The 55280-nt window shown below is 44.0% G+C and carries 63 protein-coding genes, 1 rRNA gene and 1 pseudogene (2 of these 65 running past the window's edge); 49 read left to right on the forward strand and 16 right to left on the reverse strand.

The features are described 5' to 3' along the window. From LEP1GSC052_RS17330 to fumC, 12 genes are all read left to right on the forward strand, one after another. Positions 1-577, forward strand: partial view of a hypothetical protein gene (locus LEP1GSC052_RS17330; protein ID WP_010572998.1) — the 3' end only. 1763 nt of this gene lie to the left of the window's left edge; the window shows 577 of its 2340 coding nt (coding positions 1764-2340); its start codon lies off the left edge, out of view; it ends in the stop codon at positions 575-577. Positions 578-728: 151 nt separating this feature from the next. Further along, entirely contained in the window at positions 729-2426 is a 1698-nt protein-coding gene (locus LEP1GSC052_RS17335) for an FG-GAP repeat domain-containing protein (protein WP_167593883.1), read from the forward strand. A gap of 47 nt (positions 2427-2473) precedes the next feature. Next, positions 2474-2590, forward strand: a 5S ribosomal RNA gene (rrf, locus tag LEP1GSC052_RS17340). A 245-nt stretch (positions 2591-2835) separates the two neighbouring features. Beyond that, complete coding sequence (gene rpmH, locus LEP1GSC052_RS17345; protein ID WP_000828326.1) at positions 2836-2997, forward strand: 50S ribosomal protein L34; 162 nt, start codon at positions 2836-2838, stop codon at positions 2995-2997. A gap of 40 nt (positions 2998-3037) precedes the next feature. Further along, positions 3038-3328: a ribonuclease P protein component gene (rnpA, locus tag LEP1GSC052_RS21075; RefSeq protein WP_240631106.1), complete on the forward strand. Its 291-nt coding sequence runs from the start codon at positions 3038-3040 to the stop codon at positions 3326-3328. Next, positions 3325-3570, forward strand: a complete 246-nt coding sequence (gene yidD / locus LEP1GSC052_RS21080; RefSeq protein ID WP_010572996.1) for a membrane protein insertion efficiency factor YidD — start codon at positions 3325-3327, stop codon at positions 3568-3570. The genes rnpA and yidD overlap by 4 nt, the downstream gene beginning before the upstream one ends. Further along, positions 3560-5440 carry a membrane protein insertase YidC gene (yidC, locus tag LEP1GSC052_RS17350; RefSeq protein ID WP_020986659.1) on the forward strand — a complete coding sequence of 627 codons (1881 nt, stop codon included), beginning with the start codon at positions 3560-3562 and terminating at the stop codon, positions 5438-5440. The genes yidD and yidC overlap by 11 nt, the downstream gene beginning before the upstream one ends. A gap of 43 nt (positions 5441-5483) precedes the next feature. After that, positions 5484-6194, forward strand: coding sequence for an RNA-binding cell elongation regulator Jag/EloR (jag, locus tag LEP1GSC052_RS17355; protein ID WP_010572995.1), 711 nt, complete (start codon positions 5484-5486; stop codon positions 6192-6194). Then, a complete protein-coding gene (mnmE, locus tag LEP1GSC052_RS17360; RefSeq protein WP_010572994.1) occupies positions 6187-7557 on the forward strand; it encodes a tRNA uridine-5-carboxymethylaminomethyl(34) synthesis GTPase MnmE in 1371 nt (456 codons plus the stop codon). The genes jag and mnmE overlap by 8 nt, the downstream gene beginning before the upstream one ends. Before the next feature lie 47 nt (positions 7558-7604). Beyond that, positions 7605-8828, forward strand: coding sequence for a malic enzyme-like NAD(P)-binding protein (locus LEP1GSC052_RS17365; protein WP_010572993.1), 1224 nt, complete (start codon positions 7605-7607; stop codon positions 8826-8828). A gap of 281 nt (positions 8829-9109) precedes the next feature. After that, entirely contained in the window at positions 9110-11188 is a 2079-nt protein-coding gene (locus tag LEP1GSC052_RS17370) for a hypothetical protein (RefSeq protein ID WP_010572992.1), read from the forward strand. Positions 11189-11289: 101 nt separating this feature from the next. Further along, positions 11290-12684, forward strand: coding sequence for a class II fumarate hydratase (fumC, locus tag LEP1GSC052_RS17375; RefSeq protein ID WP_010572991.1), 1395 nt, complete (start codon positions 11290-11292; stop codon positions 12682-12684). A gap of 156 nt (positions 12685-12840) precedes the next feature. On the opposite strand, the gene LEP1GSC052_RS21340 is transcribed toward fumC, so the two are convergent. From LEP1GSC052_RS21340 to LEP1GSC052_RS17400, 6 genes are all read right to left on the reverse strand, one after another. Further along, positions 12841-13008 carry a hypothetical protein gene (locus tag LEP1GSC052_RS21340; RefSeq protein ID WP_156892131.1) on the reverse strand — a complete coding sequence of 56 codons (168 nt, stop codon included), beginning with the start codon at positions 13006-13008 and terminating at the stop codon, positions 12841-12843. Next, entirely contained in the window at positions 12990-13430 is a 441-nt protein-coding gene (locus LEP1GSC052_RS17380; RefSeq protein WP_010572989.1) for a hypothetical protein, read from the reverse strand. The genes LEP1GSC052_RS21340 and LEP1GSC052_RS17380 overlap by 19 nt, the downstream gene beginning before the upstream one ends. Before the next feature lie 99 nt (positions 13431-13529). Continuing rightward, on the reverse strand, positions 13530-13994 hold the full coding sequence (locus tag LEP1GSC052_RS17385; RefSeq protein WP_010572988.1) for a hypothetical protein: 465 nt from the start codon (positions 13992-13994) through the stop codon (positions 13530-13532). A 4-nt stretch (positions 13995-13998) separates the two neighbouring features. Continuing rightward, positions 13999-14178, reverse strand: a complete 180-nt coding sequence (locus LEP1GSC052_RS17390) for a hypothetical protein (RefSeq protein WP_010572987.1) — start codon at positions 14176-14178, stop codon at positions 13999-14001. 34 nt (positions 14179-14212) lie between these two features. Beyond that, a complete protein-coding gene (locus LEP1GSC052_RS17395; RefSeq protein ID WP_010572986.1) occupies positions 14213-14518 on the reverse strand; it encodes an LIC13344 family protein in 306 nt (101 codons plus the stop codon). Further along, complete coding sequence (locus LEP1GSC052_RS17400) at positions 14518-14754, reverse strand: hypothetical protein (protein WP_010572985.1); 237 nt, start codon at positions 14752-14754, stop codon at positions 14518-14520. The genes LEP1GSC052_RS17395 and LEP1GSC052_RS17400 overlap by 1 nt, the downstream gene beginning before the upstream one ends. 166 nt (positions 14755-14920) lie before the next feature. On the opposite strand from LEP1GSC052_RS17400, the gene LEP1GSC052_RS17405 reads away from it, so the two are divergent. From LEP1GSC052_RS17405 to LEP1GSC052_RS21830, 25 genes and pseudogenes are all read left to right on the forward strand, one after another. Further along, positions 14921-15319 (forward strand): helix-turn-helix domain-containing protein, encoded by a 399-nt coding sequence (locus LEP1GSC052_RS17405; RefSeq protein ID WP_020985702.1) that lies wholly within the window; start codon positions 14921-14923, stop codon positions 15317-15319. Between the two features lie 616 nt (positions 15320-15935). Continuing rightward, a complete protein-coding gene (locus tag LEP1GSC052_RS17415; protein WP_010572983.1) occupies positions 15936-16238 on the forward strand; it encodes a helix-turn-helix domain-containing protein in 303 nt (100 codons plus the stop codon). A 193-nt stretch (positions 16239-16431) separates the two neighbouring features. Continuing rightward, positions 16432-16665, forward strand: a complete 234-nt coding sequence (locus LEP1GSC052_RS17420; RefSeq protein ID WP_040913673.1) for a hypothetical protein — start codon at positions 16432-16434, stop codon at positions 16663-16665. After that, entirely contained in the window at positions 16662-16991 is a 330-nt protein-coding gene (locus LEP1GSC052_RS17425; RefSeq protein ID WP_010572981.1) for a hypothetical protein, read from the forward strand. Before LEP1GSC052_RS17420 ends, LEP1GSC052_RS17425 begins: the two co-directional genes overlap by 4 nt. Continuing rightward, entirely contained in the window at positions 16988-17212 is a 225-nt protein-coding gene (locus LEP1GSC052_RS17430; protein ID WP_010572980.1) for a hypothetical protein, read from the forward strand. The genes LEP1GSC052_RS17425 and LEP1GSC052_RS17430 overlap by 4 nt, the downstream gene beginning before the upstream one ends. A gap of 49 nt (positions 17213-17261) precedes the next feature. Continuing rightward, positions 17262-17522, forward strand: coding sequence for a hypothetical protein (locus tag LEP1GSC052_RS17435; protein WP_010572979.1), 261 nt, complete (start codon positions 17262-17264; stop codon positions 17520-17522). Positions 17523-17538: 16 nt separating this feature from the next. Then, positions 17539-18105 (forward strand): hypothetical protein, encoded by a 567-nt coding sequence (locus tag LEP1GSC052_RS17440; RefSeq protein ID WP_010572978.1) that lies wholly within the window; start codon positions 17539-17541, stop codon positions 18103-18105. A gap of 77 nt (positions 18106-18182) precedes the next feature. Further along, entirely contained in the window at positions 18183-18803 is a 621-nt protein-coding gene (locus LEP1GSC052_RS17445; protein ID WP_010572977.1) for an LIC10173 family protein, read from the forward strand. Beyond that, positions 18800-19057, forward strand: a complete 258-nt coding sequence (locus LEP1GSC052_RS17450) for a hypothetical protein (protein WP_010572976.1) — start codon at positions 18800-18802, stop codon at positions 19055-19057. The genes LEP1GSC052_RS17445 and LEP1GSC052_RS17450 overlap by 4 nt, the downstream gene beginning before the upstream one ends. Before the next feature lie 62 nt (positions 19058-19119). After that, on the forward strand, positions 19120-20607 hold the full coding sequence (locus LEP1GSC052_RS17455) for a DUF2586 family protein (RefSeq protein WP_010572975.1): 1488 nt from the start codon (positions 19120-19122) through the stop codon (positions 20605-20607). A gap of 9 nt (positions 20608-20616) precedes the next feature. Next, positions 20617-21051, forward strand: coding sequence for a hypothetical protein (locus LEP1GSC052_RS17460; protein ID WP_010572974.1), 435 nt, complete (start codon positions 20617-20619; stop codon positions 21049-21051). A gap of 40 nt (positions 21052-21091) precedes the next feature. Then, the gene (locus LEP1GSC052_RS17465) at positions 21092-21502 is read left to right on the forward strand and encodes an LIC_10177 family protein (RefSeq protein WP_010572973.1); all 411 of its coding nucleotides are present in this window, start codon (positions 21092-21094) and stop codon (positions 21500-21502) included. 77 nt (positions 21503-21579) lie between these two features. After that, a complete protein-coding gene (locus tag LEP1GSC052_RS21735; RefSeq protein ID WP_279306139.1) occupies positions 21580-21711 on the forward strand; it encodes a hypothetical protein in 132 nt (43 codons plus the stop codon). Positions 21712-21730: 19 nt separating this feature from the next. Next, on the forward strand, positions 21731-23854 hold the full coding sequence (locus LEP1GSC052_RS17470; RefSeq protein ID WP_010572972.1) for a phage tail tape measure protein: 2124 nt from the start codon (positions 21731-21733) through the stop codon (positions 23852-23854). Then, positions 23851-24396: a DUF6046 domain-containing protein gene (locus LEP1GSC052_RS17475; RefSeq protein WP_010572971.1), complete on the forward strand. Its 546-nt coding sequence runs from the start codon at positions 23851-23853 to the stop codon at positions 24394-24396. Before LEP1GSC052_RS17470 ends, LEP1GSC052_RS17475 begins: the two co-directional genes overlap by 4 nt. Further along, a complete protein-coding gene (locus LEP1GSC052_RS17480) occupies positions 24393-24764 on the forward strand; it encodes a LysM peptidoglycan-binding domain-containing protein (protein WP_010572970.1) in 372 nt (123 codons plus the stop codon). Before LEP1GSC052_RS17475 ends, LEP1GSC052_RS17480 begins: the two co-directional genes overlap by 4 nt. Then, positions 24764-25807, forward strand: a complete 1044-nt coding sequence (locus LEP1GSC052_RS17485; protein ID WP_010572969.1) for a hypothetical protein — start codon at positions 24764-24766, stop codon at positions 25805-25807. The genes LEP1GSC052_RS17480 and LEP1GSC052_RS17485 overlap by 1 nt, the downstream gene beginning before the upstream one ends. A gap of 9 nt (positions 25808-25816) precedes the next feature. Next, on the forward strand, positions 25817-26389 hold the full coding sequence (locus LEP1GSC052_RS17490) for a hypothetical protein (RefSeq protein ID WP_010572968.1): 573 nt from the start codon (positions 25817-25819) through the stop codon (positions 26387-26389). Next, complete coding sequence (locus LEP1GSC052_RS17495; protein WP_010572967.1) at positions 26389-26751, forward strand: LIC10183 family protein; 363 nt, start codon at positions 26389-26391, stop codon at positions 26749-26751. The genes LEP1GSC052_RS17490 and LEP1GSC052_RS17495 overlap by 1 nt, the downstream gene beginning before the upstream one ends. A 14-nt stretch (positions 26752-26765) precedes the next feature. Further along, on the forward strand, positions 26766-27896 hold the full coding sequence (locus tag LEP1GSC052_RS17500; protein ID WP_010572966.1) for a baseplate J/gp47 family protein: 1131 nt from the start codon (positions 26766-26768) through the stop codon (positions 27894-27896). Next, positions 27889-28554 (forward strand): hypothetical protein, encoded by a 666-nt coding sequence (locus LEP1GSC052_RS17505; protein WP_010572965.1) that lies wholly within the window; start codon positions 27889-27891, stop codon positions 28552-28554. The genes LEP1GSC052_RS17500 and LEP1GSC052_RS17505 overlap by 8 nt, the downstream gene beginning before the upstream one ends. Before the next feature lie 61 nt (positions 28555-28615). Then, a complete protein-coding gene (locus LEP1GSC052_RS17510; protein ID WP_010572964.1) occupies positions 28616-29338 on the forward strand; it encodes a hypothetical protein in 723 nt (240 codons plus the stop codon). Further along, positions 29331-30648: pseudogene (locus LEP1GSC052_RS17515) on the forward strand (hypothetical protein); the annotation flags it as partial. The gene LEP1GSC052_RS17510 and the pseudogene LEP1GSC052_RS17515, both read left to right, overlap by 8 nt. 199 nt (positions 30649-30847) lie before the next feature. Beyond that, positions 30848-32407, forward strand: coding sequence for a hypothetical protein (locus LEP1GSC052_RS17520; RefSeq protein ID WP_010572962.1), 1560 nt, complete (start codon positions 30848-30850; stop codon positions 32405-32407). Between the two features lie 229 nt (positions 32408-32636). Next, on the forward strand, positions 32637-33671 hold the full coding sequence (locus LEP1GSC052_RS21830) for an acyltransferase family protein (RefSeq protein WP_010572961.1): 1035 nt from the start codon (positions 32637-32639) through the stop codon (positions 33669-33671). Between the two features lie 81 nt (positions 33672-33752). Here the strand turns inward: LEP1GSC052_RS21830 and loa22 are convergent, their stop codons facing one another. Next, positions 33753-34337: an OmpA family outer membrane lipoprotein Loa22 gene (loa22, locus tag LEP1GSC052_RS17530; protein ID WP_010572960.1), complete on the reverse strand. Its 585-nt coding sequence runs from the start codon at positions 34335-34337 to the stop codon at positions 33753-33755. A gap of 137 nt (positions 34338-34474) precedes the next feature. Between loa22 and LEP1GSC052_RS17535 the strand changes: the two genes are divergently transcribed. Beyond that, a complete protein-coding gene (locus LEP1GSC052_RS17535) occupies positions 34475-35413 on the forward strand; it encodes an RluA family pseudouridine synthase (protein WP_010572959.1) in 939 nt (312 codons plus the stop codon). Here LEP1GSC052_RS17535 and LEP1GSC052_RS17540 read toward each other — a convergent pair. The 4 genes from LEP1GSC052_RS17540 to LEP1GSC052_RS17555 all read right to left on the reverse strand — a co-directional run bounded on the left by LEP1GSC052_RS17540 (position 35382) and on the right by LEP1GSC052_RS17555 (position 38941). Continuing rightward, complete coding sequence (locus LEP1GSC052_RS17540) at positions 35382-36224, reverse strand: carbon-nitrogen family hydrolase (RefSeq protein ID WP_010572958.1); 843 nt, start codon at positions 36222-36224, stop codon at positions 35382-35384. The two genes, LEP1GSC052_RS17535 and LEP1GSC052_RS17540, sit on opposite strands and share 32 nt — an antisense overlap. A 68-nt stretch (positions 36225-36292) precedes the next feature. Then, on the reverse strand, positions 36293-37051 hold the full coding sequence (locus tag LEP1GSC052_RS17545) for an SDR family oxidoreductase (RefSeq protein WP_010572957.1): 759 nt from the start codon (positions 37049-37051) through the stop codon (positions 36293-36295). Then, the gene (locus LEP1GSC052_RS17550; RefSeq protein WP_020986096.1) at positions 37048-38085 is read right to left on the reverse strand and encodes an SPL family radical SAM protein; all 1038 of its coding nucleotides are present in this window, start codon (positions 38083-38085) and stop codon (positions 37048-37050) included. The genes LEP1GSC052_RS17545 and LEP1GSC052_RS17550 overlap by 4 nt, the downstream gene beginning before the upstream one ends. Further along, the gene (locus LEP1GSC052_RS17555) at positions 38057-38941 is read right to left on the reverse strand and encodes a 5'-methylthioadenosine/S-adenosylhomocysteine nucleosidase family protein (RefSeq protein ID WP_020985955.1); all 885 of its coding nucleotides are present in this window, start codon (positions 38939-38941) and stop codon (positions 38057-38059) included. The genes LEP1GSC052_RS17550 and LEP1GSC052_RS17555 overlap by 29 nt, the downstream gene beginning before the upstream one ends. Before the next feature lie 76 nt (positions 38942-39017). On the opposite strand from LEP1GSC052_RS17555, the gene LEP1GSC052_RS17560 reads away from it, so the two are divergent. Both LEP1GSC052_RS17560 and LEP1GSC052_RS17565 read left to right on the forward strand, forming a co-directional pair. Next, entirely contained in the window at positions 39018-39332 is a 315-nt protein-coding gene (locus LEP1GSC052_RS17560; protein ID WP_020986786.1) for a YkvA family protein, read from the forward strand. Continuing rightward, positions 39329-40144, forward strand: coding sequence for an inositol monophosphatase family protein (locus LEP1GSC052_RS17565; RefSeq protein ID WP_010572953.1), 816 nt, complete (start codon positions 39329-39331; stop codon positions 40142-40144). Before LEP1GSC052_RS17560 ends, LEP1GSC052_RS17565 begins: the two co-directional genes overlap by 4 nt. 100 nt (positions 40145-40244) lie before the next feature. Here LEP1GSC052_RS17565 and LEP1GSC052_RS17570 read toward each other — a convergent pair whose 3' ends face one another. Genes LEP1GSC052_RS17570 through LEP1GSC052_RS17585 form a run of 4 tightly spaced genes read right to left on the reverse strand, consistent with a single transcriptional unit; the run spans position 40245 to position 44641 of the window. Continuing rightward, positions 40245-41552 (reverse strand): glycosyltransferase family 4 protein, encoded by a 1308-nt coding sequence (locus LEP1GSC052_RS17570; protein WP_020986241.1) that lies wholly within the window; start codon positions 41550-41552, stop codon positions 40245-40247. Further along, positions 41536-42585, reverse strand: a complete 1050-nt coding sequence (locus LEP1GSC052_RS17575) for a glycosyltransferase family 4 protein (RefSeq protein ID WP_010572952.1) — start codon at positions 42583-42585, stop codon at positions 41536-41538. Before LEP1GSC052_RS17575 ends, LEP1GSC052_RS17570 begins: the two co-directional genes overlap by 17 nt. Then, positions 42582-43640, reverse strand: coding sequence for a glycosyltransferase family 4 protein (locus tag LEP1GSC052_RS17580; protein WP_020985849.1), 1059 nt, complete (start codon positions 43638-43640; stop codon positions 42582-42584). Before LEP1GSC052_RS17580 ends, LEP1GSC052_RS17575 begins: the two co-directional genes overlap by 4 nt. Then, the gene (locus LEP1GSC052_RS17585) at positions 43637-44641 is read right to left on the reverse strand and encodes an LIC_10202 family protein (RefSeq protein WP_020986149.1); all 1005 of its coding nucleotides are present in this window, start codon (positions 44639-44641) and stop codon (positions 43637-43639) included. The genes LEP1GSC052_RS17580 and LEP1GSC052_RS17585 overlap by 4 nt, the downstream gene beginning before the upstream one ends. A gap of 84 nt (positions 44642-44725) precedes the next feature. Between LEP1GSC052_RS17585 and LEP1GSC052_RS17590 the strand changes: the two genes are divergently transcribed. Next, positions 44726-45682 (forward strand): GDP-mannose 4,6-dehydratase, encoded by a 957-nt coding sequence (locus tag LEP1GSC052_RS17590; protein WP_010572949.1) that lies wholly within the window; start codon positions 44726-44728, stop codon positions 45680-45682. A 172-nt stretch (positions 45683-45854) separates the two neighbouring features. Here the strand turns inward: LEP1GSC052_RS17590 and LEP1GSC052_RS17595 are convergent, their stop codons facing one another. Continuing rightward, a complete protein-coding gene (locus LEP1GSC052_RS17595) occupies positions 45855-46547 on the reverse strand; it encodes a SanA/YdcF family protein (RefSeq protein WP_040913171.1) in 693 nt (230 codons plus the stop codon). Between the two features lie 166 nt (positions 46548-46713). Between LEP1GSC052_RS17595 and LEP1GSC052_RS17600 the strand changes: the two genes are divergently transcribed. The 8 genes from LEP1GSC052_RS17600 to LEP1GSC052_RS17640 all read left to right on the forward strand — a co-directional run. Continuing rightward, a complete protein-coding gene (locus tag LEP1GSC052_RS17600) occupies positions 46714-47268 on the forward strand; it encodes a Spy/CpxP family protein refolding chaperone (RefSeq protein WP_040913674.1) in 555 nt (184 codons plus the stop codon). 7 nt (positions 47269-47275) lie between these two features. Beyond that, positions 47276-47785 (forward strand): RNA polymerase sigma factor, encoded by a 510-nt coding sequence (locus LEP1GSC052_RS17605; RefSeq protein ID WP_010572945.1) that lies wholly within the window; start codon positions 47276-47278, stop codon positions 47783-47785. Between the two features lie 29 nt (positions 47786-47814). Then, positions 47815-48177 (forward strand): hypothetical protein, encoded by a 363-nt coding sequence (locus LEP1GSC052_RS17610; protein WP_010572944.1) that lies wholly within the window; start codon positions 47815-47817, stop codon positions 48175-48177. A 137-nt stretch (positions 48178-48314) separates the two neighbouring features. Then, the gene (locus tag LEP1GSC052_RS17615; protein WP_020986111.1) at positions 48315-49700 is read left to right on the forward strand and encodes a cytochrome P450; all 1386 of its coding nucleotides are present in this window, start codon (positions 48315-48317) and stop codon (positions 49698-49700) included. A 44-nt stretch (positions 49701-49744) separates the two neighbouring features. Continuing rightward, on the forward strand, positions 49745-50716 hold the full coding sequence (locus LEP1GSC052_RS17620; protein ID WP_020986445.1) for a peptidoglycan DD-metalloendopeptidase family protein: 972 nt from the start codon (positions 49745-49747) through the stop codon (positions 50714-50716). A gap of 18 nt (positions 50717-50734) precedes the next feature. Continuing rightward, complete coding sequence (gene ligA, locus LEP1GSC052_RS17625; RefSeq protein ID WP_010572941.1) at positions 50735-52780, forward strand: NAD-dependent DNA ligase LigA; 2046 nt, start codon at positions 50735-50737, stop codon at positions 52778-52780. A gap of 262 nt (positions 52781-53042) precedes the next feature. Continuing rightward, positions 53043-54938 (forward strand): AMP-dependent synthetase/ligase, encoded by a 1896-nt coding sequence (locus LEP1GSC052_RS17635; protein ID WP_010572939.1) that lies wholly within the window; start codon positions 53043-53045, stop codon positions 54936-54938. A gap of 1 nt (position 54939) precedes the next feature. Beyond that, positions 54940-55280, forward strand: partial view of an acyl-CoA dehydrogenase family protein gene (locus tag LEP1GSC052_RS17640; protein ID WP_010572938.1) — the beginning only. The gene runs 1282 nt beyond the window's last position; the window shows 341 of its 1623 coding nt (coding positions 1-341); its start codon is at positions 54940-54942; its stop codon lies off the right edge, out of view.

Genomic DNA, 55280 nt, shown 5'->3' on the forward strand with positions numbered 1-55280 from the left:
AAGTTCGTCCGCTTCTCTCGGTTCCGGGTTTAAGGGAGAATACGGTGCGATGTCTTCTTCATCGGAAAGTTATTATTCCGGCGACGATTCCGAAGACGAACACTTTCAATCCAAGGGTGAAACGCCTAAGGAGAAGAAGGTGAGTTTGATCGCGAAAGGCGCGGAACGTTTCGTGTTCCCGAATCGTTTTACGAAGATCACCGATAAAATTCACGATTCCCGTTCTTTGCGTAAGAAGATTTTCGAGAACCTGGACAATATCCGAAACAGCGTCGCACATCTCAAAGGCGAAAAGGACGACGATAAGGTGGCTTCTACGATCGAATACGCTCTTTTACAAAACTCGGCTTCGATCCTGATTCCGGACGATTTAGTTCCACAAGGAATGCCCGGTTCCATCATTCTCAGTCATAACGATTTAAAAGCGCCTTTGATCCGCGATCAGATTTCCGAGTTTTTAAGAAACGAAGCGCAGAAGAAAAAATACGACAAGAAACTGGTTAAATATTATACGTTCCTAATCAATACAATCGAAGTGGAATATTACAAATATCTACCGAGCAGAAAGAAGAAATAAATTCTTCTTTCGAACGGGAGAATCATTTTTTCCGTTACATTTTGGATGCGAATTTAACATGAAGCAAAAACGTCCTTTCCTATTTGGAATCGTCTTTTTTATATCATTCTCCCTTTGCTGTGATCGAATCCGCAGTTTCAATCCGGGAGATATGAGTTCCTCACCGTATTACGAAAGTGTAATACTTCAGTGTATGATCGGCCAGACTTCCGGTTGTATTCCTCCTTCGATACGAAACGTCCTTAATTCGGGAGTTCTTCACTCCGGATTTTTAACGGGCGATCTCGCGCCCTTCGCTTCCGGCGCAGAAGTTTCGTTAGACGGAGCGCCCTTTCAACCCGCGATCGTTACCGGAACGACTTGGAAGTTCGCACTTCCGACCGGATCTCAGATCTGGAAACAGAATTCAAAACACTCGGTCGTCGTACGATCTTCTCTTTTCGGAGCGTGTTACGGAATCTATGTTCGAAAAGGGAATAACCAAGACGTAAACGGGGACGGGTTTCCCGATCTCATCGTAGGCGCGAATCAATACGCGGGCGGTGACGGTAAGGTTTATATCTTTCACGGAGGAAGTCAGGGGATTTCTTCACAATCCGCTCTATCGGCTAACACGAGTTTGGCGTCTTTATCGCCCGGAAGTCAATTCGGTTGGTTTTCGACTTTGGGCGATATCAACGGAGACGGTTATGCGGACGCGATCGTAAGCGCACCGAATACTGGGACCGATGCGGTTTATATCTTTCATTCTTCCGGAAGTTCGGGGATTCTAAACGGAGCCTCGCCGACTTCTACGTTAACCGCAGGTTCGACGGTTTTTTTCGGAGGTTCCATCGCCACGGGCGACGTCAACGGAGACGGGTTCGAAGATTTAGTGATCGGTTCTTACGGTTACAGCACTTCGCAAGGACGCGTTGATATTTTTCATTCTTCCGGACCGAACGGAATTTCCACCGCGAGTATCGCTTCGGCGCAAACCGCTTTGCTCGGGGCCGCGATCAACAATCGCTTTGGTATTTCCGTCGCGGCGGGCGACGTCAACGGGGACGGTTATTCGGACGTTTTGGTCGGGGCCGACGGAGCTTCGAGGTCTTATGTTTTTCATTCTTCCGGAAGTTCCGGGATTACGAGTCAAAACCTCGGAGTATCAGGAATTTCGAATACACTTTTGATCGGAGAATCCGCGAGTTTATTCGGAATTTCGGTTGCGTTAGGCGACATCAACGGAGACGGTTTGGAAGACGCTTTGATCGGCGGGAGATCCTATTCCGCAAACCAAGGGCGTGCGTATGCGTTTCATTCTTCCGGGAATTCAGGAATCGCAAATCAAGATCTATCTACTTCAGGAATTGCTAATACGTATTTGACCGGTCAAGCCGGGACCGGTTTTTTCGGAATCTCGGTCGCGTTGGGCGACGTAAACGGAGACGGTTTTCACGATGCACTTGTCGGGGCTTATGGACTGGCCCAAGGAAACGGATTCGTTTTTCTTTCTTCGGGAAATTCCGGAATTGTCGGTCAAAATCTATCGGCCGGTGGAACGGCACATGCGGTTTTTAGCGGGGAGAATTCGGGCGATCAATTCGGAATTTTTGTCGCTTTCGGCGATGGCAACGGGGACGGACTTTCCGACGCTTGCATTGGCGCTTACGGTTATTCTACCAATCAAGGACGTGCGTATCTCTTTGCGGGAACACACGCCGGAGTTCCGACCACTTCCGCGGTTTCTGCGACGACCATTCTTACCGGAGAAGTCAACAGCCAGTTTGCGTATTCGATCGCTTCTTACGTTGAAACGACTTACTTCTTAAAAAGATTCTCCGGAAAAGAATTCGAACTTTTTTATTAATTTTAGATTGACGGGAGAATTCGGTACGCGAACCTGACCTCAAGATTCCCGGTGACTATAGAGAGAGGGCCACACCCGTTCCCATCCCGAACACGGAAGTTAAGCCTCTCATCGCTGATGGTACTGTGTGGTTCGCTGCATGGGAGAGTAGGACGTTGCCGGGTTTTCTTATTTTAGGACAGAGGGTTGATTCTGACAATTCTCCTCCCGTCGTTCGGGCCTTCCATCAGGGCATTTTCTTTTTCCCTGAATCACAAAGAATAGAACTCCCGACAAAGACGAATTCACTCCAAATCCGGATGTGAAATAGGTTGACTCAGACCTTTTTCAGAAAGCTTCTGTATGGAAGAGTATTGGATTCTTTCTGAAAGAAGAAAAACGCAATCATTAACGCCAATCAGGGATAATTATGAAAAGAAATTACCAGCCCAGCCGAGTTAAAAGAGCGAGAACACACGGATTTCGCGCAAGAATGGCTACTGCCGGTGGAAGAAAAGTTCTTTCACGCAGAAGAAAAAAGGGCAGATACAAACTTACTGTTTCTGACGAAAAACTCGGTAAAAAATACTAAGAATTAAGTCATCGAAGAGACATTAAAATCCAGGAAGGAGATCCAATCTCTTTTTAAGGCTGGAAAAAGAGTCTCCCGCTTCCCGATCGTTCTAGTATTCCTTCCCAATTCTTTATCAAAGAATCGTTATCTTTACTGTCCCGAGCGTACGGTAAAGACCGCGGTTCAAAGAAATCGGATCAAAAGGAGACTTAGGTCGGTCATACACGAGGAAGAGAAGAACTTTCTGCAAGGCTTTGATATCGCGATATTAGCCAAAAAAGAAATTTTGGATCTGAACCACGGGGAGCTGGTTAAGATTCTGGTCTCTCTGATCAACCGAATCCGATGAACCAACTTGCAATCAAACTGATTCAGCTCTATAAAAAGCTAATCTCTCCTTTATTGCCGCCCGCCTGTCGTTTTACACCCTCTTGTTCCGAATATGCCGCTCAAGCGTTTCAAGAATACGGATTCTTCCGTGCGCTTCAGTTGAGCACTTGGAGAATTTTGAGATGCAACCCCCTTTCTCGAGGGTTTGAAGATCCCTTACCACCTAACATTAAAAGGACGAACTGTGCACATGGAAGATAGACAAAGCAGATTATTTTTAGCTTTAATTCTCAGTATGGGAATTTGGATGGGAGTGAATTATTTTTTCTTCCCTTCCGCCCCTCCTAAAAAACCTTCCGAAACCAAGGAAGCGAATTCCGATAAACCTTCGGAGAAAAAACAGGACCAAGTTCAGACAGAAAAGAAGAAAGAATCTCTTACCGCCGCTCCGGTTCAGGAAACGAAAGTAATTCCTACCGAATCAAAAAAGACGTTAGTCGTCACCGATTCTTACATCGTAGAGTTCAGTTCCTTAGGCGGAAGAATCTCCAAGTTTTACATGAAGGATCACAACGGCGCCGACGGGCAACCGATCCAAGTCGCTCGTAAAAATCCGGAAACTCTCACCGTGGACGGCAAAACGTATCAAGGTGTCGAGTTGTCCAGAGAGAAAGGTTTCGATTTTAACTTTACCGATTCTTTAAACGCGCTTCCGAATTCGGATTGGAACCAGGTTTCATTTACGATGGAAGAGAACAAAGCCGATCGAACCGTAGTATTCTCCGCTTTATCTTCCGATAAAACGTATCAGCTGAAAAAAACGTTTCGTTTCTTTCCGGGTGAGAATTATTTCAAAGTTACAGTTTCCATCGTTAACTTAACCAAAGACAAACTTTCTTTCGCTTCTCAAAAAAACACCCAGTATCTCAGGACCTTCGGAAGTCTCGGACCTTATCCGAAAGACAGAGCCTTGAACGACAGAGATACCGCGAACTTTTTCAGATTCTATCATTTGGGCGGTTCGTTTAACGATACTTTGGACGGAAGTTCTTCGGTGGGATTTTGGTCTTCGGTGGGTAACTTCTTTACCGGAAGTTCCGGTGCGGACGAATCCTTCAGCATAAAAACGAACGCCGAATCCGGAGTTGATTTTGCGGGAACCGGTTCCCGTTATTTTATCGCGGTCGCAGATCCGCTCGATCATAAACCGCAAGGCGTCGTTTTGGATAACAGACCCAAAAACGAAAGCGGTGCAGTATTATTATATGATAATATAGTGTTGAGCGCGGGCGAAACTTATAATCTCGATTTCGCCTCCTACGTCGGTATTCGTGAAAGTGTGGGAATGATTTTCCGCAATCCCGAACTCGATCCGAACCAAGCGAAGAACAGTCCGTTCGCGGGTTTGAGTTCCGACCTCAATAAATCCTTCAACCAAGGGATGACCACTCCATTTAGAAACGGAATCATCTGGGTTCTGAAACAAATCTACAGGTTTACGGTTCCGAACTACGGCTGGAGCATCATCATCTTTGCGATTCTTTTCAAACTCGTTTTCTATCCGCTCAACCAAAAACAAGCGGACAGCATGAAGAAGATGCAGGAACTCAGCCCGCAACTGAAAACCATCAACGAAAAGTTCGCGAACGATCCTAAGATGCGTCAGCAAAAAACGATGGAACTCTATAAGAAGAATAACGTAAACCCGGTCGGCGGTTGTCTTCCTATGGTGATTCAAATTCCGATTTTTATCGCTCTTTATACCGCGTTTTCTGATACAATAGATCTTTGGAATTCTCCATTCTTATGGGTCAAAGATCTCAGCGAACCGGACGTAATCTGGACTTCTCCTGCGATTCCTTATTTTACTCAAACGGGAATCGGTTTAAACCTTCTCGCTCTTCTGATGGTCGGAACTCAGATCTTTCAAACGAGAATGACTTCCGTATCCATGGATCCGAATCAGAAAGTTCTTCTTTACGTGATGCCGGTTATGATGCTCTACATTTTTTGGAACATGCCTTCCGGAGTTACTCTTTACTGGACTTTCCAAAACGTACTTTCCATCGGTCAACAGTGGATCACCAATCACATGAAAAAGACCGAAGAGAAGAAAAAGGCGAAGGCCTGATCGCGAATCGCGACACAACGAACTCATTATCGAGGATAAACACATGGAAAATTACATCTTTGAAGCAGAGGCTAAATCGAAGTCCGAAGCCGAAGAGTACACTCTCAAAACTCTCCGATTGAATTCGGACGAGGTTCGTTTTGAAACCGTTGATTCCGGAAAAGGCGGCTTTTTCGGAATCTCTCAAAAGAAGCCGGCCGTAGTCCGCGCTTACGTAACTTCTCGGGATCTTCCCGCGGAGAAAATCATTCACGGGGTCGTACTCACCGTTCTTAAGAAGATGGGAATCGAAGCCGAAGTGGTCGGAATGGGCGACGTCGACGGAAAAATTTACGTCGAAATCGCAAGCAAGGAATCCGGACTCGTGATCGGAAAAAGAGGAGCCACGTTAGACGCTCTTCAGTTCATCTTCAACTTGATGGTCGATTCCAAGATCAGACACGGAAGAAAAATCGTACTGGATATAGAATCCTATAGAGACAAAAGAGAACTTTCTCTTGTTCGTCTCGGTAAATCCGTTGCGGCGACCGTTGCGAAAACCGGAAAATCGAAACTTCTCGAACCGATGAATCCTTTCGAAAGAAGAATCATCCACATGGCTCTTCAGGAAAACGAAAAAGTTTTTACGAGATCCGAAGGAAACGGCACTTACAAAAAAGTAAGAATCATTCCTATGAAAGACAAACACAAATACAAAGACGTTGCAGAAAAAGGTCCTAACAACGACCTTCTTGAAGAAGCAAACTTTGAATGATACGATAGCAGCCGTATCAACAGCTTCCGGGTCCGGGGCGATCGGAATTATCCGAATGTCCGGGCCGGAGGCGCTCACGATTTCCTCCTCCTTTCTTTATTCGAAAAATAAACAAATCTCTCCTTCCGACGTTCAACCGAGAACGGCGATCCAATGCGTCTTTCAAATCGGCGATCGACAAGTGGATCAAATTCTATTCTTTTATTTCAAGGCTCCTCATTCTTTTACGGGGGAGAATCTTTGTGAATTTCATTTTCACGGGAATCCGATTTTGTTAAGAGAAGCGTTAGACGCCATCTTCAGAGCCGGAGCTCGTCCCGCGAAACAGGGAGAATTTTCACGTCGCGCATTCTTAAATGAAAAATTGGATCTTACCGAAGCGGAAGCGATCGGCCGTTTGATCTCGGCGCGTTCCCGTTTCGAATTGGAGCTCGCGCAAAAAAACGTATTCGGAGAAGTTTCCCGTTTCACTTCCAATTTGAGAAGTCAGTTGATTTCTCTCAAAGCCGAATGCGAAGCCGAAATCGATTTTTCGACTGAAGATCTTACATACGAATCTTTGGAAGAAAGAAAAGCTCGCATCGAAAAAGTAAAAACGCTCTGTCAAACCGTGATCACAAAATCGGACTCGGCGGAAAAATTAATCCAACAACTTAGAATCGTTCTCTACGGCGAACCGAACACTGGTAAGTCCAGTTTGATGAACGTTCTTCTCGGAAAGGATCGTTCGATCATCTCCGAAATTCCCGGCACGACTCGCGATTATATCAGCGAAGAAATTCTTCTCGAAGGAATTCCGGTTCGACTTGTGGATACGGCCGGAGTTCGAGAAACGGAAGACCGCATCGAAAAACTCGGAATCGAAAGAAGCGAAAAAGAATTTCAATCCGCGGACATCCGTCTTTTTCTCGTGGACGTTTCCAAAAAAGAAAATTGGAAAGAATTTATATCTAAAACCCGTGACCGACTCGAAGGCGCCATTCTCGTCGCGAACAAGATCGACATTCGGGATTCTTCCTGGGATCCGAATTTATTTTCCGAAGTAAAGGATCTAACCGTCTGCGAAATTTCCTGTAAAACCAAGGAAGGAATTTCGATTCTTCTAGGTGCGATCAAAGAAAGGGCCGGAACAATGGGGCATTCCGAAGATTATGTCCTCTTGGAAGAACGGCAAAGATATCATTTTGAAACCATCGTTCGTTGTCTCAACAACACGCTTCGATTGATCGAAGAAGGCGCTCCTGCGGAAATCTATATCAAAGAAATAGACTATGCTCTTTCCGAAATCGGGGAGGTGAACGGCAGAGTGGACACGGAAGAAATTTTGGGGAGAATCTTCAGCAAGTTCTGCGTAGGCAAATGAAATGTTATGGTCGCACGGCCTGATTTCAAAAATATGGGAAATATCGTATGAGGGAAAAATCGTTACAATACCACGCGCTTCATCCTAAGGGAAAAATTGAAGTAGTTCCAACCAAACCGACTCAGGATTCTTACGATCTTTCCCTCGCTTATTCTCCCGAACTCGTTTACGAATATACGAACAAAGGAAATCTTGTAGGCATCATCACCAACGGAACCGCGATTCTCGGTCTCGGCGACATCGGCGCTCTTGCCGGTAAACCCGTGATGGAAGGTAAGGCGGTTCTTTTTAAGAAGTTCGCGGGCATCGACGTTTTCGACATCGAAGTCAATACGAAGGACCCGGATGAATTTATCAACGCGGTTAAACTTCTCGAACCTACCTTCGGTGGAATCAATCTCGAAGACATCAAAGCTCCCGAAAGTTTTTATATAGAAGAACAACTCATCGAAAAGATGAATATTCCCGTGTTCCACGACGATCAACACGGAACCGCGATCATCACCGCTGCGGGATTGTTGAATTCTTTCGAACTCACCGGTAAAAAACCGGGGAACGTAAAAGTGGTTATCTGCGGCGCGGGAGCCGCAGGAATCGCGATCGCGGAACTCATTCAACATATCGGAATCAAAAAAGAACAGATCTTTCTCGTAGATACGAAAGGTGTGATCCATCATAAACGAACCGATCTCAACGAATCCAAAAAGAAATACGTTCAAACGACCGAAGATACGACTCTCAGAGACGTGATGAAAGGCTCCGATATTTTTGTAGGAGTTTCGGTGGAGAATATGGTCGATGAAGACATGGTTCGTTCCATGGCAAAAGATCCGGTCATCTTCGCATTAGCAAATCCGGATCCTGAAATCCCGTATCAAGTCGCAAAGGCAGTTCGTTCGGATCTCATTATGGGAACGGGAAGAAGCGACAATCCGAATCAGGTGAACAACGTATTAGGATTTCCTTTTATATTCAGAGGCGCTCTCGACGTAAGAGCCCGTCATATCACTCTTGAAATGAAACTCGCCGCGGCTCGCGCGCTCGCGGAACTTGCTCGCCTGGAAGTTCCCGATGCGGTCAGCAAGGCTTACGGCGGAGCAAAGTTTACGTTCGGTCCAGAATATCTGATTCCGAAACCGTTCGACAAACGAGTTCTCTTTCACGTCGCACCTGCGGTTGCGGAAGCGGCTGTAGCGAGCGGTACTTCTAGAATTCCTTATCTCGGAAGAGAAAAATATCTCGGTTTCCTCGAAGGGATTATTCGATCTTAAAAACGTCTCCGTACGAGACGTTTTTGCCGAGTTTCGCTTCGTTGACTCAGGTCTTTCGAGATTAACGAATTCAACTCAGTCCGCTTAGAATACTTTCACAAACGACAGATCGAAAATTCTCCCCCGAGAAAAAGAACTGAGTTATTTCGGAAAACTCCCGATATTCAAAGAGATAATTTCTTTTTCAAGAATGGAAAATCTTGATTTGATACAAATAGGCTTCGACTTTTCTAATTTTCTGAAGTCTCTTAGCTATATACCCTCTTGGGGCGCGGTAGATTATGTCCAAATCTGAAAATCAAGTTCCGACTCCCGAAGCCTTCGTATTGAGTTCGGAGGAAACGCAGGATATGATCGGAGATCAGGAACTCAAAGTTCTGATGCTTCAATTCAATCCGGGCGCGTTCAAGGACATAGACTTGGTCGAGAAGGGAGTGGAGAATTACTTTCTATTCAGTCAATCTCCGTTCGCTCTCACAAAAATCGAACAACTCCAACATCTCAAACTTCACGATATAAAATTTTTGGAAGAAAGAAGAGGGATCCAATCCTATCAATATCTTCAGTTTCAAAAAGAAGTAAGAGAACTTCAAATCGCGAACGTAATCATTCGTCCCGCATCCTTAAAAGCGGATCAGATCGTAAAAGTAAAACGAGGTTGTCTTCTTCAGAGCGTCGCCGCCGTTCTTGAGATGCTTCACGCAAGAGATCAGTTTATTCTCAACGTTTCCAAAAATTCGGAAATAGAGGATTGGGTTCATCAGAATTATCTGAACGTGGACGAGAAGGGAATGCCGATCAATATTTCGGATTCCAAGTTTCTGGAGAAGTCCATGCAAAATTTGGAATCTCTTTCTTTGGAAGCGCTTCTAAGTCGTTTGCAGGTCCGCGGCGACTTGTTCAGCAATATATTCCAAATGTTGAATCAAAAGCCCGGGGAAATTTTAAATCAACTTTCTCTGATCAAAGTGGAAGCGGAAGTTCTACCGGTTCTCGAAAAAAGAGGTTCCCGATCTCCGCTTTTGCAATTACATCCGCGCTTTCATTTGTTTCAACCTTCGTTGGACGAACTTCTGAGTTTTAGACACGCGTCCAAGGATAAGGACGAACCTCCTAAACTTACAGAACTCGAAATCATATTCGATTTATTTACCGTGATCGCGCGCAAAATTCTTCTGCAGATTCTTCCCGGCGAGGATTCTTCCTGGATCGAACTTACCGGCAATTCTCAAGCGGAAAGATACGTGCAGGAGTTGAAAAAACATCCCGCGTTTACTTCGGGTAAAAGTTGGTCCGGCGGCGGCGATTTTATCAAAGCGTACGAAGTTCTTTTGCAAACCGTAAGAACATTAGAAAATCTTAAAAAAGAATCCTTAATCAACCTAATCACCGGCGAGAATCTATTTCGTTTTAAAGAATCTAAAGAACCGGTCAATTTCGATCTTTCGAATTTCGAAGCAGACGACGCGGCGATCAAAAGCGTAGGAATGAGCAGAAGCGAATTGTTCCGCCAAGTTTTGGATCGGATTCGCGCAAGAGAAGACTTCCTCAAAAAGGAAAGAAAAGGCGCTGGCGGCGAAACGATCGGTCTTTTGATTCTTGCGAAGAGTATGATTCTTCGTTCCTTTGTCGAGGTTCGTCCTCGAAGAACTTCGATTCATAATCTCGTTCGACAAAACGGTTATCCCAGAGGAATTTACGAATTTTTAAAAGAAGTTTCCGACGTGAAGGACGGACAAGCCGCGGTTGACGAACAGATTCGTTTGAGCAAAGCGATCGCGGAATGGGAAGAAGACACGGAGAAGGAAAGAATCCGATCCGAAAGGGCTTCGAAGTCGATCATCGAAAGAATCATAGAATTTATTCTCAGCTTATTCGGAATCAAACTTGCTCCGAAAGAAAAAGAAATCCCGAGCAGGGGCCAAGTCAGAAAAGAAACTAAAAATTCGGAGCCGGATAATTCTCCCCAAGAATCCGTTAAACCGAAAAAGAAAATGTCGCTCGGAGTGATCGTCGGACCGAAGGAAAAGGAAATGATCATTCCGGCCCGCGTTCAAAAGGCGATCGACTACGTGGACCGAAAAAACAACGGACTGATCTGGCTCGACGAAGTCGTGATCGCCGTTTCTTCCCCAGAATTCGGAAAAGACAAAGTGGCCGACCTCATATACTATGACCAGAAGCGGAGATATCTGGAAATCAGAGCGATGAACCAGGTCAGACACGTTTTTATTCGAAGAGAATTGGAATCCGATCCGACTTGGATTCAAACCACTCTGGATTATCTCGACAATGTTTCCGCCAAAAAACCGGAGTTTTCCGCGCTCGCGGACACTCTGAGACGATTTCAAAACGAATAACGATCCGATTTAATTCTAATCATATTAGAATTTTATTAAATATCAATATTCGATTTGGAGAATTTTATATTTCAATCAACTTGTAACCTTTCGGAGGATTCATGAAAACCAGAATCGAAACGGATTCAATGGGCGAAATCGCTGTAGACGATTCAAAATATTGGGGCGCGCAAACGGAGCGTTCTCTACATCACTTTCATATCGGAAACGATCGTTTCCCAAGAGAAATGATCCGCGCTTTGGGAATTCTTAAAAAATCGGCCGCGATCGTAAACGCCGAACTCGGTCTTTTAACCGAGGACAAAAAGAAATTGATCGTCCAAGCGGCTGACGAAGTGATTTCCGGAAAGTTGGACGAACATTTTCCTCTTTCGGTTTGGCAAACTGGTTCGGGAACTCAGACCAACATGAATTCCAACGAAGTGATTTCGAATCGCGCGATCGAAATCGCCGGCGGAGTTATGGGTTCTAAAAAACCGATTCACCCGAACGACGACGTGAACAAGGCTCAGTCTTCGAACGACACGTTTCCTACCGCGATGCATATCGCCGCCGCGGAACAATTCAACCAAAAATTGATTCCGGCGCTGACCCAACTCAGAGACACTCTGAAAAAGAAAACGGATGAATTTCAGAATATTATAAAAATCGGAAGAACCCATCTTCAAGACGCGACTCCGTTGACTTTAGGTCAGGAATTTTCCGGTTACGTTCAACAATTGGATTACAACATCGCAAGAGTAAAGGCGGTTCTTCCCGCCGTTTACAGACTTGCGTTAGGCGGAACAGCGGTCGGAACCGGACTCAATACGCATCCGCAGTTTGCGGTAAAGGCCGCAGCTCAGATTTCCAAGGAAACCGGACTTCCCTTCGTAAGCGCGGAAAATAAATTCGAAGCTCTTGCGGCTCACGATTCTCTCGTGGAAGCGAGCGGTGTTTTAAAAACCATCGCCGCGTCCTTGATGAAGATCGCCAACGACGTACGTTGGCTTTCTTCCGGTCCTCGTTGCGGGATCGGTGAGATCAGCATTCCCGAAAACGAACCCGGTTCTTCCATTATGCCCGGAAAAGTCAACCCGACTCAATCCGAACAGATGACCATGGTTGCGGCACAAGTAATCGCAAACGACGTCGCGGTGAATATCGGAGGTGCTTCGGGAAATTTCGAATTGAACGTTTTTAAACCGTTGATCATTCACAACGTGTTGAATTCGATTCGTTTACTTTCCGATTCTTGCGTATCTTTCGAAGAACACTGCGCGCGCGGAATTACTCCGAATAAGGAAAAACTCAACGAACATTTGAACAATTCTTTGATGCTCGTTACAGCGTTGAATCCTCATATCGGATACGACAACGCGGCAAAGATCGCAAAGAACGCGCACAAAAAAGGAACGACCTTGAAGGAATCCGGAATCGAACTGGGACTTTTAACAAGCGAACAATTCGATCAGTGGGTTCTTCCGGAAAAGATGATCCATCCTTCCGTGGACTAAAAAAACGAAAGAAGGGCCGAGCGTGTTTGCCCGGCCCTTTGTTTGCAAGCGCCTTGGATCTTTTGATCAAAGGCGCTTTTTATTTGCGCGTAAGAAAAATTAAAAAATCCGAATATTCTGATTTCTTAAAATTTTACTTTCTATTCTGAGAAAAAATTAAGACCTTCGATCCTCGTCCTTTTCAAAGTTCCAGTAACCTTTGAGACAGTACCAAAGACAAGCCGCTCCGATTCCCATCAAAAACCAAATCAAAAACGTCCAAAAGACCGTATAACCGAAAATCAATAGGATTATATCGAAGGTCTTCAAGGAGCCACTTCCCATTCTTTACTTTCGTCTTTCGGTTTCGCGGAGGATTCGCCGAACCAACGAACGAACTTATAAACGTAGGCGGCTCGAAACGAATTCATTCTGTCTTCAAGGCAGATTCTTTTAAGAATTCGATCCGCGGTTTCCCGGTATCCGTCTCGATCCAATTTTTCTTCGCGCATCAACTGATACAAAGCGTCGTGAACCAAGGAACCGCGCATAAAAGTTTTCGTATCGATGGTCGGTCCGCTCGGCCCGTCCCACGCGTATCCGGCTTCGATGTTGAGCATACCGTCTCGGTTTAGATCCACGAAAATTTTCACATCCGGATTTCCGATTTGAAGCGGAGAATTCGTTTTGATTTCGGTTTGAAAACTGTAAGGTTTTACGAGTTGGTATTTGTAATTTCTAAGATTTTTATAAACGATATGATCCATTTAATTCCCTCCTCTTTGCTTTCTTCGGGAACCCAAAGCCGTTTTTCGTAGTTTTGTGTTAGGCGACTTCTCCGTGTTTCGAATAAGATTCTATTTTTATTATACGGCGATTTCGTTTACACTTCCTTCCGGAATCGGTTTTAGATTCGAAATTTCTTTTTGAGAACGTAAAACTTCCCGATACCAATCCGCAAATTCCCGGATGAAAAGCGGGTCGTGCGCCTCGCCTTTTTTTTCCATTTCCTTGTCCTTGCGATAGATCGCACGGATTTGTTCGATGGGAAGTTTCCAAGATTCTTCGATCGCTTTCACATAACGTGCAGTGTTTCGGATTCCCTTGATGACGTCCGCGAGATGTTCCCTATACAACGGTCCCGGCTCGAAGGGAGAATTTTGAACCACGTTTTGCGAATACTTGAACGCGATATCCCGGAGATTGAGTTCGGATTCGACGACGATCTGTTCCAATCGTACGGAAAGAATTCTTCCTCTTCTCCAAAATTTACCCTCGTGTACGACTTTGCCGTCCACGATCGAACGTTTCGTGTTGTTCGAATCGTTCATAAAATTACGCCGCTCCTTTCGGTTCTTCTTGAATCGAAGAAACCGTCGCGTTCAAATGTAGGGAACGGATTTTATCCGAAAGAGAGATCAAGGGTTTGAACTTTTTGATCAGACATTCCTCGCAAAGATCGGTTTGACGCATTGAATCCCTTTGAGCGCATTGTGAACAACGATTGACTTCCATAATCTAAATTCTCCTTAAAGTTTTCGAATCGGGATTATTCCCCGAATTCCTCTTCCAAAATATATTCAAGAATACTAATGAACTCCTGAATCTTGTTCGGATTTTTTTCACAGATTTGAGCGATATCGTTCTTCACTAAAAAGAGCGAAGTCACCGCCTTATCGTGCATCTCCGAATGATCGTCCCATCTCCAGTCGAAAGTGGGAAATTGTTCCCTTACGTATTCGGCGATTTGAACGATCATTTTTTCCTCGATATCGGAAAGAACGATCGGATCCAAATTGTCCCTATTCACGATCAGATTTTTTACGGCGATCGCGGCCGAGCCTTGTTGATTCATTATGCCGCCCTCCTGTTTTTTCGTTTGTTATAGGATCGAGGCGCACGATCCATTCGGTACGGAACATTCCATTTTTTGAATGCTTCTCTGATTTCGGTGTAGGAATGTTGTCCGTTTAAACTTTTCGAAAGGTAATCGTAATTGACTTCCGCTTCCCTCGCGAACTTGGCTAAGGTTTTCATTCGCAACGTGATACAAATGAAATCCTTACATTCGTCTCCGTTAATGATGATCATCGAGCCTCCTTTTTGTGATTGCGATTTCGCTTCCGTATGCGAGCCTTGGGTCGTGCGAACGACCGGATCGAACGTCGAAATCGACTTTGATTTCAGCGAGTCCTGTCCCGCCTGAAATGACCATACGTTAAAAATGTATGGTTGTCAATCATAAAATACGGTAAAAATGTATAAAGCGGATAAAAAATTTCCTGATCGTTTGAAGAGATTGATCGAGACTTTGGGCGTTTCTCAGGCGGAATTTGCAAGATCGATCGATCTTAAACCCGCGTTTATCAGCGATCTTATCAACGAACGCGCCAAAAGTTTTTCACAAGAGTCTTTGGTGAGATTAAGAACCGCGCACAATGTGAATCCCCTTTGGTTGATCGCGGGCGAAGGCGATATGTTGATTGCGGATGTGGAAGCGAAGTCCGATGCGGAAACGGATCGTTATCGAAACATTCTTAGGAAGATAAGAACTCGTCCTCAAATGGAGAATATCGTCGAAAGTCTTTTGGAAGTTCCCGATGGAGAATTGGAAGCGTTGAGCGTGGTCATAGAAAAATTTAAAAAAAAGAAGTGATCATTTATTTTCGAAAGAATCGAAGATAAGATTCGCGATTTCCTGCGCGTAGGTATGTCGAAGAACTTGAATCGGTTCGTTTGAAAATTGAAAATCGTATTCGAACCTTTTCAAAGTACTTTCCACTTTCCAATAAATCAACTCGCGTAAATCTTCCCTGGTTTCCAAATTCTTGCTCCAACGAATCATCTATATATATGTTTAGTATATTTATGACCCCCGACAAAATCCATCCTAAATCCGAAAGTGTGACTCTTTTTTGTCTTCCTTTGTTTCGATTTTGAAATTCATTTCGAAAACGAACTCAAAATGACAATAATTTCCATATGTCACATGGGCGCTCATTTGCGGATTCTTTGCAAGGGAGAATGGAACCTGAACATTAAACTTTTTTTTCGAGTTTGTTTCGTTTTGATTTAGATGCGTATCGGTGCGCCCAGATTTTTACTTAGATTTTCGAATTTAAAACTCATTACGGACCAAGGATTCAAAATTTAGAATATTCTAAATTTATAAATTTATTTTTTCGGACCGCCGTATGGATGAAAGTTTACGAAAAGAAAAAGTTTTGCAAACGACTTGACAAACGTATCTCACAAGGTTCAAAACTTACGCTATGTCAGTAATCAACGGTAATACAAGAAAAGGTTCTTTATTTAAAAACGATTCTTTCCTAAAATCCGAACTCAAAGATTCGGTCCCTGGAAAATCGGAAGCTCTTGAAATTCAAGAGAGTTCCAAAACTTTAAAGACGAAAGAAGCGGCTCAGTATTTGAATCTTTCCGTAAGAACGTTCAATCAATACGTGATCGATCACGAGATTCCCTATATAGAATGGAGTCCCCGCGTCCGCAGATTTCTGATTGGAGATTTGGAAAAGGTCGCTCTCTCCCGCAGAACAAAAAAACAAATCCATTGATTTCCATTCTTCCTTTCAAAGACGAATAACGCGTCGGTCCCAAGTCCGCGAAAATTAAGAGCGGAACAAGCGGATACGATTCGGTTCGGCCCTTGGTTCCGATCGGAAGTCGTGTTATTCTTACCTCACAATCGGAAGCGATTGAGTAGTCATTGAAGCCCGCCACAGTGCGGGATTTTTTTTGCGAGGAAGAATGGAGATTTCAAAAATAAGTCAGATAAAACTCGGAATCAAAGAGTTTCTGGTCGTTTTAGGTTTCGTCGTTTCGGGTGCGATTCAATACAACACGATGTATAAGGATCACGAGATTCGGATCGTTAAGATAGAAACCGAAATGGAGTCGATATCCAAGGACCTTTCGGAAATCAAAGCGGACGTCAAGGATCTGATTAAACTCACTTCTTCGAAAGGGAGGAGATCGGAATGAGATTCTTATTCAAAGACGATAAAACCGGAAAACCGTCCGATACCACACTCAGGACTTGGATCGTTTTTATATTAGTAATTTCTTATTTAATTTCTTTATCCGTGCTTTCGATTCTTTCACCCGATTCTTTAAGACCGTTGCACATGGATTTGATCCAGTGGTTGATCGTATTCTACGGAACGGTTGGAAGTTTGTATCTCGGAAAAAGAATCAACGAAGACTTGAATTCGAAAAGAAAGGTTTTCGGAGATATTCTCGACCGTTTTCAACAAGGCGGAGAAGGCGATCAAAACGCACGATCGGAAGTCGGGAGTAGGCAGTTATGAATTCCTTCCTGCTTTGGTGGAACCTTCTCGATTTGAAAACTAAAGTTTATGCGATTCTAATATTCGGAATTCTTGTTTTTCTGCTCGGAGCGAGAGGCGTTTCGGTCTTTTCAAAAATAATTCACGGCGGAGGTTCGCATGAAGTCAAGGAAATCAATCTTTCTCCCGGTTCTGCTTACGATTCTGATTGCGTGCCGGAATCCGGCAGATCGTGTCCGTGATCGACGTAACGAGGAATGCAAGGGAAGTTTTTCATCCGTTAATTACGCTTTGACGATTCCCGAGGAAGCGAGTTCTCCTCCGCCGATTCGAATCGGTGGAGAATGGTATGTGACTTCGGGAAGATACAACGCGTATCGAATTCACGCAAAGGATCTTTCGCGTTGTTTGTTCAGAGAAGAATGCGTTCGCAAATGGACGGAATGGGAAAGGGATTGTTCGGAACTGAGGGTTCGTTTTCTCGAATCCAGTCTGATTCCCGGTTTATTCTCCATTCGAAGATCCTGCGAGCTCAATCAACCCGTTTGTTAAACGAAGGACATATATTATGATTTCATACATTTCTCATCCTATTTCGCCTTGGAATCCGCAAAGAAAAGATCAGGTTACGCCCCGTCTTTTTTTAAAGGATTACCAACAATGTATGGGCAACGTGTTTCAGGATCTGATCGTTTATATCGGTCTGATCTATAGAATCCCCGATTTTATCCATCTGACGACTTATAACTATTACGCGCTTTTCGAAGATTGGGTGATTAAAAACGGAAAGAACGTTTACGATTCCTTTGATCACGCAGAACATTTTAATATTCTAATGAAAGACAACGAGATTCCTTTTAAGGTCGTGAAGAAAAAAGGAAACAAGGAAGAACTATGCGCGTATTTCGAAAAATGGAATTATCCCTGCGGTTTGGGAACGTTTCTCACGCAAAAAGGACATATCATACGCGGCATCGGAATCGTTATCAACGAAGACGGTAAAAAATTTCTAAAAGCTTCCGATCCTTACGGCGTCGGGCCTCGTTACGTCGATCCTTACGGACATATGATTCAATACGAGTTGGACGCGCTTTTCGATCTCGGGGTTCCGAGTATTTTTTATCTGGAGAAATAGGGGCGGTTTGATGCGGTTCGCGCCTTGTTCGAAAACGGAAACACGTTATACTTTCATCGCAACGGAAAAATCTTATTATGAGAATCAGCCATATAGAATATCTAAAATCCTTGATCCTCTCGGTCAAAGTTCTTCCTGAACCTCCCGCGACCGAACCGGTTTCCTTGTTTTCGGAAAGCAGAATTTTTCAAACGAGTCCGAATGTCGACGATTATCCGAGTTTGTTTCCGTTTTGTGTTTTGATTCAATTCCCGCTCGTTTCGATCGCGGACGGTAAAAGGTTTCAAAAGCTCGAACCCGAGACCATAAGCGGAGTTAAAAATATCCGTTTTTTAAAAAGACATTATATTCAAGAATTTACATATACGATCCATTTTTGGATGCAGAATTCCGCCAAAGACGTTCCGTCCGCCGGACATTTGGGTTCGGGCGTCGGATCGCTCGGAATCATCGATCAAATTCTCATCTATCTTTCCAATCATCGGAAATTCGCCACGGCGCAAGGAATCACCGTCGAGGTGAAACCCGGAGCTTCTCTCGTGGTCTCCGATTCTTCCGAAAATCTCGGATACTATAAATTGAAGATGGAGATCGTTTTCAGCGATGGACTTTTTGAAACGGAATCGGTTCCCACTTTGGCTCAGGGAACCTTTCAGATCGAAGAGCCAACTGAAATAGGAACATCGGAGGAACAATGAAAGCAGTTGAGTTTATTAAAAAGTACGAAATTACCCCGGCTCTGGCCGCGGGTTTTTTGGATCATCTACGCAGAGATCCCGAAGAAGAAGTAAAGGAAGAGATTCTTAAATCCGCTTATCGCGAATTTTCGGGAAAGGACGCGGACAAAAACAAAAGCGTTGCAGAGGAGAATTCTTCCGAACACGCAGAGGAAAAAAATTCACTTAAGGTAAAAACGAACGAGCCGAATCAAAAATCTGATATTCAGAAATAATAATATAAAGAGCGGCTCGTCCGCCATTCTACTCAGTTGCTCTTAATATTAGGAGCGTATCAATGTCAACAGGCGACGTGACTACCTACCATCAGAACGGTGGGATCAACTTCAACGACGTTAAACCGGATCGCGTAGGTTCCAAGGTCGGAACTGCGGAAACCGGCGACGTAAACAGAGTCTATGTCATCAATAACACCCCGCAAGCAAAGGACGTTTTCGGAAGGGGAGAACTCGTGGATTCTTTGGAACAATTCTTCGAAGAGTTCGACGAATCCAAAGGACAAAAACCGGTTCCGGTTCTTTGTGTGCGTCCTCAAAACGACGTTGCGGGAACGATCGGAACTCCGACCAAAATCGGAAGCGGAGAAGCGGCTTTACCGACGACTTCCGGAACACCAACGGGAAGCAGAGTTGTGCTTCTTAAAATTACAAAGGCGGGAGCGCCCGGAGTTGCGGAGTATCGCAAATCCGTGGACGGAGGCGCAAACTTCTCCACTCCTTTGATTACTCCTGCGAGCGGTTCTCCGATTTCTTTGGACGCAGGTGTGAGCGCGACCTTTACTGCTGCGTCCACTCCCGCAAACACTTTTAAAGTCGGGGATACTTACACCTTTACGATTACGGGTCCAAGTGCGTCTAACGCGTCCAAGTTGACCGCGATCGAGGCTTTAAAAAGAGAATACGGCGCGTATTGGATTCATGTTTTGGGCCCCGCGTCCAGAGCGTTTGCAATGTCGTGTAACGTTATTTTGGAAGAGATGGAAACGGAACATCACCTTCCTTCGTTTATCATTTTGGAAGCGAGAGGTAAGAATCAATCCGAAACTCTTCCGGAATATTTTCAATACGTTCAGGACGAGTTCGAACCTTTCGTTTCTCCTAAGGGAAGAGTGATGATCGCGGTCGGCGAGGCTCGTTATATCAAAGGCGGAGTCAACGCTTCCGGCGGTTATTCTGCGGTTAAGTCCGCTGGAGATTCCATCGGAGTTTGGAGAAACTTCGCGACTATGGCGACCGCTAAGATCGCGGCCGCGCCGGTGAACGTTTCGATCGGATATGTGAAGGACATGCGGTCGTTGACGTTCTCCGAAATCCGTTACTGGGATAGTGGTTATCGGGACTACATGGATCTGCTTCACGATATGGGTTTGATGGTTCTCAAACAATACGACGACTACGACGGAATTTTCATCGCAAGAGATAAGATCAAGGCTTCGAGCGATTCCGATTTCAAGGAACTTCCGGAACGCAGACGCGCCGATAAGATGCATCGCATTCTTTATCGAGAATCTCTTCAGTTTCTGAATATGGATACGGAAGTCGACTCCGGTTCCGGCGGTCTTGATTATCTGAAAACGTATATCGATTCTAAAATCTCCGCCGAGATGGAAGCTCCGGGTAGAAAGGAAATTTCGGGACACGAGATCATTCTCGATCCGAATAAAACCTTCAACACCGATCGTATTCTCAAAGCGAAGTGCAAGATGTACGTAAGCAACAGAACCAAAGCGATCGAGTGGGAAACCTCTTTCGCCACACCTAAATAGGAGTAAGCAATGGCATTAGAAGTAGTAAAGGAAAATTATAGCTTCACCAATCTCGAGTTGAAACTTTTCGGCTACGATATGGTGAACTTTTCCTCGTTCACGTTCGATCATGCAGTCGAGATCGAACTCACATACGGAAAAGCGGGAGAAATCGTAGGATACACCACAAAGAATTACAAACGAAACATCAGCGCGGAAATTTATTTCGAAGAACTGGATCGTTTGATTCTTCTTGCGGCGCCTTACGGCGGTTTGATCGAGAAGCTTCCACCCGCTCCGTTGACCGCGATCTTAAAAGCGGAAGGAAGACCCGACTTTAAATACATCGCACCTGCGGTTAAGATCACGAAATACAACGCGGATATCAAAAGCGGAAACTCGGGAGCGATCGCGGTTCCGTTGGAAATCGCTTTGTTGTCGATTCCGGTCATTACGTTCGCGTAAGGATCGTTTAGAACCTTCATAAAAGGAAAAAGGAAACAAGATGAATCCATTAATCAGTTCAATTCCGGCTTTAAAGGAAGCTTTCGAAAAACTTCCCCAGCCTTATCAGAACATAGACGACGACTTTATCGCACGCAATAAGGACGCGATCGATTCGATCAAATCCCATTTTGCAGATAAGGGAGGAGTTCACGTTTTGGATGCGGGCGAAGGAAGAAAGATCATCTGCAGAGTACCTAACAAGACTCAGGTGGACGATACCCTTGAAAAGGCGAGAAAGGAAAAACAAACCGATGTCGCACAACGTCTCACGGGTCAGTGTTGTCTGTATCCTAGTTTCGATGTTGTGAACGGTTGGGCTCAAGATTCTCCGGGAATTTTTATTCCGATCAGCAACAAACTGATCGAGCTTACTGCGACCACGCAAGAGGTGACCGCAAAAAAGCTATAGGGGAGAAGCTTCAGCTTCTTAAAGCCGGGAACGGTGCGTTGGAAGTTCTTCTGATGTACTATTTCCCGGGAAGAAAGATGGAATATCCGTTGGACGGAGACGAACGCGAAAGTTATGAAACTCAATTGGCCGCCGAATTGGAATTCGTGCGGCTGATCGAGATCAACACTCTTACTCGAGCGATCGTAAAAGCGTTTAACGGCGATTAGATGTTACCGGAGGCGGGGTATGGCTGATACGAACACGAGCGAAATGAAAATTGTCTTTACGATAGCGGATCTCGCCTCCAGTAAAATCGACGAGATCAATCGGAAATGGGACGCAATGAAAACGTTGATCGGCGAGAATAAAGATCAAGCGGTCGAATTGGGAAAGGCCGTTGAAAAAATAGATTCCGGCAATCGAATGTTAAAACTCGCGACTCAGTTCGTAAAGATCGCGAAATATTTATACGACGCAAGAAGCGAAAGCTCCAAATTGGAGAACGGTTTTAAAAAACTCGGGGTTAGCGTTCAAGACGTCGCTTCCATCAAAGATCATGCGTTTAAACTTTCGGGTGAAACTGGAATTCCGGTCGAACAAATACTTGCAAGTGCGCTCAAGATCAAATCATCGTTCAAGGATCTCAATGCGGCCAACTTGAACGCGATGGTCGGAGCGGTGACAAATAACGTTCTCGCTACCGGAAACAGTTTCGATGAAGTAACGAATCAAATCATCGCCGCTGGAAAATCGGTTCAAGGGTTTAACGGAGATCTCAATCAATTAAAATTCGGTAATATAGATGATTTTGCCAAAGCCGCCGAAGTTTTGGATCGTTCTTCCAATCAATTCGGAAGAATTTCGAACGCTTGGGAAAATTTTAAAAAACATTTAGGAAGTGGGATCGAAAACTCCGCGCTTGTTAAGTTCGGAATCTTAGAATCCGCGCTTTCAAAAATTTTCAGATTCATCGCCGGAGGAATCGAAACTCTCAACGTCTTTTTAATGAATAATCCTAAATTATTGGAATTTGCCGGAAATTTCACCACGTTAGGAATAGCCGTTTTATACGGGATCGGAGCCTTTTCCGCAATCAAAAGCGGAATTTTGGCGCTTAGATCGATCGCTCCCGCTTTGTTTACTTTGAAAGGTGCGTTAGCCGCTCTTCGAACCGGATTTTCACTTTTAGCCTCTGCGATCGCGGCGAATCCGGTCGGACTTATTATCGTTGGATTTGTAGCCGGTGCGGCATTGATCATAACGTACTGGGACGAGATCAAGGCGGCGGCGATCGTCGCCGTGGATTATATATTAGAGAAATTGAATTCACTTGTGGATTTTCTTACGTCGGCTTGGGACACGGTCAAAGCCGCTTGGATGGAAATGCCGGATTGGGCCAAAGGGCTCGTTGCGGTGATCGCGGGAGTCATTCTCGGACCGATCACACTCTTTTTAGGTTTGTTTGCGGGCATTGGACTTACGATTTACAATTACTGGGACGATATTTCGAACTTGGCGAGTAGCATCGCCGCTTACGTTTCCGATCTTTGGAACATTTTGGTAACAGGTGTTATCGGATTCGGTAATTCAATATTAGAGAATTTGAATCAGTTTTGGAATACCTTTCTTTCAATCGGCCCTTGGTTGATGGAGCAGTTTAACGCGATTTGGAACGGAATCTGGAACGCGATTCCTGAATCCGCAAAAACGGCGGGATGGAATTTGATGAAAGCGTTGGGAAACGGAATTCTTGCGGGACTTAACTTTATAACACAACCCATCAAAGAAGGTTTAGGTTTTATAGGAAGTTTTTTGCCGGGAGGTTCCAAACAGAATCAAGGTCCTCTTGGCAAACTGCTCGGGTTTAAGAACGGTTCAAGTTCGAATTCTTCCCCGGCTCCTGGTTTTCAAAACAACGTTAAAGCTCCGGGAGCTTCGAAACAAATTTCCGTTCCGGGTTTGCAATTCAAGGTGCAAACGACGAAACAACCGGGAATCACTCTGAATCAAACGCAAGGAATGAATACCGGAGGTTTGTCGACCAATAAGAACAATCGAAATTCTTCATTAGGAAATTCGAATGAACTTGGAATCGCTTCCGATCGTTCTAAGAAGAATCCGATCTTACAAAGATTTAACGAAACGATCGATTCGGATTCGAAGAGAGTCGTACGCAGAACCAGTGAGACTTCCGAGGTTACGGAGACGGGCTTCGGAAAAAAACAAAGCGGCTCTTCCTTATCCATAGGTTCGATCATCGGTCAACTTGTTGTGGGAGATAGAATGGCCAATAAGAAGAAGATCGGTGAAATCATAACCGATGCGATCTTCCAAGAGTTGGATCGTTTTGAGGAGATGGAATTAGCATGATCGGAGGAATTACACCGCCCGCGGCGCCCGCGGGATACATACCGCCCGAAATCATAACCGGCGACACGGATCGATTGGTGATCGGTCTCGATCTTTCCAGCGAATATGAATTTCCGTCCGGAACAAAAATTCGAGCGAATCAAGAAAAGAAAATAGAAGTTACCTCTATTCCCGGCGGAAAGGGAACCGTAAAGGAGCTTACCGGTTTCGGTGATTGGTCGATCACGATCGAGTTCACCCTTCTGGCAGCGACGTATGGCGCTGGAATTTTAGCGGCTCCTTCCAATCCTTTGGTAAAGAGTATGATTCAAAAGATAAGAGAATTGAAGAAGTTCTGGGAAACCAACGAAACGCTCTACTTGAATCATTCGATGTTAAACGCATTAGGAATTAAGAATGTAGTTTGCAAAAGTTTCGATTTGCCGGACGGGCCGATTCAATACAGTCAATCGATCACACTTACGTTCTTATCCGATGAGGAATACGATTTGGATCTCGCATCCGTGGAATCGAAAAACAGCGCAGTGGAGTCCTCGTTATGAGTCAATTTTACGTATTAAGAAACAATGATACTCTTCAGAGACTTTCGGCTCGTTATTACGGAAAATGGGAGTTGTGGAGATTGATCCTGGATAATAATCCTCAGATCGAAGATTGGACGAATTTGGAAGCGGGGATCCTGATCGAAATTCCCGATCCTTTGACGGAGAATCGTTTTCATACGATTTCCAGCGGAGATACGTACGAATCCATCAGCGCGTTTTACTATGGAACCGAACATTTTTCGGGAAAAATCAGGGAGAATAATTCGAACATTCAGCCGTATGAAAACGTGGGTTCGACTTTACACATAGAAGCGCTCGTTTCGAAAACCGAACTTGCAAACGCGAAAAAAAGGATGGCAATCTGATGCTGACTCTGGTTCAAGAATTAGAAATTTCTAATGCGAAGTTTCCCGCGGTCACGGAGGTCACGTTGGAATCTTCTCGTGAGATTCCGACGGACATACTGAAGATAAAACTTCCGAAATACAAAAATCTGAAAAAGGATTCGATCCTAAAATTTTCAAAGGTGACTTGGAAGGCCGGTTATACGAGATACGGGCTTTTTCCCGAATTCAACGGTTATGTATTGGAAATCAGTCCTAAGGTTCCTCTGGAATTGAAATGCGTGGATCCTTTCTTCTTTTGTCAGAGAAAAATCATGACTCAGGATTATCATCAAAAACCGTTGATGACTTTTCTAAACGATTGTATTCATCCCCAGATCAAATCTGATATTTCGATCGTTGTAAGGGACTCGGATATCAAACGAACGGTGGATATTCGATGCGCTAAAAAATCGGCGCGTTATGCGCTATCGGAACTCAAAAAGACGCACGGTGTCGACGTATTTTTTCACGATTGGAAATTAGTGGTTCAAAAAGCGTATTCTCATCCGGATTTGAGCCTTACCTCGAAAACGAGCGGATCGAATTCTCAAAGCGGAAGCACATCTTCGAAAAAGGAAAAGTTTCCGATCTTTCGATTCGGGGAGAATATTATAGAAGATGAATTAACTCCGCAAGAAAGCAAACCCTTTCAAATCGTGGTTCGCGGTGAAAATCCGAAAACGGGACAAACATACAGAGGGGAACACGGACAAGGAGAATCACGTTATTACGAAATCGACGGTTTGGATTCTCAAGGCGCCGAAAAAAGAGCGAAGGAAATTTTCGACGAAAAATGCGGTTCGGGTTTCAAGGGGAAATTTCTTTCCTTCGGTTTTCCTTCGATCACACATTCTCAGATCATCGACATACAAGATCCGGAAGATTCTTCGAGAAGCGCAAAGGCTTTCGTGGATCGTGTAATCAAAAAGTTTAATATGAACGGCTATCGTCAGGAAATTTATCCCGGCTTTTATCACGAGCCGCCGGCGAGCGGAAGTTCGAAATCGAATCGGGGAAAATAAAGAGGAAGAATGGCGGATAGAACTCTTATACAAGCGATCGTTCAAGCGTGGAAGATCGGATTCCCTATGTTCTTCGCGAAATCGGGAATCATAGACTCCGTGGACTCGGATAATAAACTCTTAACCGTAAAAGTTTCCGAAGACTTTATCCACAACGTGACTTGGACGGAACCGGTGATTCCGAGAACGGGTTCGAAATGTCTTTTGATCGCGAGGGATAATCTTGAAAAAAGATACACTGCGTTCGCCTTCGAAAAGATCGATTCGATCAAAACCAAGGTCGCGGATCAGGTAGAGCTGGAGATCCAAGAACATAAGGCTTATGTAAATTATAAAAACATGATTAAGGTTACGCTCGACGACGACGGTTTTCTTTTAGATCTCGGAGGAAAAACGTTTAAGATCCGGGGAAACGTGGAACAGGAAGGCGATTTTAAAACGACCGGGAAACTGGAAGCAAAAAAAGAAATCACCGCGTTTGCGGAATCTTCCAATTCGGTGGGTTTATCGTCTCACTTGACGGATTACGTGGATACTCCGGTCGGACCGTCCGTTTCGAGTAAACCGAAGGCAGGAACCTGATGATCGATTTTGGGAACGATCCGATTCGATTCGGAGATTTGACTTTGGACGCTTCGGACGACGATTTGTTAAGCGACGCGAATTCGGTAAGAATCGTTTTATCGGAGGTTCGGGAAATGTTCGAAATGACCGTCGCCGACGACATCGACTATCCCGAAATCTACAGCAGACAAAGGGTCGCTTTGAACTCGACGGAATACGGGGATCAGGCCGCTCGAATCCGGGACGCCGAAAGGATTTTAAAAATACATCCAGCGATCGATTCCAAGTCGATCGACGTCGCTCTCGATATGGAAAATCGGATCGTAGTCGATTTCCGATTAAAAACGGGAGAATCAGTTAAAGGAATTCTAATGAAATAATATGGAGGCATTCGGTGAATTTAAACATTACTAAAGAACAGGTTCTTACGGATCATCTTCAAAGCGTAAAGGCTTCGGGAGTATTAAAGAATCATACTTTCAGTCCCACTTCGAAAACGTTTTCGATTCTGCGCGCCGTTTCCAACGCGGTTTTTTTATTCATAGACACGGATCTTGTATCCGTTCAAAAAGCGATTCATCCTCATACCGCGGAAGACGACGCCTTGCACGAACATTTGATTCGAAGAGGAATGCAGTGGAAACCCGCGCTTCCTTCGATTCTAAAAGTAAGAATCGGCTCATCGATTCAACCTTCGGTGGATCGCGAAATTCCTCAATCCTTGATCGTTACGACTTCCGGTAACGAGGATCAGAAAGTAAGATTCTTTCTTCAAGACGCGTTGATTCTTCCCGCCGGAGTTTCCGCGGACGCACAAGGAAAGTTTACGGTGGAAACTCTCGTTCAATGTACCGTGGATGGTCCGATCGGAAACGTCGTTGCCGGCGCGATCAGTTTGATCGAAAATCCACCCGACGGAATCAATTACGTTTCCAACATAGAAATCAATCCGATTCAACAAGGTCAATATCGTGAAACAAGAACCTCGGTCAGGGCGCGTTTGCAAAACGCGGAAGGTGTTTCATCGAAATGGACTCCGGCTTGGTATAAGGGAGAAGCGGAAACTTTTTCTTTCGTAAAAAGAGCGATCTTCAAAAGCGCGAAAACGTTAAAGACGGACGGGGAAGTAAAAATTCTCGTGCAAGGAGCGGTGGGAACGTTGAACGCTTCCCAACTCGATCAAGTAAGAGATTATTTCAATTCCGAGGAAAACGATCCGGGCGGCGTCGCACACGTATTAGTCGAGAATGTTTCGGAGACGCTTATAAACAAAACGGTTACGGTGAAATTCTCTTCTTCCGATACGATTCCGAGCCAGGTTATTTTGGATCAAATCAAGGACGAATACTTTCTTTCTTTGAGCGAAGGTCAGGATTTTGTGGACGCTCAGTTGAAAGCGTTGTATCAAACTCTTCCGAATTGTATCGACGTGGAATTCAATCCATTAGGAAATGTTGATGTTCCTTCGGGTTCGTTGGCGAACGCGGGTCCCGGTTTTCAAACGATAGGCGTTGTGTATGTCTGATAAGTTCGTATTCGATTTCGATTCCGTCGTTTGGAAAAATCAGAGAAGCCTCGTTCGGAAACTCGGAGATTCGAGTTTATGGTATAAGTTTTTAAAATCCGTTCTTTCCATTCTAAACGAAAGAGCGGCAAGACTGAGTTGGTTGTATAGACAGATGTGGCTCGAAACCAGCGACGGTTTCGGATTAATATTATGGGGGGCGCGATATAAGATCGCAAAACTTCCGGGAGAAACAGACGAGTTGTATCGAAGCAGACTTTTACTTGCGAAACTTTTTAAGCTTTCGATCGCTTCCGTCTCTTCGAAAAGACAAGTAGTTCAATTCTCGACCGGGCTTAACTCGGATGAAATCCGATATTCCAAGGTTTATGAAACGGAGGAATCAAAAAATTGTTTCGTTATGGGCGGTCCGATCGACGGAAGAATGATGTCTCGCAAATACGTTCTATTTCGCTATCGATTTTTGTTTCCGAAACTTTCGGATTCGTTCGATCGAGCCGAATTGGTTCGTTCTATGGAGAATGTGAATGTGGGCGGTAACTTCTGTGAATTTTGGGAAGAACAAGGGACGTTCGAGCCTTTCGTCATGGGCGGCTCCGTATCGAACAAGTTTCATTCTCGCAGGGCGGAAAAATTAAAAGAATATTCAATTTATTAAATATACAAAATGCGGAATATTTTATTCCGTATGGCTACTCTTCGCTCCGTCAGGAGCAATTATGGAAAAAATATTTGTCTATTCTTCCGCAAGTCTGGAGGAATATTCGAACTCTAATTTGTCTTCGATAGAATTGGAGGTCGAACTTTTCAACCGAGATCAGTCGGATGGGTTAAAGAAGAAAATTCATCAAGGAATTTCCTTTCCTCCGGAAGGATATAAGTTCGAGGCGGGCGAGTTAAAAGAATTCTCCCTTTCCGAAAAGGCGGATCGAGGTTTGGTCTCCGTTCCGGAAGATATGAAGATCGAGGAGGAAAAACTCGTTCCGAAGACGGAACTTGAACTTCTTCAATGCGGTCTTTTAACGATCTCTTCTTATAAAGAAAAAAAGATCCGAAAAATTCATTCTAAGTTCGACGAAGCCTTGGATCGGATTCTTTGTAAGTATCCGAAAAGCGAACCGATCTCTTGGCCGATTTTAAGTCCTCAAGCGAAACAATGGCTTTCTGCAAATTCTCAGGAAAGGGAGAATTTAAAGTCTTCCCTAATCGCACTCGTAAGCGAATCAAAAACTATGGAAGACGATGATATTACGGAACTTGCAAGTTCCATTCTTGCTAAAGCGAACTCATACGAATCCTACTGCGGAATTTGCAAAAGAATCAAAAGAGAGTTGGTCTCTCAAATTCAAAATAACGTAAAGACGAACGTAAACGTTCTCTATAACGAATTGGAAGCGATCGAAATCGATTTTCCTTCCTTTGAAGGAGCTGTTCATGGATAAATTATCGGGCATTACTTTTCCAAGCGTGAACAAAAGGGTTTTTCCGGAAGATTGGAAAAAGGAACAGGAATCGAAAAGTCAGGAGATCATCAATCGAGATTTGGATCTTGTCGGTTTCGGACTACAATCGGGCGGAACGATCGTCGTAGGCTCGGGTTCGAATCAGGTGGACTTGATCGACACGATCATCGCTTATGACGCGGAAGGAAAAAGAATCGAAGCCGCGCCGGTCGCGGGTATTCCTGTACCGAATAACGTTACTTGTACTCTTGTGGTTCGTCATAAGTTCATGGAAACGTTATACGATAGTCCTTCGAATCTTCCGAGCGACGGCCCGAATGTTTGGAGAGATAATTCTTTCGAGATTTTAGCAAGACAAGGTTCTCTTGTCTCGGGCGATATTCCGTTGAGATCAATTTCGTCTAACGCTTCCGGTGTGGTTACGCTTGGGACCGACTTAAGAGTTTGGAGAGGCGTTTCTACAAACGGCATCAAGGACGGACAAGTAACGGAAGAAAAACAAGCAGTATCCGTGAAGACCGGACTCGTTACGGACCTACATGCGGATTTGATCACATTCATCAATCCGGATACGAGCAATCCGCTTAAACTTGTAAAAGGAATCAATCAAAGCTATCTTTATTCTAAAAATTTTGCGGAAGTTACCTTCAAACAAGAGCGCAAATTTTTGGGAGAGATGTTTTGGATGGACGAGCTTAGATTGCCGTCCGCGGATTTTCCTGCGTTTTGTTTGGCTTCCGCGGATCAGTTGATCAACGCAAATGGCAACGGTGGAATGCCAGACTTAGTTTCGTATTGGTTGAATAAACCGTTGCGTTACGATCCGCTCGGAACCAACGTAACTGACTTTGATGCGGCGAGTTACACGATTGCGAGTAATGTTCTTACGATAACTTTTGCAAATACAACTGCTTGTCAAAAGATGATCGACGCTTTGGTAGAGGATAACCTGGTTCAGGGCGGATCTTTTACGAACTGGATGACCGGGACTCTGTCGCAGGCGATCGGTGGTGTTCCGGCTAACGCAACTCTTGCGATCACGGCGCTTTCTTCGGGCAGTAGAACGATTAGCTTTTCTTGCGCTGCGGCCAATTCGAGCGGCTCTTTAACGGGTGTTAAGCTGCGTTTTTACAAACACAGATTACCGGATATAACTCCGGGAACCACGATTACGAATCAGGTTCGTCATTTTGCAATTCAAGGGCGCGGCTTTGTTTCGGTGATGGATGTGGATAGCGATTGGATCGGAGGGTTGAGAAGAAGGGATCGGTTTCAAGGACATTCCCATGCTATTGGAGCAGGTGCCTTAGGAGGTCCGACTCCGGGGATTCTCGATAACGCTTATAATAATGTAAACGCTACTTCTAATACGATTGTTAGAAATGTAATTACGGATACAACGTATGGCGGACAGCGTTCGGGAAAAACCACCGATGCTCGAGGTTTATCAGCTTTTCCTTATGTGTTTGTTAAGAGGGTATTATAGTTATGGATAAATTATCAGGAATAGAATTTCCAAGTTTAGGAAAACGAGTTTTTCCTGAGGATTGGAAAAAGGAACAGGAATCCAAGGGACAGGAAATTCTCAATCGGGATTTGGATGCGTTCGGTTCAGGAATCGATTGCGGAGGAACGATTGCAATTAGCTCGACGCCGAGCAAAGTAGATTTAATCGATTCACTCATCGCTTATGATGAAAACGGCAAAAGGATCGAAGTCCCACCAACGATCGGAATCGTGGTTCCCAATAATGCGTCTTGTACTTTAGTCGTTCGTCATAAGTTTCAAGAAACTGCATATACTAGCCCCTCAAATATACCCGATGATGGTCCAATCGTTTGGAGAGACAACTCCTATGAAATCATTCCAAGACAAGGAGCATTGGTTGCAGGTGACGTTGCTCTTCGAGCTATTTCTACGAATGCGTCCGGTGTTGTCACGTTAGGAAACGATCTTAGAGTCTACCGCGGAATCAGAGGCCGTCGCATTAAGGACAACGAAGTGACCGAGGAAAAACAAGCAACCTCGGTTAAGACCGGTTTATTATCGGATTTAAATTCGGATATCATAGCGGGTATCAATCCGGATACAAATAATCCGTTGAAGTTTGTAAAGGCGATCAATCAGGTTTATCTTTTCTTTAAGAATTTTACGGATCTCATTTTCAAACAAGAGCGCAAATTTTTGGGAGAGATGTTTTGGATGGACGAGCTCCGAACGCCGTCTGTGGATTTCCCTGCGTTTTGTTTGGCTTCCGCAGATCAGTTGATCAACGCAAGTGGAACGGGTGGAATGCCAGACTTAGTTTCGTATTGGTTGAATAAACCGTTGCGTTACGATCCGCTTGGAACCAACGTAACTGACTTTGATGCGGCGAGTTACACGATCGCGAGTAATGTTCTTACGATAACTTTTGCAAATACAACTGCTTGTCAAAAGATGATCAATGCTTTAGCAGAAGAAAATTTAGTCCACGGTTCGTTCACAAATTGGATGACGGGAACGCTTTTACAAGCTGTCGGCGGAGTACCCGCGAATACTACAATGGCGATTACGGCGATCTCCACTTCAAGTAGAACGATTAGCTTTACTTGCACTGCGGCCAATTCAAGTGGTTCTCTTTCGGGAGTCAAAGTTCGGTTTTACAAACATCGATTGCCCGATGCAATTCAAGGAACGACAATTACAAATCAAGTACGGCACTTTGCAATTCAAGGGCGCGGTTTCGTTTCCGTCATGGATTCGGATTCAGAATGGATCGGCGGTTTGAGAAGAAGGGATCGGTTTCAGGGACATCGACACGGCGCTTCTACATCCATTTCATTTGATATACCGCAAGGCGGCGCTGGGGGCGGCGCAGGTTCTTTGATAGCTGCAGGTTCGATCGGTGATGGAATTCCGCGTGGTGTACAACTCAATGGTTATCCTTCGACAAGTGTGAATGGACCTACCGTTGATTCGAGTTATGCGCCGCTTAGATTTGGTTTGACAACCGATGCACGTGGTGTTGCACTATTCCCATATATATTCGTGAAAAGGATCTTGTAAAAAATATCCAATAGCGAAATAAATTTCACGTGTAAATTGATTTGATACATGATTACACGTGAGATTCTACGTATGATATTATTTAAAATAATTGAAATAAAAAACTTTAAGAATTATTAACTTGAAATAGATTCAATATTCTTTTCAATGAGATACCTGTATTATTCAGAAAATAGAATCATAGAGATCGTTTGATTTAAAATTAAAGAAAGGATATTCAATGATACAAATGTCGAATCGTATTCATTGGGTCGATACATTAAAGTTTCTTGGTATATTTGCAATTTATATCGGTCATTTTGGTGTCGCTGCCGGTAAAGCATACTCGTTCGTTTTCCTTTATCACGTTCCACTCTTCTTTTTTGTTTCCGGTTTTTTTGCAAATTCCACTTCGAGAACTTTATTCGGTTATTATCGATATAAATTTTTTCAGTTAATAGTTCCCTATGTTTTTTTCTCCATTTTGGCCCTCGTATATTATTCAGTATTGAACGATTGGGAATTCCCTCAAGTCGTTGGAGTAGGTAAAACATTCTTATTTGGGATACGGAATCAGGTGCACGCGGCATCTCTATGGTTTATACCGTGTTTATTTATAATTAGTCTTTTACATTACACTCTTTTAAAAATTTTTAAAAATACCTTTCTACTTTTTGTTCTCGCGGCTTCGCTTTGCGCAATTAGTCAGCTCTTTCTTTCCTTTAATCCATTGAATCAGCCGTCTTGGGCTTTTAACGTCGATAGCGCGATGTATTATTATGTTTATTATGTTCTCGGATCTATATTGTTTCCTTTGTTGAATAAAGAAATATCAGTTCAAGATAAATTGTATTGGATTCCATTTGTAATCGTTTCAATTCTTTCAATCTTTGTTTCAATCGTATGTTATGTAATCGGTGTTGATTGGATCTATAAAAAAGTGTCCTTTATTTTCGATCTTTATCCCTTAGGTTTTACTTTTTCCATATGGATCGGTATGATGATTATCTATTCGAATGTATTGCTTGCAAAAATGCTTTCTAAAGTTTCTTTTTTAGGAAGTTTGGGGAAGGAAACTTTAATCTTTTGTGGAATCGAAAACGTATTTAAAAGCTTATTTACACAATGCTTTTTACTACTGGGTTTGGGGATCAATTTAACGAATCCAATGGCTACGATTCTATTTTCTTTCCTATGTCTTGTGGTTTCTTATTTTACTTTGATTCGGTTCTTGAACCGGTATTTTCCTAAGTTTGTAGGAAAACTTTCTGAATCATCGAAATAATTCATCCCACCACACCTCCAAAAATAAAAAAGGCGATGATTTCTCATCGCCCCTTTTGAATCAGATTTCTGATTGATTGAATTATTGTTGAGGAGCTGAAGTCGCGAAACGGAAGGTAACTCTTCTGTTTTTAGCGTCTTTTGCATCCAAACCGGAAACAGGCTCGGAAGAACCAGCGCCTTTCGTAGTGATTCGATTCGCAGGAATTCCTTGTTTAATCAGAGCTTGTTTAACCGCGTTCGCGCGAAGTTCGGAGTAAAAGATATTTCCTTTTTTATCGCCTTCTGCTTGTTCAGGACCGATTGCATCGGTGTGTCCGGTAATTTCAAGAGCGTAGCTGTCAGGAAGTTTTCCAAGACCTTCTTTGATCACTGGAGCGTTTACTTTTGACCACTCGCTGAAATCGCCAGCGTTAACGTCTGCTTTTTTGTAGCTGAATCCCGGACGAGTTAAACCGTCTGGATATCTAAAATCCTTCAGTTTATCGTTCAAGGAGTCTGCAATCGCTTGCGGAGAATTTACATCGACGCTTCTGTTTGCTGCAGCGGATTGCTCTTGTCCGGACGGCTCAGGGGCGGATTCCTCTTTTTTTTCAGCGGAGGAGCAAAGAGTGAATGAAAATGCAATTGCACCGAGCAGAATCAGATTCAAAATCTTTTTGACCATGTTTCTATCCTTCCTTAGATCTAAGGGGTTTTGGTTTCAGTGTGTCATGATAAGGCTTAGGAAGGAAAATGGAAACTGTTTTTTTAGAGTGCTAAAAACACGCGAAGTAAAAATCTGGAATCCTTTCGTCATTTTCAATGAACTTAGAACTAAAAGCAGAGGTCTCAGAAGAATTCACCGGAAATCGATTGGATCGGTTTTTGAAATTCTCTTTTGGAGACGAAGTTTCCCGAGCTTCGATACAAAAGTGGATAGAATCGGGATATGTACGCAACCAAGACGAAAAAGTTTTCGATAAAAGCTCCTGGAAGGTAAAAACCGGCGAGCAATACTTTCTCTCTATTCCTCCAAGGCCGCCTCTCAATTTAGAACCGATCCCGATGGCGTTACCCGTCATTTTAGAAAGAGAGAATTATCTCATCATTCACAAGCCTCCCGGAATCGCAAGTCACAGCGGACCCGGAGATCGATCCCCTAGTTTGGTAAACGGACTTCTCTATCATTTTAAAGAATTATCAAAGGCCGGGGGAGAAGCGAGACCCGGAATCGTCCACAGATTGGACAAACCAACCGAGGGTTTGATTCTAATCGCAAAGAACGATCGAGCTCACGGAAAGTTGTCCGAATTGTTTCGGAAGAGAGAAATCGAAAAGAAATATTATGCTTGGGTACAAGGACATCCTCCGGACGAAGCGGGAACGATCGACTTGCCGATTTCAAGACATCCGGTCGAAAGACTGAAGATGACGATTTCTCCCAAAGGAAGAAGATCCGTTACTAATTATAAAGTACTAAAGTATATCAATTCTCGCTCGGGAAGAAAATTCAGTTTTGTGGAGATTGGATTGGAAACGGGAAGAACCCACCAGATCCGCGTGCATTTTCAAAGTCAGAGATGTCCCGTAGTCGGGGACTTATTGTATTCCAGAGTCGGAGCGCAATACGAATCCTACGGTTTACAACTGATCGCATATTCTCTTAGATTTATAGATCCGTTTACCGGAGAAAAAATAGAAGCGACTTTACCTCTCAGCGAACGTTTTCTCAGATTTGAGAAGAATGCTCCGCAATTCTAACACGGATTCCGGCCGGATCTTTGCGATCGGGAAGAACCGGAAAATTCTCCCTATAATCCGAAATCGATTTTTGAAAAGCCTTGTGGAATAAAATCGTTTCGACTTCTTCCCCAGCGTCCGTAAATTCGCCGTTCGGTTCGACCGCGAGAGAATGTCCGTTGTGATGAACGCTTTTGTTGTAACCGGCGATCCCGATCCGATTCACTCCGAAAACATAAGCCTGATTTTCGATCGCTCTTGTTTTGAGGATCAATTCCCAGTGATGAATTCTCGGAATCGGCCAGTTTGCGTGGATCGTAAAGATGTCCGTTTCACCGGCCAGTCTTCGGAAGATTTCCGGAAAACGAATGTCATAACAGATGAACGGAGTGATTCTGAAACCGTTGAGATCGTAGCTGATGATTTCCGAACCCGAACTGTAATGGCGATCCTCGCCGCCGAACGTAAACGGATGAATTTTAGAATATCTTAATATGATTTCACCGTTCGGATTTACTACGCTGACCGTGTTGAACGGTTTTCCGTCCGGATTCTTCCGGATCCAACCTGCGCAAACGACGGCTTGCGTTTCTTTGGAAATCTCTCTTAAAAAAGTTTCGGTCGGACCCTCGTCGGGTTCGGCGATTCTTTCCGATCTCATCGTAAAACCCGTTGCGAAAGTTTCGGGCAAAAGAATCAGATCCGCTTTTTCGTTTTTGTTTTTTTCAAGAGAAGAACGAATCAGCTTTCGCACGTGTTCGTAATTCGCATCTTGGTTCTCCCAAGAAAGATCGCATTGAACAAGAGCCACGTTGAGTTCACCGGGATTCAATGGATTTCATTCTCCTTAAAAAATTGTCTTTCGTACGATCCAAGTTTCGACGGCCTCTGATTCTTAGACTACGAAGACGGATTTTCATTCTTCCGAACAAACGGTTTCTTGGCAACCTTATGAAGTTTAGGACGAATCGTAATTTCGGTAAAACCCAAATTCTCGGGACCGGAAAGCGCATACTCGAACGCTTTCAAAATTTCGGAAACGTTCAAATAAGAATTCGGATCGGAATCCTTTTCAAAATCGAGGCGCTCGTAAAAATCCGTGTCCGCGACGTCCGGGTTGACGCTTATCAATTTGACTCCCGATTTTCGGATTTCCTCGAATAAATTTAATCCGAAATGCCTGAGACCGGCCTTGGTTCCCGCGTAAGCCGCGCCTCGAAACGATTCCTTAAAGGCCGAAACCGAATGAATCTGAAAGATCCAGCCTTCGTTCTTTTTTAAATCCCTTAAAAGCAGTTTTGTGATCAGAATCGGAGAAACGAAGTTTACTACGAGCATTCTTTCCAATTCGTCGAAAGGAATTTCCTCGTGAGGCGCAAAGTTGCCTATGCCCGCGTTGTTCACGAGAATTTTGAGGGGAGGTTCTTCCTTTAGAATATTCTGTAATTTGAATGTGATTTCCTTCGTATTCGAAAGATCCAATCCTACGTGACGGTATAAGGGAGAATTTTTTAAGACCGTCGATTTCGGCTCCGTTCTCGCGATCCCGACGACCTTATAACCTTGGGAAATTAAAAATTCGGAGATCGCTTTTCCGAACCCTTTGGATGAGCCGGTTACGATCGCCAAAGCGTTGTTCGGTTCCAAGTTCGTTTTCATTTTGTTTCCATTTCGCTTGCCACGAGTCTGTGGATTTTTTCCCGAGGAACAAAGACTTCCAATTCTTTTTCGACCGTATCGAACATTTCTTTTTCCAATTCTGTCGGATAGGATTTAACTCCGACGTGCGTTTCCATCGGAAGATAATAAAGATAGGAATCCGATCTTCTTTTTTTGGAGTTCTTAAAATAATCCGAATTCATCCGAAAAACTCCGAGACTGATTTCGCGAAGTTTTTCTCCGGGAATTTCTCGGAAAATCGCGCGAACGAATTCTTGATAAACGGATTTCCAATTCGGAACGTTGAGAATCGGATCCAAACAAAGACGAACCTGCCAACCCGCGTTCAACGCGTCCCTTATGTTTTTCAATCGGGAAGAAAGTCTCGGAGTCAATGGTTCGTGCTCCAAAATCACCGATTCGGGAGAAAGCGTCCAAGCGAGAATGATATTCGAAGTCGGCTTCAGATCCGCGATCGATTTGAAATTCGCGCTTTTGGTTCTGATTTCCACGATCAAATCCGGATTCTCGCTCGCGAACAAGATCCATTCTTTACAATATCCTAATATGTTTTCGAGCGCGAGAAGATCCGTATCGTAGGATATACAAAGATAAAGCGGTTTGGAAAGTTCGAGTTGTTCCTTGGTTTCCCGGATATAATCCTCGTTGTTTACGAAAACCACGAGGTTCGCGGAAGAATACATTCCCTGAAGATAACAATACGAACAATTATAAAGACAATTGAGTACGAGCGCGTTGTAATAAAAAAAACGATAACCGAAGTCGGGCGCGACTCCCGAGCCGGAATATAAGAATTGTTCTTTACGTTTTGCTAATATAAGTTTCGGACTTCTTTTTTGGGCCTGAAAATTCTGTGCGGAAGGATTAAAAACTTCCTTGTACGAATCGATGGAAACCGGAATCGATTCCGGAAATTTGGAAAGAATTGCCGAAGTATTCGGATGATTCTTCGCCGATTCTTCCACATAAATATGGGAGAATCGTTTAGGACTGATAAAATTGTCGGAGCGCATACAATCCTTTTTTGCCTTCTTCCCTGGTTTTGACCTTCGGATTTTTCGGGTCGCCTAAATCCGAAAGTATATTATGATTTCTTAAAATTTCAATCCCCGGTACCGGAGAATTTCCGGTTCTGATCTTATAACCGATCATCCAATCCTTCAATTGAATCGTTTCGGTTTCCGATAAACGAAGAATTTCGGTCATTTGCAAAAGTACGGCCGTTTCCTCTTTTTCCAGATCTGCTTCTCTTTGGTTCGAGATCGGAATCGAAAGGATCGAAATCAGATTCGGAAGTTCCTGCGAAATTCTCAGAGAAATCGTATCCGCAATCCCGAGTCCTTGCGAAGATTCTAATTTTGTAAAATGATCCGAAACCGTTTTTACGATTCGAATCCGATCGCCGGAAAAGAATTTTCGGGAAGCCTGAAAAAAACCGTAAGCTTCCATGTCGACTAACGCGTTCGGAAGCGTTGAAGTTTCGTTTTCAAAAACCGGTTTGTCCACGGTCAGCAACGTGGACTCGGGAATCGGCGATTTGAAAAGAATATCCGGATAAACGTTTCTTTGAGAACCCTCGTCCGTAATCTTATGGATCAAAAACGATTTTCCGATTTCGGAAAATTCTTTCGGAGCGCCGCAGATTCCGAAGTTGAAAATCCAAGAAGAATCCGCGATCGATTCTTTGAATTCGTTTAACAAAAACGCGACCGACATCGCCGAATAAATCTTTCCCATTCCGGAAATCACCAAGGTATGGTTTTCGTTTTGATAGACCGGAAACGGGTTTTTATCCCGGAGAATTTTCAAACCCAAGGTTTCGATCAATGGTTTTGCCTCCGGGAAAAGGGCGACGGAAATAAAAATCATCTTTCTTTCTTGATACCTGAACGTAGAATTTGGGACAAGAGAGAAATCATCGAACGAGAAAGAAAAGGAGCCTTTCATGGATTTGATCGAAAAGGTAAAAAGGGAATTTTGGCCGAAATTGAAGTCCGTGGTTTCCAAGATTCCGTTTACGGAAGATCTCATCGCGCTTTATTATTCTATGATGGATCCGGAAACCCCGCTTAGAACCAAACTCGTCATCGCCGGTGCGCTCGCTTATTTCATTTCTCCGTTAGATGCCGTTCCCGATTTTATTCCCGGCGCCGGATTTCTGGATGACGCGGGCGTGATTGCGGCCGTACTGGCAAGTGTTCAGTCCGCGATCCGACAAGAACATAGAGAGAAGGCCAGAAAATTTCTGGAAAACGAATGAGCTTAGACAACGAAATTAAAATCCGATACGAACACTTCCTAAACTTTCTTCCGAAGGTTATGGAATTTTTAGCGACCACACAGGAAGAATCCGATCTCAACATCGCCTATAAAGGAGAGATCGATCTTGTAACGAAAGCGGACAAGGGTTCCGAGGAAAGAATCATCAACGAGATCGATCGAATGTTTCCTACGGATTCGATTCTCGGAGAAGAAGGAACCAATAAGACGGGAACTTCTTCCTTTAAGTGGATCGTCGATCCTTTGGATGGAACCGTGAATTATTCTCATCGTCTTCCTTTGTATTGCGCTTGCATCGGTTTGGAAAATTTGGAAAACGGAGAAGCCGTGATGGGAATCGTTCCGCTTCCTAGTTTGAACGAAATTTATCACGCACGCAAAGGTCACGGCGCGTTTAAAAATCAAAAAAGAATCTCCGTTTCGAAGACGAAAGAATTAAAACAATCTTTGTTATCCACCGGATTTCCGTACGATCGAGAAAAGAAAATCGATCGACTCATGTTTTATTACAGAAACTTTTTATTGAAGACGAGAGGCGTTCGAAGAACCGGAGCAGCGGGATTGGATCTTTGTTGGGTTGCGGAAGGAAGATTCGACGCGTTTTGGGAAGAAGGTTTGAAACCTTGGGACATGGCCGCGCCTTCGGTGATCGTAAACGAAGCGGGAGGAAGAATGTCCACATACGACGGCAATACGTTCACGCCTTATATTCCGAACGTAGTTGCGAGCAACGGAGTTCTTCACGAAAAAATGATGGAAGGAATGCAGGAGTATCTTCGCATTCCGACTTGAAACGCGATCGTTTTAACGATCCGTAGGAAGTGAGATGCCGAGTTTAGGGAGCGTTTCGCCGAGTTAAGGCGACTCATCAAGAACGATTGATTTTGAAAGATCAAAGTCCTGCGTATTTTTTCTGAATCGTCTTTTCGATCAAACGAAGAAGTTTTTCGCGCACGGTGGTCGGATTAAAATTCCGTTCCACGTATCTCTTTCCGTTTTGACCCATTGAGATCGATTCCAGTGGATGATCGAGAATGTAATCTAAGGTCGCGAAAAAACTCTTTCGATCCGAATAAAAAAGTCCGCCGTTGCTCCGAAGACAATGCCCTTTGAGAACGTCCGATTTTCCGTTTACAAGAACGGGTTTTCCTTTCAACCAAGCTTCCATCAAAACGATGGAAAAACTTTCCAAAGGGGAAGAATTGATCAAACAAACGCAACTCTGGAGCAGTTCGAGTTTGATCGCTTCTTCGACGAAACCCAGAAATTCTATATTCTGATTTTCTAATATTTTATTCGGAATCTTAGAGGCGATCTTTCCTACGATTCTCAGTTTATGCGGAAGTTTCGTGTTCTTTTTCCATTCCGCAAACCACTCCGCCATTTCGAGAAATCCTTTACCCTGATCCACACGGCCTACGTAAAGCAGGAAGGGTGTTTCGTCGACAACGGAAGAATCGATTTTGTCCGCGTGATCCGAACCTTTCGCGGATTTGTCCGAATAACGATCCAGATTCAAATTCATTCCCGTAATCGAATACGTGCTCGGTTTATATCCGAGAATGTTTTGAAACACTTCCAATTCTTCCGGAGTGTTGAACGAATACGAGCTTTGGTCCGTTAGAACTTCCTTATATACGGGAAGATAAGCGGGCGCTTCGTCGTGGAACGTCGGAATCACGATCGATTTTTCGGCGACCAACGGAGTTCCGAAAACCAGAGGATAATAAAGATAACTTACGAAGAAAAAAACGTCGAACTCGCTCTTACGCGATTCGATAAACTGAACCAACTCGGGAACATACGGACCTTGTTCTTCCAGCCAATGATTTACGTTTTCCTTATTTTGAAGGGAAGGTTCATCCAGAATTCTTTTGGAAAGGCGATTGAAGCGTTCTATGTTTCTTTGTTTTTCAACCGTGAATTGAAGAACCTTATATTTGCCGCCGAGGGAAGAATTTTTTTCCTCGAAACGAATCGGTTTGGAAGGGTTGGACGATTCTTGAAAAATATTATTTTCGGAAAGTGGAATCGAATTTTTCCAAGTGATATAATCCAAACTTCGAGTCGTCAAAACGGTGATCTCGAAATCGGCCGCCAACAATTCCACGAATTGAAAGATGAGCTTTTCGGAACCGCCGGAAACCTTATCCGAAAAAATCGGAGAAACGACCGCGATCTTTTTAAGAGAGGGTTTCAACTGTTTTCCTGAGAACGGATTTTGAATCCGTCTTTTTAAATTCTTCCAGACGCAAATCCTGGCCTTTCAGAATTTGATCCTTAAAGTAAGAATCGGTCAAAATCTTATTCAATAGAATCGCAAGATCCGGAAATTTTTTTTCGCGAAAAAGAACGCCCGCTTCGTTTAAGGTTTCGGGAACCGCGCCTCCGGCGTACGCGAGGATGGGAATTCGATGCACCATCGCTTCGATCAACGGAACGCAGAAACCTTCGTGTTCGCTCATAGAAACGAACGCGTCTGCTTCTTGATAAAGATTGCTGAGTTCGTTGTCCGAAAGAAAACCGGTGATCAAAACGTTCTTTCTGAGATCGTAAAAGTCCAACATTCTTTCCAGTTCTTCGCGATAAAGATACAATTCTCTCGAACTGAAACCGGCGAGATAAAATTGAAACTGATCGGAGAACATCGTCTTATACGCATATGCAAGTCGGATTAAATCGTCTTGTCTTTTGTTCGGGGTAATTCGGCCCACGAAAAGAATCTTTTTGATCGGAGCTTCGGTTTTTTCGATCTTGGGAAAATTTTCGGACAACTGATACGTGATGGGAAGAATTCCCACATTCTGAAATCCTAATTCTTCCAATTCCTTTTGATTGAACTTGGAGACCGCGAAAACTAGATCGAATCGATTCCTCATCTCCGTCAATTCTTCCCTTCCCTTTTTCAAAAGATAACTCATCTTTAGATCGTAGGATTCGAAAAAATGATGCGGAGTTACATTATGATAAATTAATATTCTCGGCGATCGGAAACTTCTCAAAAAATTGAAAACCCCGGAATGAATCGAATGATGATAAAATAAAATATCTTTGGAGGATTTGCCGTAGGTTTTGTATTTTTTTACGAACGGAAGTTTCGATGCGCCTATGTTCTCGGAAAAAATATCGCCTTTATATTCCAAATCCTTTAAGTAGTTGCGGATCTCCAACATTTCGTTGCTGATCGCGTCTCCCGGATTAAAACCCGCCGAAAATTGTTGAACCTGTCTCATGCCAGAATTTTCTCTTTAAAAAGATTTTCGAACGGATAAGAATTGTATCGTTTGACAATTTCCCTTTCGTTTTCGGAAATTTGTTCGCGTAACGTTTTCTTTTCCAAAAGAGTATCGATCAAACCGGCGAGCAGATTCATCGCCGGAGCGGACTTGTCCTTAAAAAGAATTCCTCCGGTTTTCATGGTTTCCGGCGTCGCGCCCGCGTGATAAGAAATCGTGGGAATGCCGGCTCCAAAGGCTTCCAAAACCGGGATGTTGAATCCTTCGTGTTCGCTCATACAAACGTAAAGATCCATCGAATTTAAAAAATTCTCCATTTCGGAATCGTTCGCGTTCAAGCGGATCTGAACGTTTCCGGTCAATCGTTTGCGGAGAATCGTCTTCTTTAGAAAATTATAATATTCTTCAAAAACAGCTGGAACGCTTCCGCAGATCAGAAGTTGGACGTTTTGTCTGAATTTCAGAATCGACTCGAGTAAAAAAAGAAGGTCTTCCATTTTTTTATTCGGAGAAACCCTTCCGATAAATCCGATCGTAAATTCCCGTTTGTCCTTTGTGTTTTTTTCCCGGACCGGATATTTTTTTACGATGGGAAGAACGAGCGCGTTCGTAACCCCGAGCGATTGTAGAAAGTTCGCGTTGAATTCCGAAGAAGGTAAAAACAAATCCGTTTCGTTTTTCAAAGAATACAACTCGAGCAAGGAACGTTTTTCTTCGAGTTGAAGCGTGTTGTAGATTTCGGAACTTACGAAATTCTTAAAGTAAATCGCCGGTGTGAAACTCTGGTAACGAACGATTTTTTTTCCCGGAAGATCCCGAAACCAATCCAACGGATAACCGCAACCGCCGTAGTTCAGAATGTGAACGTCGTTTTTTGAAAAACGGGAAACGTCGGGATGCGTTTCGATCGAAAAGGATTCTTTCGAAAAGTTTTTTAAACAGACAACGGAGTTCGCAACTCCCAAGTTTTCGAGAACGTTTCGAATTCCTTTGATGTCGTTTCCGATTCCGTCACCGTCCCGAAACTCGGTGACGTGCTGATAGACTTTCATTTTCGGAAGGAAAGAACGGTGAAACCGTCTTCGGATTTTTTTTCTATGATGTTTCTAAAACCGAGTTGTTTGAGATAATCTCGGATCAAAGGTTCTTGTATTTTCGTAAGTCTCAAAGGCAAAAACGGAGACGGATAGTTGGAATTCTCGTTTGAAAAACGAAAACGGATTTCCGTCCCCGAAGACGCGCGAAGACTGAGAGTGCGGAGCGCTTTTTCGATCAGCCAATGCGGATGAATCGACAAGTTTTCGGATATTATGATTTTAGAATATTCTGAACAATCTTTCGGGATCGCTCCCGGTTCTTCCAAACGAATGTTCGTCGTTACGGAACCCGAGATGAATTCCACGCAGGATTGATTCCAGCTGATCGAATCGAACTGAGAACCCAACTTCAGAAGTTGTTTGAGAATTCTTCCCCAACCCGGAGATAAGACCAAAACTTTTTCGGAAGGATTGATCGATTCCAACAGGAAGTTCTCGCTTTCCTCTATGGAATTTTCCGAGTAAAGATTTTCGTTGGCCCAAAGAAATTCGGGTCTGACTTCTTTTCCGATGGCTTGGTTCCATTCTAAAAATTCGGAATAAAAGGATTCCATCTTCCGTTTTAGATTTTGATTTTCGGAACGGATGAGAATCAACTCGTGCAACACGCTGTAGAAGGCGCGAGTTCTGTTTTCGGAAAGTTTCTTATCCAAAAAAGAATAGAATTCGGAGAACCGAATCAAAAGCCATTTGAGAGGTCCGCGTACGAACCAAAGTTTCGGATTGGAAAACTTGGGGGGAGAAATTCCCTTCTCGAAAAGATGCGCGATTTCCGCCGGATCAAAATCCCGATAACCTTCCGGGCTCGGCGGTGAAAATTTCCAATGAGTGAGTTTCTCTATATCTTCTTTTGTGGAAGGATTTTTTTTGAGCTTGGCTTCGATTTCTTCCATGATCTCGCGGATGTTGATCCGAGAATCTCTGATTTCGAATAGTTCCTGAAATTTATCTTCCATGCTCAAAAGGGTAGAGAATTTTATTCGATTGTTTTTTATTCATTTTCTAAAACAACAGTATTTTTACGGAAAACAAAGAATTCTATGAAGTGTTTGATAACGGGAGCGGCGGGATTCGTAGGCGGTTACCTTCTGAAGGAACTGAAAGAATCTTATTCCGAATTTTTAGGAGTCGGGGTCGTGCCGGGACCGAATGTGGAAGAAGATTCCGAACTTCCGAGATCGTATCGTTCTTCCGTATGCGACATACGCAATTTAGAACGGGTCCGTAAAATCATTCACGAATTTGCGCCGGACACGGTTTTCCATCTTGCCGCGCAACCTTTCGTTCCCAGAGCCGTGGAAGATCCGGGTGAAACCTTGGAAATCAACGTGCACGGAACGTTGAATATATTAGAATCTTTGCGTTCCTTGCAAAAGAAGGTTCGATTCGTTTATATCTCCTCTTCGGATGTTTACGGTAACGTTTCCGAGTCTTCTCTTCCCGTTCAAGAGTCGGTCGTTCCGGCTCCGTTAAATCCGTATTCTTCCTCGAAGTCCTGCGCGGAAATTTATTGCCTCCAATATCATCGATGGATTCCCGAACTCGAAGTCGTGATCGCGAGACCTTTCAATCACACCGGTCCGAAACAAAATCCTAATTTCGTAATTCCTAATTTTTGTTCTCAGGTTTTGGAAGCTCTGAAAAAATCCGAATCCGAAAGAAGAATTCAAGTCGGCGATCTTTCTTCTACGAGGGATTTTTTGGACGTGAGAGACGTTGTGCGCGCTTATAGAATTCTTTCCGAAAAAGGAAAACCCGGAGAAATCTATAATATCTGTTCCGGTAAAGAAGTTGTGATTCGAGAAGTGTTGGATCGTATCATTTCCGTTTCGGGGCAAACGATTCCGGTCGAAGTGGATCCTTCTCGGTTTCGTCCGGCCGAGATGAAACGTCTTTTCGGAGATAGCGGAAAACTCCGTCAACTGGGTTGGGAGCCTCGGTTCGGTTTAACGGATACGGTTCGCGACGTTTACGAGTGGATTTCGACTTTGTCGTAACTCCGACGATCTTGTAGTGAAACTTTTGCGGCCCCGCCCGCGCTTAGGGTGGGGGGCGGGCGGTGGGAAAACCCGAACAAAATCACCCATATCAAAAAATCATACTTTACGCAAGTAGAATCCTGATCCGCAATCCCGTCGTAACTCCGACAATTTTGAATATTATAAAACTCTAAAGCACAGAACCTTTCCAGGTTTTCACACCGCTTCCTTCGATCGGAAACGGATCGCCCAAATATTTCGGATTCGTTTTAAAAAGATTCATATCGACCCAAGCCAAGGTTCTCGCAAAAAATTCTCGGAATCGGCTGAAAGGTCCGCTCGTGTAAATTCTGCGATCGGATTCGAAAGCCTGAAATTTCAAACCGATCTTTTTCGCCAAAAACGCGGCACGAGGTTGATAGACCCTTTGGCTGACGAAGATCAAATCCTTGACTTGAAAAATCTCCTTCGCTCGGACCAATGTGTCTAACGTTCGAAAGCCCGCGTGGTCCACGAAGATATCTTTTTCGTTCACTTCATTCTTAAGAATATAAAGCAACATCGGCTTTACTTCGTTGTAGTAAATCGAACCGTTGTCGCCCGAAAGAAGAATTTTCTTTACCTTGCCTTGATGATACAATTCCAGAGCGCAATCCAAACGATCCTTTAAAACGGCGGAAGGTTCGTTTTTATAAACCGAAGCTCCGGGAACGACCGCGACCATGGCCGGTCTTGCCGATCGATGATTCTGATATTTTTCGGTGTGGAGATACAATTCTTCGAAGCTAAAATCGATCGCGATCGGCGCCGCGAGGATCAGACAAAGAATTAAAAAAGCTCGGGTATAAAATTTCGATTTTTTGAGAAAATTTAGGTTCAACACGAAATCCGGAATCCGTCAAAATCAGGAAGGTTTTTTTCCGGGCTTACAAGCCAAATTCAAACGAGAAAGTCCTTTTTTTCTTTCCAACGAATCGGAATCGGGAAAATTTTTCGAAATAGGAAACAAACCATTGCAGTACGGGTCTTATCGATTGAGCAAATACCTCATGAATCTCCTGAATTCATTTGTCAGAATTACTGTCGCCGGTTGCGTCTTAGCTCCGGCGGGAATTTTTTCCCAGGAATTGATGGGGCTTCGTTCCGGTGCGGATTCAAGCAACCCTCCGCCGGTTCGACAGCTGGCACCCATCCGCCAACTTAGAAGTTTCGGTCTCGTTTTCGGAAACGTGGACGTGGTCCGCGAACGTTTTTCCCTTTCCGAAAAACAATTGGATGAAATTTCCAAGATCAACGAGAAACATAAACAGGAACATTTTAGATGGCTTCAAAAAATTTCTCCGATCGAGATCGAACTCGAAGGACTTTTGATGGAGCCTAACGTTGATTTAACGAAGATCCGCAGACTTTTGGTCGAGATCGGAAAATATACGGCCGAAATTCGGATCAATCAAATCTCTCATCGTCTTGCTATCGAAAAAATACTGACCCAGGATCAAAAATCCAAAATCAAAGAACCTTCCGCTCCCCCGGAGCCCGGATTCCCCGTGAATCTTTTTTCTCCGGAGAGAATTATCCTTCCTATACAAGGAATCTTACACTGAGGTATCCATGGACCAAAAAGAATTTACCGAATTGATCGATTCGACAAAACACATCGTACTTTCGGCGATAAAAAAGAATTTATTCGAGGAATTTCACGATTCCATCGACGACGTGGTGCAAGAAACGTATTTCCGCGCCTATAAAAGTTTATCCGCGAACAAGTTCCGCGGAGATTCTTCCGTAAGCACTTGGCTTTATACGATCGCAAGAAACGAATCGTTGCGAATGAATCAAAAGAGATCCAGACAAACCGCTCTTGCAAGCAAGTTGAAAGAGAAGGTCATCTTGGACAATTCGATTCAAGAAAAAGAGGCGGCTTCCGTTAGCTTCACCGATTTTGAATTGAAAGATCTTTTAGCTATGCTTCCATGGAAGTACAAATCGGTGCTGAGTCTTGTGGGCGAAGGCTACAAGGAACAACAGATTGCCGAAAAGCTGAGTATTCCCGAAGGGACCGTAAAGTCCAGGGCCTTCCGTGGAAAACAAATGCTAAAGAAAATTTTCGTAGATAAATAAATAGAGTGAGAGAATAGGATCAAGCCAGTATGAAATCGAACGGATTCGACAAAGAAATCTCGGACAGACTTTGCAGCAAGGTTTGGAGTTCTAAAATCTGCGACGCGGTTTATAAAAAACGTCGTTGGAGAATGCTTCAATTGGCGCTGATTACTTTCTTGTCCGCGTTTTTTTCCAGCTCCATAGTTTGGCTGACATTTTTCGAAAATCAAGAATCTGCGATCGCGCGGAACGAATTGCATTCCTGGGTGCAAGAACAGATTTACGGAGCGACCGTGGAAGCTCAAACCAAGGTGCAGCAAAATTCTTTTTATAAGGAAGAAACGATGCCGAGCGGTCCCGTCTCTTTGGATGTGGATTCTTTGATCGAAGCGTCTTTGGACCGGAGATAAGAACGGCATATTAGAAATTTCTAAAATTCTTCTTCAAACCTATAAATAAAGCGGAACGCGATTTTGCAGTTCCGCAATCGAGTGTCTCGGCTGGAATAACCGGTTTACCGGAAATAAAACAAACTTGGAGAATCCCAATGTTTACCCTAAATTCCAGTCGTTCCCCTAAAAAGGACGTCCCAAAAATCAAAACTCCCCCCGGCTCGTACGGATTTTTCGCGCTTCGTCATTTGCCGAGAATGCGTAGAGACATCATCGGATTCTTCGAAGATATGAAAAAGAAACACGGAGACGTGGTTCTTTTCGGAATCCGAAGAACTAGAATTTATATGATTCAAAGCCCCGAAGACGTGCGTCACGTTCTTCAGGAGAATAGTTCCAATTATCATAAGAGCGTATTCTACCGCGAACTCAAACGTGTTTTGGGAAAAGGTCTTTTGACTTCCGAAGGCGACTTTTGGAAAAAACAAAGGAGATTGATCCAACCCGCCTTTCACAGACAAAGAATATCAGAATTTACTCATATTATGGCCGACGAGACCCGCAATCTTTTTGAGGAATGGGATTCCAAGGAAAAGAACAAAACTCTTCGAGTCGATCTTTCCGAAGAGATGATGAAACTTACGTTTGCGATCGTGGGAAAAACCCTCTTTCGATCCGACGTAAAAGAATATTCCGAAATCATCGCCAAGAACGTGGAGACTGCGATGGAAGAATTGACCAAACGATTGACGATGGTTTTTCCTCCTCCGGTTCATTGGCCCTTACCCGGAAATCGAAGACTTTTAAAGTCGATCGACGCAATGAACGAGGTCATCTACGAACTCATCGATCAGAGAAGAAAAAATTCTTCCAACGATTTGATCAGTATGTTGTTGGAAATCCAAGACGAGGAAACGGGCGAAAAGATGAGCCTCGAACAAGTGCGAGACGAAGCGATCACACTTTTGCTCGCGGGTCACGAAACGACGGCTAACGCGTTGACTTGGGCGTTTCATCTTTTGTCCAATCATCCCGAAATTTATTCCAAACTCAAAGAGGAAGCGAAGCGCGTTCTCGGGGAAAGAATTCCTACTTTGGAAGACGTAGGTTCGCTCACCTATTCGAGAATGGTTTTGGAAGAATCGATGCGTTTGTTTCCGCCCGCATGGACCGTGGAACGTTCCGCGCTCGGACCCGATACGGTCGGCGGTTATCACGTTCCAACCGGAACCAACGTTTCGATTTGTATCTATTCGATTCACAGAGATCCGAGATTTTGGAAGGAACCGGAAAGGTTTTGGCCGGAAAGATTCTCCGAAGAAAACTCGAAAGATAGACCGAAGTATGCATACATTCCATTCGGAGGCGGCCCCAGAATCTGCATCGGAAACGTATTTGCGATGACCGAAGGAATTTTGATCCTCAGCATGATCGCTCGAAAATACGATTTAAAGCCGGTACCCGGTCATAAGGTCGAATTGGAACCTTTAGTCACATTAAGACCCAAGTACGGAATGCTAATGGATCTGGTTTCCACTTGACCTGTACTTCCCCGGAATAGACTCTTTCTTTGGAGTCTATTCCCATGGAAAAAGAAATCCGCAAACGTTTAGATCAAGTAAAGGAGAAGGGTCACCAACGACTGACCGTCCTTCTCATTCCCCACGGTTTTGATAAATCCTTTCATTTTCAAATTTCGGTTTTTACGATCGTATTCTTATTCGGTCTTTTGGTTTCCATTTTGGGAATCGCGGTCTTCGGGATCGTAAAATACAACAATACTAGAAAACAAATCAACGCGCTCGCTCAAGTTTACGGAAAATACTTCGATGAATACATCGAATACTCCGAACAACTCGAAGGAGTTCAGGACGATTTTCTCGCGCTTACGGAGAATTTAGAGGAGATCTATTCTCTCATCGACGGTCAAAGCGACGAGATGTTGAAACTTCCGGACGAATCCGATATCGAAACAATCGCGCTTGCGGAATTAAAAACGGAAGAAGCGGCCGACAAGGATCTGATGTTGGGAAGAAGTTATCTTTCCGAAATTTACGGTTATCGTACGGCCCGCGTTTATATGGACAAACATCGTCCGTTGATGGATAGCGTTTACGATTTTCTAAATCTCAGATACGACGTGATGGATGCGATTCCGTTCGGAGAACCATTGTATTCTTACAATCTCACTTCCTACTTCGGAACGAGACGTTCGCCTACGACCGGTTATATGGAATACCACGACGGGATCGATCTTGCGAACGTTCCCGGAACTCCGATCTATGCGACCGGTAACGGAAGAATTCATCGTGTGATCTACTCGAACCGCGGTTATGGAAATCATATCGTGATCCAACACGCCAACGGTTACTTTTCCCTTTTCGGTCACTGTACGAAAATTTTCGTAAGAGACGGACAACAGATTCGAAAAGGAAATCTGATCGCGACCGTAGGTTCCACCGGAAACGTAACCGGCCCGCACTTGCACTATGAAGTATGGATCGGAGAATCCAACCGCACGGATCCGATGGACTATCTCAAAGTCCCCGTTTATTGATTTCAATCCGGAGTCGATATGCCAAAGAAGAAAGACGATCCTAAAAAAACTCTTTCGGAGAAAGAGGCTAAGAAAACAATCTCCAAACTCTCCGACGAAATCCGTCATCACCAGTATTTATATTACGTTAAAAATCAGGCCAAAATTTCCGATTACGACTTCGATCAGTTGTTTCGCAAACTCCAGGATTTAGAGGAAGAATTTCCGCAGTTCAAGGATCCCGCAAGTCCCACGTTAGTCGTCGGTTCGGACTTGGATAAGGACTTCGAAAAATTCCAACACAAACTTCCCGTCTTGTCGCTGATCAACACATACAACGACGACGAACTTTTGGATTGGGTCAATAAAACCGATCCGGACGGACTTTATTCCGTGGAATGGAAAATCGACGGAGCCTCCATCGTATTGTATTATGAAAATGGAATTCTCCAAAACGGAGTCACGCGCGGCTCCGGAGGAATCGGAGACGACGTAACCGATAATATACGCACGATTCGTAATATTCCTTTGCGATTGCCGGAACCGATTACGGTTTATCTTCGAGGCGAGGTTTTTATGACCTTTAAGGATTTCGAAGAATTCAACGAACTTTCTTCGGGAAAATACGCGAATCCACGAAACCTTTCTGCGGGATCGATCAAACAAAAAAATTCCACGGATACCGCAAAACGTCCTCTGAGAATTTTTACATACGATGCGACGTTTCCCGATGTCGCTAAAAAGTTCAAAACACATCAGGAAATTCTAAACAAACTCGAAAAACTTACCTTTCCCGTTCCGCCTGACACGGTTTTTGCGACCGGCGCTAAGATCGCAAAGACGATCCAGGATTTTAAAAAGAAAAAAGACAAACTCGGATTTCCAACGGACGGACTTGTGATCAAACTCAACGACGTTTCCAAACGGGACGCGCTTGGTTATACATCTCATTCTCCGCGATGGGCGAGGGCGTATAAGTTCGACGCGGTGATGAAGGAAAGTAAGATCGTGGACATCACATACGCGGTCGGTCGTACGGGAAAGATCACACCGAGGGCGGAGATCGAACCGGTCAGTCTTGCGGGAACCACCGTAACGTTTGCGACTCTTCACAATCAGGATTATATAAACGAACTCGGAGTCGGGATCGGAGCGATCGTTCGCGTCGCGAAACGCGGAGAAATCATTCCAGCCGTCGAAGAGGTAGTTACTCCCGGAAAAGATGTGTTTCAAATTCCGGATCGTTGCCCATCGTGTAAGACGAAGACGATCAAAAAAGAAAATCTCGTCGATCTATTCTGTCCGAACCCGGATTGTCCCGATCGTGTGAAGAACGGAATCATCTTTTATTGTCAAAGAAAGCAGATGGACATCGAAGGACTCGGAGATAAACAAATCGAATTCTTATACGATCACGGTTATATAAAATCCGTAGCCGATCTTTACGACCTCAAAGATAAAAAAGATAAATTGATGGAAGAGGAAGGATTCGGAGAAAAAAGCGTAGCGATCATTCTCGCTGGAATCGAACAATCCAAACAAAAGGATTTTCGTTTTGTCCTTCCTTCGCTCGGACTTTCCGAACTCGGTCACAAAGTTACGGAATTGTTGATCGAACACGGAATCGATTCGATGGACGAGATTCTTTCCATCTCCAAAGACAAAAAAAGAATCGATTCTCTATTGGAAATTCCCGGCATCGGACCTTCCACGGTTCAGGCGTTTCAGGAGAATTTTTCCGATAAAAGAATTTTAAAACTCATCGATCGTCTCAAAAAAGCCGGACTCAAGATGAAAGCCGACGCGGTAAAGGTCGCGGATCAACAACCTTTCGCGGGACAATCCTGGTGTGTTACCGGTTCGTTTGAAAACTTTCAGCCCAGGGACAAGGCTATGGATCTGATCGTTTATTACGGCGGCAGAAAGGTGAGCGCGGTAAGTTCCAAAACGACTCATTTGTTGGCCGGGCCGGGCGCCGGATCTAAATTAGAAAAAGCGAATGAACTTGGAATCTCCGTTTACGACGAAAAACAATTCTTAGATTTGCTAAAGTCTTTCAAAATCGACTTTAAGAATCCGATTTAGAATTTTTCAAATCGCTTTTTTGCTCGATGCAACGCGCACGACCCGATTACTTATATTCGACTTATAACTTTCCTTTGTTCGGATCGGTTTCTCGTTTTTTTCGTAACAAACGTCCTTTGGCGATGAACAAATGTTTATTTATCGACGATGAACGAAGATTCATTTTGTTTCGATTTAATTCGACAATCCAAAAATAACTTGATCGAGCGAATTCCGTTTCTATTCTTTCTGCCGAAAGAGATGTTTCTTTTGAGGAAAGCATTTGGAAGCCGAGTTTAAGTATTTATACGACTTTTTAGAAAGATCCGCGAAACGATTTCCCGATAAGGAAACTTTTTGCAAACGAACCGAAAGCGGAATTCAAGGAAGAACCTTCTCCCGATTGAAAGAACAAGTCGACGAGATGACCGCGGGTTTGATCGCGGAAGGAATCACGAAGGAAGATAAGATTCTTTATCTGTGCGATTCGAGCGTGAATTGGTTCTTAGCCGATTTGGCGATCATCAGTTCCGGTGCGGTTTGTGTTCCAAGAGGTACAGACGTGGTCGACGACGATATTCTGTATATCGTAAATCATTCCGAAAGCAGATATGCGGTGGTTCAAAAAGAAAAAGATAAACAAAGACTCCTTACACTCGCGTCTAAAATTCCCAGTATCAAAACGATCTTCGTTTTAGAGGACGATTCGGGAGAATTAAAATCGGGTCCGGAAAGTGTTTCGAGTTTGATTCAATCCGGAAGAGAATATCTCAAAAAAAATCCGAACGCGATTCGTACTCGTTTAAACGAAAAATCTCCGGACGAACTTGCGACTTTGATTTATACGTCCGGAACGACCGGGGCTCCGAAGGGAGTGATGCTCAATCAATCCGGTTGGATCTCCGCTGTGGAAAAGGTGATTCGTTTCGTGGGATTGACTTCGAAAGATTCTGGCGTTAGTCTGCTTCCTCCTTGGCACGCGTTCGAACGCGCTATCGAATACTGCACCGTCGCACTGGGAGTTACATTCTTAATTTCTAATATTACGTCTTTAAGAGACGATTTGAAGGAGTTTCGTCCGACTCTGTTTCCTTCCGTCCCGAGAATCTGGGAATCTCTGTACAACGGAATTATGACGAAAGTTTCCAAAGAATCCGCGTTAAAACGAAATCTCTTTCATTTCTTTTTAAAAGTAGGAATGATCTGGTCGCATAACAAATCGATTCTTTTCGGTTACGACTTTCAATTGGAAAAACCTTTTTTTCTCTCTCAGCTTTTCAAAAGAACGATCGCATTGATCAAACTCGTTTTGTTGTTCCCTTTGAAGTTGGGCGCGATCGGAATTTTTCAATCCGTTCACAAAGCGCTCGGAGGAAGGCTCAGAGTTTCGGTTTCTGCGGGGAGCGCGCTTCCGAGTGTCGTCGATAAATTCTTATCCGCAATCGGTTTGATCGTGTTGGAAGGTTACGGAATGACGGAAACTTCCGCGGTGACTTCGATTCGAGATCCGCATCGACCTTCTTCCGGAACCGTGGGAATTCCAGTGGACGGATACGAATATCGTTTAAAGGACGAAAGAGGAGGTTTCGTTTTAAACGGACATTCTCAAAAGGGAACTCTTTGGTTGAAGTCGAAACAAATTTTGATGGGTTATTACAAACGCCCCGAACTCAACGAGGTCGTTTTCGATAAGGAAGGTTTTTTCGACACGGGCGATATCATGCGTATCAATTATAGGGGAGAACTTTCCTTTGCGGGCAGAGCGAAAGACACGATCGTACTCGCCGGTGGAGAAAACGTGGAACCGGTTCCGATCGAGGATCAGTTGTTAAATTCTCCCTATATCAATCAGGTGATGGTTACGGGACATGAAAGCAAACATCTTGTGGTTTTAATTGTTCCGGATTTTGATAGAATGAAAAACGAAATCGAAGGTCTTCCCGAAGATCCGAAACTCTGGAATCAAAACCCGAAGATCCGCGAGATTTTTAAAAACGAAATCTCTTCGCGCGTTTCCCGCAAAGGAGGATTTAAGGCGTTCGAGTTGATCCCTCAAAACGCGTTTTATATCGTTCCTCGTCCTTTCGATCCGGACCGTGAAATGACGCGAACCTTAAAGATAAAACGAAACGAAATATTAGAGAATTTTAATAAAGAAGTAACGGAGTTAATCAAGTAACATGTTGTTTTTAAACCCATATTTGGAAAGCGAAGACAAGGATTTTTACAATACGGTCAAGGATTTCGCCAAAGAAAAGGCGCTTCCTTCCGTGGAACAAAGGGACGAGGACTGCACCTGGGACGACGAACTCTGGAAAGAAATGGGTTCCATGGGACTTTTAGGAATCCCGCTTCCCGAACAATACGGAGGACAAGGCGGTTCTTGTTTTCAATGTTGTCTCGCGCAAGAGGCGTTTAACTCCGGTTCGTTGGACTCGGGTTTCGGACTTTCTTGGGGCGCGCACATGATCATCGGAACTCTTCCGATTTTGTTTCAAGGAACCGAAGCTCAAAAAAATAA

Source organism: Leptospira kmetyi serovar Malaysia str. Bejo-Iso9 (assembly GCF_000243735.2).
GTDB lineage: Bacteria > Spirochaetota > Leptospiria > Leptospirales > Leptospiraceae > Leptospira > Leptospira kmetyi.

What these genes read in the sequence shown, in the direction of transcription:
- ligA (WP_010572941.1), top strand. Translation starts at nt 50,735, where the DNA reads ATGCCAAAGAAGAAAGACGATCCTAAAAAAACTCTTTCGGAGAAAGAG.
- LEP1GSC052_RS17465 (WP_010572973.1), top strand. Translation starts at nt 21,092, where the DNA reads ATGAATCCATTAATCAGTTCAATTCCGGCTTTAAAGGAAGCTTTCGAA.
- LEP1GSC052_RS17490 (WP_010572968.1), top strand. Translation starts at nt 25,817, where the DNA reads ATGGCGGATAGAACTCTTATACAAGCGATCGTTCAAGCGTGGAAGATC.
- LEP1GSC052_RS17620 (WP_020986445.1), top strand. Translation starts at nt 49,745, where the DNA reads ATGGAAAAAGAAATCCGCAAACGTTTAGATCAAGTAAAGGAGAAGGGT.
- LEP1GSC052_RS17495 (WP_010572967.1), top strand. Translation starts at nt 26,389, where the DNA reads ATGATCGATTTTGGGAACGATCCGATTCGATTCGGAGATTTGACTTTG.
- LEP1GSC052_RS17485 (WP_010572969.1), top strand. Translation starts at nt 24,764, where the DNA reads ATGCTGACTCTGGTTCAAGAATTAGAAATTTCTAATGCGAAGTTTCCC.
- LEP1GSC052_RS17365 (WP_010572993.1), top strand. Translation starts at nt 7,605, where the DNA reads ATGAGGGAAAAATCGTTACAATACCACGCGCTTCATCCTAAGGGAAAA.
- LEP1GSC052_RS17585 (WP_020986149.1), bottom strand. Translation starts at nt 44,641, where the DNA reads ATGGAAGATAAATTTCAGGAACTATTCGAAATCAGAGATTCTCGGATC.
- LEP1GSC052_RS17405 (WP_020985702.1), top strand. Translation starts at nt 14,921, where the DNA reads ATGTATAAAGCGGATAAAAAATTTCCTGATCGTTTGAAGAGATTGATC.
- LEP1GSC052_RS17510 (WP_010572964.1), top strand. Translation starts at nt 28,616, where the DNA reads ATGGAAAAAATATTTGTCTATTCTTCCGCAAGTCTGGAGGAATATTCG.
- LEP1GSC052_RS17605 (WP_010572945.1), top strand. Translation starts at nt 47,276, where the DNA reads ATGGACCAAAAAGAATTTACCGAATTGATCGATTCGACAAAACACATC.
- LEP1GSC052_RS17560 (WP_020986786.1), top strand. Translation starts at nt 39,018, where the DNA reads ATGGATTTGATCGAAAAGGTAAAAAGGGAATTTTGGCCGAAATTGAAG.
- LEP1GSC052_RS17600 (WP_040913674.1), top strand. Translation starts at nt 46,714, where the DNA reads ATGAATCTCCTGAATTCATTTGTCAGAATTACTGTCGCCGGTTGCGTC.
- LEP1GSC052_RS17385 (WP_010572988.1), bottom strand. Translation starts at nt 13,994, where the DNA reads ATGAACGATTCGAACAACACGAAACGTTCGATCGTGGACGGCAAAGTC.
- fumC (WP_010572991.1), top strand. Translation starts at nt 11,290, where the DNA reads ATGAAAACCAGAATCGAAACGGATTCAATGGGCGAAATCGCTGTAGAC.
- LEP1GSC052_RS17390 (WP_010572987.1), bottom strand. Translation starts at nt 14,178, where the DNA reads ATGGAAGTCAATCGTTGTTCACAATGCGCTCAAAGGGATTCAATGCGT.
- LEP1GSC052_RS17520 (WP_010572962.1), top strand. Translation starts at nt 30,848, where the DNA reads ATGGATAAATTATCAGGAATAGAATTTCCAAGTTTAGGAAAACGAGTT.
- LEP1GSC052_RS17440 (WP_010572978.1), top strand. Translation starts at nt 17,539, where the DNA reads ATGATTTCATACATTTCTCATCCTATTTCGCCTTGGAATCCGCAAAGA.
- LEP1GSC052_RS17445 (WP_010572977.1), top strand. Translation starts at nt 18,183, where the DNA reads ATGAGAATCAGCCATATAGAATATCTAAAATCCTTGATCCTCTCGGTC.
- LEP1GSC052_RS17470 (WP_010572972.1), top strand. Translation starts at nt 21,731, where the DNA reads ATGGCTGATACGAACACGAGCGAAATGAAAATTGTCTTTACGATAGCG.
- LEP1GSC052_RS17615 (WP_020986111.1), top strand. Translation starts at nt 48,315, where the DNA reads ATGTTTACCCTAAATTCCAGTCGTTCCCCTAAAAAGGACGTCCCAAAA.
- LEP1GSC052_RS17580 (WP_020985849.1), bottom strand. Translation starts at nt 43,640, where the DNA reads ATGAAAGTCTATCAGCACGTCACCGAGTTTCGGGACGGTGACGGAATC.
- LEP1GSC052_RS17555 (WP_020985955.1), bottom strand. Translation starts at nt 38,941, where the DNA reads ATGATTTTTATTTCCGTCGCCCTTTTCCCGGAGGCAAAACCATTGATC.
- LEP1GSC052_RS21735 (WP_279306139.1), top strand. Translation starts at nt 21,580, where the DNA reads ATGGAATATCCGTTGGACGGAGACGAACGCGAAAGTTATGAAACTCAA.
- LEP1GSC052_RS17450 (WP_010572976.1), top strand. Translation starts at nt 18,800, where the DNA reads ATGAAAGCAGTTGAGTTTATTAAAAAGTACGAAATTACCCCGGCTCTG.
- LEP1GSC052_RS17335 (WP_167593883.1), top strand. Translation starts at nt 729, where the DNA reads ATGAGTTCCTCACCGTATTACGAAAGTGTAATACTTCAGTGTATGATC.
- LEP1GSC052_RS17425 (WP_010572981.1), top strand. Translation starts at nt 16,662, where the DNA reads ATGAGATTCTTATTCAAAGACGATAAAACCGGAAAACCGTCCGATACC.
- LEP1GSC052_RS17535 (WP_010572959.1), top strand. Translation starts at nt 34,475, where the DNA reads ATGAACTTAGAACTAAAAGCAGAGGTCTCAGAAGAATTCACCGGAAAT.
- rpmH (WP_000828326.1), top strand. Translation starts at nt 2,836, where the DNA reads ATGAAAAGAAATTACCAGCCCAGCCGAGTTAAAAGAGCGAGAACACAC.
- LEP1GSC052_RS17370 (WP_010572992.1), top strand. Translation starts at nt 9,110, where the DNA reads ATGTCCAAATCTGAAAATCAAGTTCCGACTCCCGAAGCCTTCGTATTG.
- LEP1GSC052_RS17455 (WP_010572975.1), top strand. Translation starts at nt 19,120, where the DNA reads ATGTCAACAGGCGACGTGACTACCTACCATCAGAACGGTGGGATCAAC.
- LEP1GSC052_RS17415 (WP_010572983.1), top strand. Translation starts at nt 15,936, where the DNA reads ATGTCAGTAATCAACGGTAATACAAGAAAAGGTTCTTTATTTAAAAAC.
- yidD (WP_010572996.1), top strand. Translation starts at nt 3,325, where the DNA reads ATGAACCAACTTGCAATCAAACTGATTCAGCTCTATAAAAAGCTAATC.
- LEP1GSC052_RS17475 (WP_010572971.1), top strand. Translation starts at nt 23,851, where the DNA reads ATGATCGGAGGAATTACACCGCCCGCGGCGCCCGCGGGATACATACCG.
- LEP1GSC052_RS17590 (WP_010572949.1), top strand. Translation starts at nt 44,726, where the DNA reads ATGAAGTGTTTGATAACGGGAGCGGCGGGATTCGTAGGCGGTTACCTT.
- LEP1GSC052_RS21340 (WP_156892131.1), bottom strand. Translation starts at nt 13,008, where the DNA reads ATGGGAAGTGGCTCCTTGAAGACCTTCGATATAATCCTATTGATTTTC.
- LEP1GSC052_RS17480 (WP_010572970.1), top strand. Translation starts at nt 24,393, where the DNA reads ATGAGTCAATTTTACGTATTAAGAAACAATGATACTCTTCAGAGACTT.
- LEP1GSC052_RS17565 (WP_010572953.1), top strand. Translation starts at nt 39,329, where the DNA reads ATGAGCTTAGACAACGAAATTAAAATCCGATACGAACACTTCCTAAAC.
- loa22 (WP_010572960.1), bottom strand. Translation starts at nt 34,337, where the DNA reads ATGGTCAAAAAGATTTTGAATCTGATTCTGCTCGGTGCAATTGCATTT.
- LEP1GSC052_RS17545 (WP_010572957.1), bottom strand. Translation starts at nt 37,051, where the DNA reads ATGAAAACGAACTTGGAACCGAACAACGCTTTGGCGATCGTAACCGGC.
- LEP1GSC052_RS21830 (WP_010572961.1), top strand. Translation starts at nt 32,637, where the DNA reads ATGTCGAATCGTATTCATTGGGTCGATACATTAAAGTTTCTTGGTATA.
- LEP1GSC052_RS17460 (WP_010572974.1), top strand. Translation starts at nt 20,617, where the DNA reads ATGGCATTAGAAGTAGTAAAGGAAAATTATAGCTTCACCAATCTCGAG.
- LEP1GSC052_RS17610 (WP_010572944.1), top strand. Translation starts at nt 47,815, where the DNA reads ATGAAATCGAACGGATTCGACAAAGAAATCTCGGACAGACTTTGCAGC.
- LEP1GSC052_RS17380 (WP_010572989.1), bottom strand. Translation starts at nt 13,430, where the DNA reads ATGGATCATATCGTTTATAAAAATCTTAGAAATTACAAATACCAACTC.
- LEP1GSC052_RS17550 (WP_020986096.1), bottom strand. Translation starts at nt 38,085, where the DNA reads ATGCGCTCCGACAATTTTATCAGTCCTAAACGATTCTCCCATATTTAT.
- LEP1GSC052_RS17420 (WP_040913673.1), top strand. Translation starts at nt 16,432, where the DNA reads ATGGAGATTTCAAAAATAAGTCAGATAAAACTCGGAATCAAAGAGTTT.
- LEP1GSC052_RS17575 (WP_010572952.1), bottom strand. Translation starts at nt 42,585, where the DNA reads ATGAGACAGGTTCAACAATTTTCGGCGGGTTTTAATCCGGGAGACGCG.
- LEP1GSC052_RS17395 (WP_010572986.1), bottom strand. Translation starts at nt 14,518, where the DNA reads ATGAATCAACAAGGCTCGGCCGCGATCGCCGTAAAAAATCTGATCGTG.
- LEP1GSC052_RS17400 (WP_010572985.1), bottom strand. Translation starts at nt 14,754, where the DNA reads ATGATCATCATTAACGGAGACGAATGTAAGGATTTCATTTGTATCACG.
- yidC (WP_020986659.1), top strand. Translation starts at nt 3,560, where the DNA reads ATGGAAGATAGACAAAGCAGATTATTTTTAGCTTTAATTCTCAGTATG.
- jag (WP_010572995.1), top strand. Translation starts at nt 5,484, where the DNA reads ATGGAAAATTACATCTTTGAAGCAGAGGCTAAATCGAAGTCCGAAGCC.
- LEP1GSC052_RS17430 (WP_010572980.1), top strand. Translation starts at nt 16,988, where the DNA reads ATGAATTCCTTCCTGCTTTGGTGGAACCTTCTCGATTTGAAAACTAAA.
- LEP1GSC052_RS17505 (WP_010572965.1), top strand. Translation starts at nt 27,889, where the DNA reads ATGTCTGATAAGTTCGTATTCGATTTCGATTCCGTCGTTTGGAAAAAT.